Source organism: Burkholderia sp. AU30198 (genome assembly GCF_020419825.1).
Classification (GTDB): Bacteria; Pseudomonadota; Gammaproteobacteria; order Burkholderiales; family Burkholderiaceae; genus Burkholderia.
Window position 1 is genome coordinate 169,087 of record NZ_JAIZSA010000014.1, and the last position, 55,942, is coordinate 225,028.

Sequence of the window (55,942 nt, forward strand, 5' to 3'; positions counted from 1 at the left end):
CGTTCGAGCGACAGCGGCTGCACGTGATATTCGAGATCGGGGCGCGTGAGGGCGGGATCGTCGGGATCGGATTTCGCGAACGCGCCGAGCTGCGACGGCGCCATCGACATCGGCCCGCGCTGCAGCAACGCATATTCGGCGCCGATCATCAGCTTGCCCCACCAGTGCGCGGACAACGTGTTGAGCGTGCGCACGCCTTCGACGCGAAATGCCATCCGCAATTGCAGGTGATCCTGCAGGTTTTCGCCGACGCCCGGCAGATCCTGCACGACGTCGATACCGAGCGCCTGGAGCCGCTGGCCATCGCCGATGCCCGACAGTTCGAGCAGCTGCGGCGAATTCACGGCGCCGGACGTCAGCAGCACCTCCGAGCGCGCCCGTGCAACGTAGTCGGTGCCGCCTCCGCGATACTCGACGCCCACCGCGCGCCGCCCGTCGAAGATCACGCGCTGCGCCTGCGCGCCGGTGATCACGGTCAGGTTCGGGCGCGCCATCGCGGGCCGCAGGAACGCCTTCGACGTATTCCAGCGCACGCCGCGCTTCTGGTTCACCTCGAAATAACCGACCCCAGTGTTGTCGCCGCGGTTGAAATCGTCGGTTGCCGGGATGCCCGTCTGCTGCGCGGCCTGCGCGAACGATTCGAGGATCTCCCAGCGCAGCCGCTGCTTCTCGACACGCCAGTAGCCACCCGCGCCGTGCGCGTCGCTCGCGCCCGCATGGTGATCCTCGCTGCGCTTGAAGATCGGCAGCACGCTGTCCCACGCCCAGCCGGCGTCGCCGGTTTCCTGCGCCCAGCTGTCGTAATCCTCGCGCTGGCCGCGCATGTAGATCATCCCGTTGATCGACGAGCAGCCGCCGAGCACGCGGCCGCGCGGATACGACAGCGCACGGCCGTTGAGCGCCGCTTCGGGTTGCGTCTTGTACAGCCAGTCGGTGCGCGGGTTGCCGATGCAATACAGATAGCCGACCGGGATGTGGATCCAGTGATAGTCGTCCTTGCCGCCCGCTTCGAGCAGCAGCACGTGGATGTCGGGATCTTCGGTCAGGCGGTTCGCGAGCACGCAGCCCGCGGTGCCCGCGCCGACGATCACGTAATCGAATTCGCCTTCTAGCGTGCGTTGAGTCGTCATCGTTTGTCTCCTGTCGGCCCGAGTTAGCGCTTCAGCACTTACTCGGGCCCCATGGCGTGGTTGGTTGGAGTTGGCGCTTCAGCGCTTACTCCAACCCCACGGCGGTCGGCCCGAGTTGGCGCTTTAGCGCTTACTCGAATCCCATGGTGTGGTTGGTAGGCGTTAGCACTTCAGCGCTTACTCCTACCCCACGGCGGTCGGCCCGCATCAGCGCTTTTGTGCTGACGCGAATCCCGTCCCAATCTCATAGTTGTCCGCCACGCGGCGCAATCCCGCGCGTCATTTCCAGCATAGTGCGTCGCCGGCCGCGCTTGCGGCCCCGCGCCACGACCGATGAAGCGTACTCCGGCAGCCGCCCGCCGATCCAATGAGTTATGCTGAACTGCGTTATAAGCTGCGCTCATATCACGACGATGGATCTCACCCTGCTCCGCGCGTTCGCGACGGTCGCGCGCGAAGGCAACCTGACGCGCGCCGCCGTACACCTGCACCTGACGCAGCCGGCCGTCAGCCTGCAGATCAAGCATCTGCAGGAAACGCTGGGCGTCACGCTGTTTACCCGCACGTCGCGCGGCCTCGCGCTCACACGCGACGGCCAGACGCTGCTGCCGCATGCGGAACGCGCGCTCGCCGCCGCCGCCGACGTGCAGCGCGCCGCTGCTGCGCTGCGGCACGAGGTGCGCGGCCGGCTGCGGATCGGCACGATCCTCGATCCGGGCTTCCTGAGGCTCGGCGGCTTCCTGCGCGCGCTGGTCGAAACCCATCCGCAGATCGAGACGGCGTTGCGGCACGGCATGTCGGGCTGGGTGATCGAACAGGTGCGCACGCAGGCGCTCGACGTCGGCTATTACATCGGCCGGCCAGGCGAGGACGATCCGCTCGACGGCGCACTGTTCCACACCGTCACGCTCACACATTTCCAGTACCGCGTGCTCGCGCCGGCCGGCTGGCGGGAGCGCGTGCAGCGCGCGCACGACTGGCGCTCGCTCGCCGCGCTGCCGTGGATCTGGACGCCGCCGGCGTCCGCGCACCACCGGCTGCTGTCGCGGCGCTTCGCGGATGCCGGCGCGCAGCCGGTCAAGGTTGCCGAAGTCGACCAGGAGCAGTCGATGCTCGATCTCGTCAAATCGGGCATCGGCTTGACGCTCGCGCGCGACTCGACCGCGCTGGCCGAAGCGCACGCGCATGCGCTGACGATCGTCGAACGCGTGACGGTGCCGACCGAACTGACGTTCGTGGCGCTCGCCGAGCGGCACGACGAGCCGGCGATCGCGGCGGCGCTACGGCTCATCGAAGCCCAGTGGGCGATATGAGCGGTGCTGAAGACGGCGCGGCGCAGCCTGCGCGCGTCATCTCGCCACGCCCCTGGTCCGTCGTCACGCCACCGTCTCCGCGTTTTTGCTAGATTGTGCGTTCGCACACCGCGAGACCCCGATTGAAGGAGACCCGCATGGCCCGCAACATCGAGATCAAAGCCCGCGCCCGCGAATTCGACCAGCTGCGCGAACGCGCGGCGACCCTCGCGACCGAAGCGCCGCTGTTCTATCGCCAGCAGGATTTCTTCTATGACGTGCCGCGCGGCCGGCTGAAGCTGCGCCGCTTCGAGGACGGCACGCCGGCCGAACTGATCTTCTATCAGCGCGACGACCGCGACGGCCCGAAGGCGTCGTACTACACGCGCAGCCCGGTGACGAACCCCGACGCGATGCACGCGCTGCTCGCCACCGCGCTGACCACGCGCGGAATCGTGACGAAGGAACGGCACGTGTACCTCGCGGGCCGCACGCGCATTCACCTCGACCGCGTCGACGGCCTCGGCGATTTCATCGAACTGGAAGTCGTGCTCGGCCCCGACGACGACGAAGCCGGCGGCGAAGCCGAAGCGCACGACGTGTTCGCGAAGCTCGGCGTGTCGCAGGACGATCTCGTCGCGGTCGCCTATGTCGACCTGCTGAACGCCGACACGCAGCACGAAGCGGCCTGATCCGGCCCTGCCCTACGGCGGCGCAACCCGCGCCGCCTTCGACCCGGCCACCGCGTTAGGCGGCGCCGGGCGCCAGGTGCGCGAGCGGCAGCGCGCCGTTGCGCTTGAAGGTCGTCAGCACGATGTTCGAGCGCACGCTGTCGACGCCCGGCACACGCATCAGCTTCTTCATCACGAACTGCGACAGCGCGTTCAGGTCGGGCGCGACGATCCGCAGCAGGTAGTCGGCATCGCCCACCACCGCATGGCATTCGAGCACTTCGGGCAGCACGTCGATCTGCTGCTGGAACTGCTCGATGATCGAATCGCCATGGTGCTTGAGCTTCAGGCTCGTGAATGCGGTGACGCCGAGCCCGAGCTTTTCGGGGCGCAGCATCACGCGGTAGCCTTCGATCACGCCGGCCGCCTCGAGCCGCTGCAGCCGCCTGCCGATCTGCGACGGCGACAGCGGCACCTCCTCGCCGAGCTGCTGATGCGTCGCGCGGCCGAAGCGCTGCAGCACGTCCAGTAGCGCGAGATCGAAGTGATCGAGTTCCAGCATGAGCATTCTCCGCATTAATTCGTGATTTGATGCGCGATTATCGCATCATCGAGCGAATCAGCGCCAACATTGCGCCCATTCCGCGCGCAGCCCGCTCTACACTTGCATGGTTCCCAACCGCCACGTGCAGAGCCAGATCATGTCCACCGTCGTCACCGCGAAACTGCAGGAGCAGTTCGATGCGGGCCTCGAAACCCGCGCCGATTTCACCATCGACCAGCCGCTCGCGCGTTACGGCCAGGTCGACCACGCGGTGTGGAAGCAGCTCTATGCACGCCAGTCGGCGCTGCTGCGCGGTCGCGCATGCGACGCGTTCGTCGCGGGGCTCGGGAAGATCGACCTGCCGGCCGATCGCGTGCCGTCGTTCGCCGACGTGAACCGCCAGTTGAAGCCGGCCACGGGCTGGGAGATCGTCGCGGTGCCGGGCCTCGTGCCCGACCGAGTGTTCTTCGAGCATCTCGCGAACCGGCGCTTTCCGGTCACCTGGTGGATGCGCCGCCCCGACCAGCTCGACTACCTGCAGGAACCCGACTGCTTCCACGACCTGTTCGGCCACGTGCCGCTGCTGATCGACCCCGTCTTTGCCGACTACATGCAGGCGTACGGCCGCACCGCACTCGCGGTCGCCGACGACGAAGCCGCGCTGGCGCGCCTCGCGCGGCTCTACTGGTATACAGTGGAATTCGGGCTGATCCGCGACCCGCGCGGCACGAACGGGCTGTCGATCTACGGCGCCGGGATCGTGTCGAGCAAGGGCGAAAGCCTGTACAGCCTCGAAAGCGCGGCGCCGAACCGGCTCGGCTTCGACCTCGAGCGCGTGATGCGCACGAAGTACCGGATCGACACGTTCCAGAAGACCTACTTCGTGATCGACGATTTCGCGCAGCTGTTCGCGCTGGCCGACGTCGATGGCCGTGCGCTGGCCGACCGGCTGGCGGCGCTGCCCGAGTTCGCGGCCGGCGCGGTGCTCGATACCGATCGCGTGCTGCATCGCGGCACGGGCGAAGGCTGGCCCGACGACGCCGACGCGTGACGCTCGCGGGCACCGCGGCGCGCCGCTGACGGCCTCCCGATCGCCGTCGCCGGGTAGCCGTCCCAGGGTGCCCGTCCCCGGGTGGCCGTCCCCGGATGCCCGTCGCACAACTATGAAACAATGACCGGTGCCGGCTTCGCCGCGCGGCGCAGCCGCGCGCGGGCGCCGTTACCGACCGAGAGGTGCAAGATGATCCACAAGCTCACATCAGAAGAACGCAAGACCCGGCTCGAAGGCCTGCCGCTCTGGACGGCCGTACCGGGCCGCGACGCGATCCAGCGCAGCCTGCGCTTCGCCGATTTCAACGAAGCATTCGGCTTCATGACGCGCGTCGCAATCAAGGCGCAGGAAATGAACCACCATCCGGAATGGTTCAACGTGTACAACCGCGTCGACATCACGCTGTCGACCCACGATGCCGACGGCCTGACCGAGCGCGACATCGAGCTGGCGCTGTTCATCGACCGTGCCGGCGCGCACGCGCAACCGGCCGCCTGAGGCCTTCCTCTACCGCCGCGCGTCTTTCGATGCGCGGCGCGTCAACTTTTCATTTCGATGAACGTTTTCTAGGATGTAGTCAGCGAAAGCCTTCAGCTTTCCAAGCCATCCTTAAGGCGCACGTAAGTCTCGTAGGCTTTCCGTGCCTTGGGGTCCAAACCTTCCAGTTGCAGCGCGCTTTCGCGCTGTACAATCAGCAGCGCATACGGCTTGGAAAGCGCGCTGGCCTCTTCGCAGAGTTTGAGTTCGTCGCCGCTCGACGGCGAGCGGGCGCGCCAGAAATTGATCGCGGCTTCTAGGTCGTTGATCGAAATATCGGACATGTTTGGATTTAATCGTTCGCTGGCCGCCATGCTTGATGTCAGGTGTTGCGGCGCCCCTGTGGAAACGGCGTCGTGCTGTCCGCGTGCCTGAACCGCCAACCCATTGTACTTGAGCGAACTTCATGCGACTCCTTCTGATTGAAGACGACCGCCCCATCGCACGCGGTATCCAGAGCAGCCTCGAGCAGGCTGGCTTCACCGTCGACATGGTGCATGACGGCATCTTTGCCGAACAGGCGCTGGCACAGAACCGCCACGAACTCGTGATCCTCGACCTCGGCCTGCCGGGCATCGACGGGATGACGCTGCTCACGCGCTTCCGCCAGACCAACCGCCACACGCCCGTCATCGTGCTGACCGCACGCGACGAGCTGAACGACCGGATCCAGGGCCTGAACTCGGGCGCCGACGACTACATGCTCAAGCCGTTCGAGCCGGCCGAGCTCGAAGCGCGCATCCGCGCGGTGATGCGCCGCAGCGGCCCGCACAGCGACATGCCGCGTCCGGAAGTGTCGCTCGGCGGCGTCCGCCTGTCGGGCGTCGACCGCCGCATCTTCAACGACGACAAGCCGCTCGAACTGTCGCCGCGTGAATTCGCGGTGCTCGAGATGCTGCTGCTGCGTCATGGCCGCGTCGTCAGCAAGGCCCAGCTGCAGGATCACCTCACGCACTTCGGCGGCGATCTCGGCGACACCGCGATCGAAGTCTACGTGCACCGCGTCCGCAAAAAACTCGAGCAGTGCCGTGTCGAAATCGTCACGGTGCGCGGCTTCGGCTACCTGCTGCAGGAAATCCGCCAGACGGCGAGCGTCTGAGTGGCGCCGCGCGTCGGGCGGCCACGTGCCGCCCGCGCGTGCGTGCTGCTTCGCGTCGCCGCCCGGCGCAAGACCGCGCCGCTCCCCGTGAGCGGCGCTTATCCATTTGCCCGTCGAAATGTCTCCTGATCCGGCTGTGACCACCAGCCTGCGCCGCTCGCTGCTTCGGCGCCTCGCCGCCCCGCTGTCGATGCTCGCGCTGATGAGCGGCCTGATCGCCTACTGGCTCGCGTGGCAATACACGCAGCACGTGATCGACCGCTCGCTCGCCGATCTCGCCACCGCCATCTCCAAACAGATCCAGATCGCCGGCCCCGACGCGCCGTTCACGGTGCCGCCGCTCGCGCAGGCGATGTTCTCCGATCCCGCCGAAGCGCTGATCTACCGGATCAGCGACGGCGAACAGGAACTCGCCGGCGATCCGAAGCTGCCGCTGCAGGGCATCAACGTGCGCCGCATGCATCACGCGTACGTATTCGAGGCCGAGTACGACAACCGCGCGGTGCGGGTTGCGCAGGTGCGTGTCGACGACGTCGACGGTGGCAAGCCGATGGTCGTCGAGGTTGCGCAGCCGGTGCGGCACCGCTACCGGATCGCCGCCGAATTCCTCGTCGCGATCATGATGCCGCTGCTGCTGCTGCTGCTCGCGGGCTGGGGCATCGTGTGGCGCGTCGTGAACCAGCAGCTTGGCCCGCTCACGCACCTGGCCGATTCGCTGAACCGGCAGACCCACACGTCGCTGGAACCCGTCGACGAAACCGAGGTGCCGCTGGAGATCCGGCCGCTGACGAGCGCGATGAACGCGCTGCTCGGCCGCCTGAAGACCGCGCTCGACGCGCAGCGCAAGTTCATCGCCGATGCCGCGCACCAGTTGCGCACGCCGCTGACGGCCGTGAAGCTGCATGCGGAGCAGGCGGCCGTGGCGCGCGACCCGCACCAGACCCTCGCCGCGGTGCGCGAACTACGCGCCGCCGCCGACCGCGCGGTCCGGCTGTCCAACCAGTTGCTGTCGCTCGCCCGTGCGGAGCCAGGCGAACAGGCCGCGCGGTTCGTCGACGTCGACCTCGCGACGATGGCGTTCGAGACGGGTGCCGAATGGGTGCCGCGCGCACTCGCGTCGCACGTCGACCTCGGCTTCCAGCGCACCGACGATCCGGGTGACGACGAAAAACTGGTCGTGCGCGGCAATCCCGTGCTGTTGCGCGAGGTCATCGCGAACCTGCTCGACAATGCGCTGAAGTACGTGCCGCTCGCGCGGCCGGATGGCGCGCGGATCACGGTGAACGTCGCACGAGGCGCGCTCGAGGACGGCCAGTCGGCCGCCGAGATCGTCGTCGAGGACAACGGCCCCGGCGTGCCCGCCAACCAGCAGGCCGACCTGTTCAAGCGTTTCTTCCGCGGCGACGCGCAAAACGGCAACGGTGTCGAGACGGGCGCCGGGCTCGGCCTCGCGATCGTGCACGACATCATCGCGATGCACGGCGGCACCGTTTCGTACGAGGATGCATCGGAAGGCGGCTCGCGCTTCGTGGTGAGGGTGCCGCTGACCGCGCGCACCGAGAAGCCGGCCAGCGAAACGCCGGCCGCCGCGCCGACGCACTGAGCGATTCGCGGCGCGCCGGCCGCTGGTCGGGCCGCGCGCCGGATGAGGCACGCGGAAAGCACGGCTGCGCGACGCGGCAGCCGGCCGCTGAAACGACAGCGGCAGCGCACGATGCGCTGCCGCCTGCGTCACTTCTTGCTTTTCTTGTCCTTCGATCGGGACTCGGACTTGCCGTCCTTCTTGTCCTTCTTCTTTTTCTTCTTCCCGCCATCGTCGGACGTCGCGAGCAGCGTGCCGCGGCACGACGCCGCGCCACAATGGCACGCGTACTCGCGCTTGAGCGTCTTCGTCAGCTTCGCATCGATCACGAGGCCGTAGTCGTAGAACAGCTCCTCTTCCGGCCCGATGTCGCGCAGCGCGTGGATGAACACGCGGCCTTTGACTTCCTCGGCTTCGCAGTTCGGCGCGCACGAGTGGTTGATCCAGCGCGCGCTGTTACCGTCGATCTTGCCGTCGATCACCCCGCCCTCGTCCAGTGCGAAGTAGAACGTATGGTTCGGTTCGGCCGGGTCGTGCGGGTGACGACGCAGCGCTTCCTTCCACGAAATTCGCTCGCCCTTGTATTCCACTACGCGCTCGCCGGCCTTGATCGGCGCCACGGCGAACACGCCCTTGCCGTGTACTCCCGAGCGGCGCACCGCGATCCTGCGTGAACTCATCGAACGAATCCTTGTGAAGACGACTTGAATGGAAGACGGCCGCGGTCACGGCCTGGCGTCGCGCAAAACGAAAACGCGGCACCGGTTGGTGCCGCGTCGGGGCATGCGGCGAATCACCCGCATCCTACACGTTCACGATTGCTTCGTTCAACATCACGCGCAATATTGCACGCCTGACGCTCAACGCTGGCCGAATGCGATGTCGCCGAACAACGCCTTGTGCTCGCGCGGCTGCGAGCGCCAGTATTGCGGCGGCGCCGTCACCTGCGCACCGAGCTCGGCCGCCGCATGCCACGGCCAGCGCGGGTCGTACAGCATCGCGCGCGCCATCGCGATGAAATCGGCATCGCCGGACTCGATGAGCCGGTTCGCATGCGCGGGCTCGTTGATCAGGCCGACGGCAACCGTCGGCATGCCGACCGCGCGCTTCACGGCCTGCGCGAACGGCACCTGGTAGCCAGGCGACAGCGGAATCTTCTGCAGCGGCGACACGCCGCCGGACGACACGTCGATCCAGTCGCAGCCGCGGCGCTTCAGTTCGTGCGCGAACGCAATCGTATCGTCGAGCTCCCAGCCGCCTTCGACCCAGTCGGTCGCGGACACACGCACGCCGACCGGCCGGTCTTCCGGAAACGCCGCGCGCACGATCTCGAAGATCTCGAGCGGAAAACGCATCCGGTTTTCGAGCGAGCCGCCGTATTCGTCGGTGCGCTGGTTCGCGAGCGGCGACAGGAACTGGTGCAGCAGGTAGCCGTGTGCGGCGTGCACCTCGATTGCGTCGATGCCGAGCCGCGCAGCCCGCTTCGCCGATGCCGCGAATGCTTCGCGGATCCGGTTCAGGCCCGCGGCATCGAGTGCGAGCGGCGGCGTCTCGCCATCCTTGTGCGGCACGGCCGACGGCGCATGCGGCAACCAGCCGCCATCGGCAACGGACACGAGCTGACCGCCCTGCCACGGCACGTTGCTCGACGCCTTGCGTCCCGCATGCGACAGCTGCATCGCGACGCGGACCGGCGAATGCTTGCGGATCGCGGCCAGCACGGGCTTCAGCGCGGCTTCGGTCACATCATCCCAGAGGCCGAGGTCGCCATGCGTGATGCGCCCGTCGGGTTCCACCGCGGTCGCCTCGATGCAGAGCAGCCCCGCGCCCGACAGCGCGAGATGGCCGAGGTGAATCATGTGCCAGTCGGTCGCCTTGCCGCGTTCGGCCGAATACTGGCACATCGGGGAGATCACGATCCGGTTCGGAAGGGTCACGCCGCGCAGCGTGAACGGGGAAAACAGCGCAGTCATGGAGGCCGCTCGCCAGGAAAGGAAAGAGCGAACGAGCGTAGCACGCAGGCCGGAAGCGTGCTGACGGCGCCCCCGGCAGTAAGCGGACGGTCAGGTACGAGCCGCGGCGGGTTGCCGGCTGTGCGGCAAACGCGACGCAAACGACGATGCGCCGGCCTGCAACGGGTGCGGGCCGGGCAACCCCTTCGCGGCGAACGGCGCCGCCGCTGGCGGCGTCAGAGTCCGACGCTGTCGAGCCACTCCGCGAACATGCGTCGCGCAGCCGCCTCGAGCGCGGGGCCGTGCTGCGCGGTATCGGCACGCAACTGGCGCGCGTCGATGCCGGGCGTCGCCGCGATTTCGCCGGCGTTCGCGATCAGCCACGGTTCGAAGCGGTCGGTGCGGATTTCCGGATGGCATTGCAGCGCCAGCACATGCTGGCCCCACGCGAATGCCTGGTGGCGGCAGGCCGGTGTCGATGCAAGATGAATTGCACCGCCCGGCAGGTCGAACGTGTCGCCATGCCAGTGCAGCATCGACGTCGCCGCAGCGTCGAGATGGCGCAGCGGCGATGCGCGGCCGGCGTCGGTGAGCGTCAGCGGCGCCCAGCCGAGTTCGTGCTGCGCAGCCGGATAGACCCGCGCACCGAGCGCCCGGGCGATGAACTGCGCACCGAGGCAGATGCCGAGGATCGGCAGGCCCGCATCGATGCGCTTGCGCACAAGTGCCGCGAGCGGCGCGATCGTCGGATACTGCGCATCGTCGTACACGCTGAGCGGCCCGCCGAGCACGACGAGGAGCGATGGCTCGAGCACGTCGAGCACCTCGACCCGCGACGACCCGACGTCAACGTAGCGCACCCGCCGGCCCCGTTCGCCGAGCACCTGCTCGAAGCTCCCGAGATCCTCGAAATGCACGTGGCGGATCGCCACGACTTCAGCGTTCATCATCGGCCTCCCGGTCGATCGACGGACGTCAGCCTGCGAAAATCTTCCAGGTCTTCTTCTGCGTCGCCGCGTCGGCCTCTTCCTGCACCGAGCAGTCGAGACGCAGATCGCTGTCGGACATCGAGATGTCGAGCGCCGCGCAGTGATGCACGGTCTTCTTCGACAGCTTGCCCGGCTGGAAGTGGGCGCACGTCACACACATGCGCTGCGGCGGCGTCGCACCGGCCACCTGCAGTTCGCGCAGCGTCTTCAGCAGCGCGCGATACAGTGCGCCCTGCTCGTCCGCGCCGAGCTTGCCGACGGCTTTCGTCAGGAATTCAGGCCATTGCAGCGCCTTCTTCGCGGCCGTGCGGCCACGGGCCGACAGGCGCACGGCCAGCGCGCGGCCGTCGTCCAGTGCACGGCGCTTCTCGACGAGACCCTTGGTCTCGAGCGTGCTCACCGCATCGCTCGTGGTCGCGGCGGTCAGCTGCGTCTCGCGCGCGATCTCGCCGAGCCGCATCGGGCCCTTGCGCTGCAGCAGCAGCACGAGAATCTCGCCCTGCGTCGGCGTCAGGCCTGCGCCTTCCGCCCAATCCCATGCCTGGCTCCGCATGGCCGTACTCAACCGCAGCAGGCTGTGGGTCACACGTCCCGAAGCCTGATTCCCGTAAACGCCTTCGCTCATAGTCTTTTCGCTTTGCCGCCGCCCGGTTTGCCGAGCGGCCGTAGTGTGGAGATCGAATGTCTATCTCAAAACAGACACGCTCTTGCGAGTGTGTCAGCACGGCCGTCGCGAGGGCACACGCGGCGGTCGCGTTCGCGGCGACCGGTAAGACACGCATCGTTCCGGTGTCCGCAAAGCCGACATTCTAAGCGAGAGCGGAAAATCGCACAGCTAAGTTATCCCCTTCATTCTGTGGAAAATCGCTGGATAACCAAAATTTTTCGTTGTGCCTGCAATGCCGAACGCCCGCGGAACGGTGCGAACGGACATTTTCCTGTTCGGATCGGCCATCGCACCGACCGCAATGGTCCACCGGGTTATCCCGCGCACAGATCGTTGACTTTGCAGCGGAATATCAAGTTATCCACAGATTTTCAGGACCCCCGGCAACGATTTCGGCCTCAATCGAGGCCGCCCGTCGTTCAGTGAATCGCGACTCGGTCGAGCCCGTAATCTGCAAAACAATTTTTCACTCGCGCCAACGTAAGCACTGCTGGCGGACCGTCTCATTGAGCGATTTTTCCTGTTTGAAAACGGTTCTCAACCACGATGCGTCGTTCACGCGCGCCTTGGCCTGCGCGCCGATCTCGTCGAGCGCCGCGCGCGAACCGAGCGCGGCCGCATGCGGCGCGATCCGGTCGAGCGTGTCGAGGATGTCTTCCGCGATCGTGCGGCGCTCACCCGTCTGAGGATTCACGCAGGTGCCCTCGAGCCCGAAGCGGCACGCCTCGAAACGGTTGAACGTGTAGACGAGGTAGTCGTCTTCCGACAGCTTCAGCGGCCGGTCGGTCAGCAGGTAGCGCGCAAGCGTCTGGATGTAGCAGGCGATCGCCGCCGCGCGGTCGACCGACAGCGGCGTGTCCATCACGCGCACCTCGATCGTCCCGTAGCCGGGCTTCGGGCGGATGTCCCAGTAGAAGTCCTTCATCGAGTTGACGACGCCGGTGTTCACCATCTTCGTGAAGTACTCCTCGAAGCTGTCCCAGGTCAGCACGAACGGCGCGCGGCCCGACAGCGGGAACGCGAACACCGAATTCAGGCGTGCCGAATGGAAGCCGGTGTCGACGTTCTGCACGAACGGCGACGACGCGGACAGCGCGATGAAGTGCGGAATGAAGCGCGACATCGAGTGCAGCAGGAACAGCGCGCTGTCGGGATCGGGGCAGCCGATGTGCACGTGCTGGCCGAACACGGTGAACTGCTTGGCGAGATAGCCGTACAGCTCGGAGATGTACTGGAAGCGCGGCGCATCGTAGATCTGCCGGTCGCTCCATTGCTGGAACGCGTGCGTGCCGCCGCCGGCCAGCCCGACGTTGAGCTGGTCGGCCGCCTTCACGAGCACGTCGCGGATCGCGTGCAGCTCGGTGACCGCCTGCTCGTGCGAATGGCAGATGCCGGTCGACAGCTCGATCATGCTCTCGGTGATTTCCGGCGTGATGTTGCCCGGAAAGGTTTCGCCCTGGATCAGGCGCATCAGGTCGGATGCCGCTTTGGTCAGGTCGTAGTTGTGCGTGTTGACGACCTGGATCTCCAGTTCGACGCCGAACGTGAACGGCTCGGAATTGACGAAGGTTTCGAGTGCCATGGCAGGTTCCGGGATCAGTTGCTGTCGCTGCGCTCACCGACCGCCGACAGGCAGCGGTAGACGATGAACGGGCTGACGAGCTGCAGGATCACGATCGTGCACATCACGATCGCGCGCAGGTGCGGGTCGAAATTCGGATAGAGCTGGTAGGTGTCGTCGACGAGCAGGTACGACAGCGCGGACATCGGCGTGAGTGCAATGCCGAGCGCGATGCCCTGCTTCATCCCGATGCCGCTCGGCTTCGCGAACGCGACGACGCCGGCCAGCTTCGCGACGAGCCGTGTGACGATCAGCACGATCGCGAGCAGCCCGCCGAGCGCGATGTCGCCCCACGTAAACGACGTGAGCGTGAGCACGAACAGGGTCACCGTCAGCAGCCAGCCGGCCGTGCCGAAATGCTCGGGCCACAGTTGCGGGCGCGCCTCGAGGTTCTTCACGATGATGCCGGCGAGCAGCAGCGTGAGCAGCGTCGACAGCTTCAGCGCCTGCGCGACGGCGATCGCGAGCATCACGAGCCCGAACAATGCGACGAACGAATGCTCGTCGCGCATCGTCGCGGTCATGTGGCGGAACAGGTAATTGCACGAACGCGCGACGAGATACGCGACGATGAACGAACCGGCGATCAGGTAGAGCGGCTGCAGGATCGTCGCGAAAACGTTGCCGTACGCTTCCTGATGGAGCCAGCTCGTCACGAGCTTGGTCAGCACGATCGCATAGACGCTGTTGAGCGCGGTGAGCGTGATGAGGCGTTGCGACACCTGCCCTTCCGCGCGCAGTTCGGTCTTCAGCTGGATCACCATCGACGGCGACGTCGCGATCGCGATCGCCGACAGCACGAGCGCGACCATCCCCGACACACCGAGCGCGAGCATCGCGAACAGCACCAGCACGAACGTCAGCGTGGCTTCGGCGAGGCTCGACGCGATGAGCCACGGATTGCGCCGGATCCAGCGCAGGTCGAGGCGGCTGCCGAGCTCGAACAGCAGCAGGCCGAGCGCGACGTCGATCAGGAGCCGCGAGGTTTCATCGGTGCTTGCATCGATCACGCCGAATCCGAACGAGCCGGCGATGAGACCGATCACCGCATAACCGGTGATACGAGGCAGGCGCCATGCGCGATAGCACAGCTCGCCACACAGGCCGGCCGCGAACAGCGCGAGCCCGGCCCAGAACACGGCATCCGGCGTGAGCGGCCAGTTGGGCAGGAATGAGAACGCCGACTTCATCGTGGTGACTTCTCCTTTGGAAGCAACCGCCAGCGACGCGGGGTCAAGCGTCAGAAATGGATGCGCGCCGGCTGGGTATCGCCCCGAATGTGATTGTTGTGTCGACGACGGCGGGACATGGGATCCGCCTTTTCCGCCACAGGGCGGAAAGTCGTTCAGGTTGCCGATCTGGATTGTCGGCCTGGTGTGTGAACGGACTGCGCAGTCTCGAAGATTCAGATTCGAAATCGTGCCGACCGTTCCATTGAAGCATGTCCGGCGCCTGGCCGGATGAACGCGAAGGAAACCGATTGTGCCACAGCTTTTTCGGTCTGGAACCCATTGATTCGACTCGCGGCGCTGTGCGGCACCGCAGGTCTTTGGTTTCAAAGGTTTACTTGTATATATACGTAGTAGAAGTTAACAAAGGACGCACAGTTCTGTGGATAACTTCGGTTTACGTCGACGGATCAACGCGTTGGAGAGCCCATAACCCGTTGCACAGACTGTTTGTGCACAGAGGTTTGAGTTGAGCAACTTTCGGGCCGTCTCACAGCTGTGCCGAGTTGCCCAGTTTACGTCCACTGTGATTGCACACGAAGTGCGTGCGGATTCCGCGCGGTTATCCACAGTGTCGAGTGGATAACCTTGCGCGAAAAAGTCGGGAAACTGTGAGCGGCTCGGGTGAGCGGTCAGCCGGCCTGGCCGACGCGGCGTGCGCGCAACGCGCGGATCAGGAAACGGGCGGGATCGACGGCATCGGCGAGTTCGCGTTCGAGCGGCCACGGCTCGCCTTCGAGTTGCGACGCGATCAGCTCGGCGCCGAGTGCGGCCCATACGAGGCCGCGCGAGCCGAAACCGAATGCGCCATAGAGTCCGGGCAGGCGCGGCAGGTCGCGTGCCTGCGCGCCGCTCAGCGCGCGCGCGTTGGCGACGGCGCCCGCTTCGTCGGCGAGCGGGCCGAGCAGCGGCAGACGGTCGCCGACGACCCAGCGGAACGCAACGCGGCCGCGCAGTGTGTCGGGATCCGGCAGGTCGCCGATCAGGCCCGGCAGCAGATGCCGCACGCGCTCGAGGTTTTCGAGGTGGCCGGCCGCGCGCATCGCGGGATCGACGTCGTCGGGTTCGAACGTTGCGCCGATCAGCAGCGTGCCGTCGTCGAGCGGCACCGCGTAACCGTCGCCGATCGTCGGGCACGGCAGCGGTGCCGTGCTGCCGGGTGGCAGCAACGTGAGCTGGCCGCGCACCGGTTGCAGCGCGACGTGCTGCAGCCCGGCGAGACGCGCGGCGTCGCCGGCGTTCGCGAGCACGACGACGGGCGCTTCGGCCAGCGTGCCGCCCGCCTCGTCGAGTGCATGCCAGGCGTCGCCCCGCCGTTCGAGTTTTGCCACGCCGGTGGACGCGAGCAAGCGCACGTGCTCGCCGGCCGCCGCGTATTGAGCCGCGCAAAGGCCTGCCGGCCAGACGGCGCCGCCGTGCGGAAACAGCAGGCCGCCCTGCGCGACCGGCAGGTTCAGATGCGCGCGCGCGCCATCGACGTCGAGCAGCGATACATAGTCGGACGGCGCGCCGAATGTATCGAATGCGTCGCGCATCCGTGCGAAATCGTCGGCCGATTCCGCGAGATGGATCATCCCGTGCGTGCTGCGCGCGAATGCATGGCCCGCGCGTTCGAGTGCGCGCCAGCGTGCGATCGCGTGCAGGAAGCCACCGCGCGTGAGCCGGCTCGCGACGTTGTCGTCGCGTGTCATCAGCGGATGGAAAACGCCCGCCGGATTGCCCGACGCTTCGCTCGCGATCCGGTCGTGCCGCTCGATCAGCGTGACTTCCCAGCCGCGCGCGGCCAGGCGTTCGACGACCGCGCAACCCGCCAGGCCCGCACCGATCACGATCGCGCGGCGCGTCGCAACGGGCAGTGCAAGCGGCGGCTCGTGCCGGCGCGCGCGCCAGCGCGGCGCATATTCGCCGACGAGCAGAGCGTCGACCTCGCGATACGTGAAACCCGCTTTGCCGAGTGCGTGTTTCAACACATCGGAATTCGCATGCGCTGCAAACGTGGCGTGTTCGCCGGCGATTTTCGAGAGCGCGCGGACCACGTCGGTCGAGCGGAGATCCGCGTCGCGCGATGACGCGAAGCCGTCGACGCAGAACGCGTCCGCGCGCGCGACGATCTTCCCCAGCATGTCGACGGTGTCGCCGAACGCGAGCGTGAGCACCACGCGCCCTTCGTCGAATTCGAGCCGGTGCAGACCGGGTACAAGCATCGGCCACGCGTCGGCAAGTGCATCGACATCTGCCGATATAGTTGTGTCCGCAACTATATGTGAAGCGGCGCGGCGCAGGTCGTCGCGCGAGAACGGATGCGGTTCGACTGCGACAAAATGCAGCCGCTCGCAGCGCGCGGGATCGTCGCGCCACGCGGCCCAGGCCGCGAGGAAGCTGCCGCCCGCGCCGAATCCGGTCGCCACGATCGTGAACGTGCGGCGGCCCTGCCAGCGTGCCGGCAGCGCGTTGCCCGCGACGAACACGCGATGCGCAAGCGCACCTGACGCGCCGCGATGGAGGTCGCCGAACTCGGGCGAGACGAGCGTGCCGTCGTCGCGAAGTGCGAGCGTGGCGGGAACAAGTCGGTCGGTCATGCGAAACAAAAAACGTGGCAGCCAAGCCTGGCAAGGGATTGCGCGGAGCCGTCCGACCGGTCGTTGGAAAATGCCAACGGGGCGGCGCATGGGCGGACCGCGCTGCGTATCCTGTCCGGTTGGCGCTGGTCAAAAAACGGGCAGTCGATGATTCATTCGGCGAAATACCGATGAAAATCTTTGAAACCCTTGTCGTTATTGGGTTTGCGCTGCGCTATCATAGCAACGCCGTACCGCGGGGTGGCCACCGGCTAACCGGAAGGCGCGTCGCGCGGGCCAGGATTCGGCGCTGTGTCGTCGGAGTCTGACTCTCGACGGCACGGTTCGCGCACGTATAATCGGCGCGTTCGCGCTGTTCGTGTCAACCTAACCTGATAAAGGAACCTTAATGAACAAACAGGAACTGATCGACGCCGTCGCCGCCCAAACGGGCGCCAGCAAGGCTCAAACCGGCGAAACGCTGGACACGCTGCTCGAAGTCATCAAGAAGGCCGTGTCGAAGGGTGATGCGGTTCAGCTGATCGGCTTCGGCAGCTTCGGTTCGGGCAAGCGCGCAGCACGTACGGGCCGCAACCCGAAGACCGGCGAAACCATCAAGATCCCGGCAGCCAAGACGGTCAAGTTCACGGCTGGCAAGGCGTTCAAGGACGCCGTCAACAAGCGTTAATCCAGCGCCTGTTCCAAGAAAAACCCGCCTTTCGGCGGGTTTTTTGTTGGGTGCGCGCGGCATTTTTGCCACAGTCCGCTACCCTCTTGCAAGATTTAACGGTTGTTTTTACGACGCGTTACGCATGCACGATCTGCGTGTTGCCGTGATCGTCGTCGTCGTGCGAATCGATATCCCACGCCGGGAACGGATCGTCGAACGCGTGCCATCCCGCCGCGCCGAGCGCAAATTCCGCGTCGGTCAGCAGGCATGCGTCGAGCTTCGCGCGCCATGCATCCGCGTCGAGCGCGATGCCGATCATCACGAGTTCCTGCCGGCGATCGCCCACTGCGCGATCGTCGAGATCGCCGTGCCATTCGGCGCGGATTTCACCGAGCAGCTCGTCGTCGTCCGGCCATTCCGCGCGATCCTGCGCAGCCCACCAGAGACCCGCCGGGCCATGCCGGCATACGCCGCCCGCCTGCGACAGCGAACCCGCGATGTCGCTGCGCGTCGCGAGCCAGAAGAAGCCCTTGCTGCGCAGCACGCCCGGCCACTCCTGGTGCAGCAGCGCCCAGAGTCGTGCCGGATGAAACGGCCGGCGCGCACGGTAAACAAAATTGCCGATCCCGAATTCGTCGGCTTCGCCGTGCACGTGCGCATGATGTTCGTCATGGCAGTCCGGGTCGTCGCAATGCGTGTGATCGTGATCGAGCGACGCAAGCCAGCCCGGCGCATTCGCGGCCTCGTCGAAATCGAAGCGGCCCGTGTTCAGCACTTCGTCGAGCGGCACGTTGCCGAACGTCGACACGACCTGGTGCGCGCGCGGATTGAGTCGCGCGAAGATGTGCTGCAGGTGGGCGAGCGCGTCGGCGTCGACGAGGTCGGCCTTGTTGATCACCAGCACGTCGCAGAACTCGATCTGTTCGATCAGCAGCTCGACGAGCGTGCGGTCGTCCTCTTCCGAGGCGGCGAGGCCGCGCGTCGCGAGCGCGTCATCCGAGCCGTAGTCGCGCAGGAAGTTGAACGCGTCGACCACGGTGACGAGCGTGTCGAGCCGCGCGACGGCCGACAGCGACGTGCCGTCGTCGTCGACGAACGTGAAGGTTTCGGCGATCGGCATCGGCTCCGCGATACCGGTCGATTCGATCATGATCGCGTCGAAGCGCCCTTCGGACGCGAGCGTGCGGATCTCGACGAGCAGGTCGTCGCGCAGCGTGCAGCAGATGCAGCCGTTCGACATCTCGACGAGGCGTTCCTCGACATGCGACAGCGCCTGCGCGTCGCGCACGAGCGAGGCGTCGATATTGACCGACGCGAGATCGTTGACGATCACGGCGACTTTCAGGCCCGCGCGGTTCGAGAGGACGTGGTTGAGCAGCGTGGTCTTGCCGGCGCCGAGGAAGCCGGACAGCACGGTGACGGGCAACGGCTGGTTCATTGCCGGATTCATAGCGATATGCACCAACGGAAAAATTGAAAAAGCGGCCGCGGCGCCCTTCCGGGGCACGATCGGCCCGCGGACGGGCGAAATGGCGGCGTGAGCCCGCATTGTGCATCAAACGCGCGCCGGCCGGCCGGTACGGCGTCAGGCCACGGCGCGGCGCGAGGTCACTGCACGGGCGGCAACAGCTTCCATTGCGCGAGGATGCCGGCGATTTGCCGCGCATATTTGTCGCGCAGCGACGGTGTTTCAGAATGATAGGCGCCGACGGCCTGCCACGTGTTGCCGTAGCGGTTCATCTTCTGCTTGAGATGCCACGCGGCGATGTAGACGTTCTTGCACGGCTCCATCAGCGTGTCGCGGCCGATTCCGTAGCGCGACAGCGTGGGCAGGTGGATCGAATTGATCTGCATCAGGCCGTAGTCGACCGAGCCGTTCGTATTCTTGTTCAGCGCGCTGGGCCGGTTACGCGACTCCTGCCACGCGATCGCGCGCAGGATCAGCGGATTGACCTGCTGATATTTAGCGGCTTCGTCGAAACAGTCCGCGCGAGCGTTCGCGCTGGCGAAACACACGCCGGCGGCGATCAACGCGATCGAAACGAACCGTCTGTTCATGGTGCGGAATCGACAAGAAAATGCGTGAGGGTCGGGAAAACCCGTGCGTGTTATTCGTGCGACGAGAATCGTGCCGCCCGTATCATACCGACAGTCCGTCAGCTTGCGACATACAGGAATACGGCAGCCCGGTTATACCGCATTTCCGTGTCGGTTCATCGTGAACGGGGGCGATGGCCGGCATGCCGAGAATAGCGCCAATGCTTACATATTGCATACGGATCGCCGGATACATGTCGTATGTGAGACAGTCCTCGGATCAATGTGATATTTCGGACATGAAAAACTGCTAATGTCGCCTCTTTCGGACTTGGATCCCAGCACTACCGCCGGAAGTGGCCTGAGCCGGCATCGACCCATTCATCCATGACAAGAAATCGCTTCGTTATGCGGCGTGTCGCCACGACTCTGATCGTCGCCGGCATCATCGTCTCGCAGGCCGCCTACGCTCAGGTCACGCTCAACTTCGTGAATGCGGATATCGACCAGGTCGCCAAGGCGATCGGCGCCGCAACCGGCAAGACCATCATCGTCGACCCTCGCGTGAAGGGGCAGCTCAACCTCGTGGCCGAACGGCCGGTGCCGGAAGACCAGGCGCTGAAGACGCTGCAGTCGGCGCTGCGCATGCAGGGCTTCGCGCTCGTGCAGGATCACGGCGTGCTGAAGGTCGTGCCCGAAGCCGACGCGAAGCTGCAGGGCGTGCCGACCTACGTCGGCAATGCGCCGCAGGCGCGCGGCGACCAGGTGATCACGCAGGTGTTCGAGCTGCACAATGAATCGGCGAACAACCTGCTGCCCGTGCTGCGGCCGCTGATTTCGCCGAACAACACGGTGACGGCCTACCCGGCGAACAACACGATCGTCGTGACCGACTACGCGGACAACGTGCGGCGCATCGCGCAGATCATCGCGGGCGTGGACAGTGCCGCGGGCGCGCAGGTTCAGGTCGTGCCGCTGCGCAACGCGAACGCGATCGACCTGGCCGCGCAGCTGCAGAAAATGCTCGACCCGGGCGCGATCGGCAACAGCGACGCGACGCTGAAGGTGTCGGTCACGGCCGACCCGCGCACCAACTCGCTGATGCTGCGCGCCTCGAGCGCGTCGCGTCTTGCGGCCGCGAAGCGCCTCGTGCAGCAGCTCGACGCGCCGAGCGCGGTGCCCGGCAACATGCACGTCGTGGCGCTGCGCAACGCTGATGCGGTGAAGCTCGCGAAGACGCTGCGCGGCATGCTCGGCAAGGGCAGCGGCAACGACAGCGGCTCGTCGGCGTCGTCCAACGATGCGAACAGCTTCAACCAGAACGGCGGCTCGTCGTCGAGCGGCAACTTCTCGACCGGCACGTCCGGCACCCCGCCGCTGCCGTCGGGCGGCCTCGGCGGCTCGTCGTCCTCATCGTCGTCGTACGGCGGCTCGTCCGGCGGTGGCGGGCTCGGCAGCGGCGGCCTGCTCGGTGGCGACAAGGACAAGGGCGACGACAACCAGCCCGGCGGGATGATCCAGGCGGATGCGGCGACCAACTCGCTGATCATCACCGCGTCGGATCCGGTCTACCGGAACCTGCGCTCGGTGATCGACCAGCTCGACGCACGGCGTGCGCAGGTCTATATCGAAGCGCTGATCGTCGAGCTGAACTCGAACACGCAGGGCAACCTCGGCATCCAGTGGCAGGTGGCGAGCGGCCAGTTCCTCGGCGGCACGAACCTGGCACCCACGGCCGGCACCGGTCTGGGCAACAGCATCATCAACCTGACGACGGGCGGCACGGCCGCCACCGCCGGTCTGGCCGCGAATATCGCGGGCCTGAGCCAGGGCCTCAACGTCGGCTGGCTGCACAACATGTTCGGCGTGCAGGGGCTCGGTGCGCTGCTGCAGTATTTCGCGGGCGTGAGCGACGCGAACGTGCTGTCGACGCCGAACCTGATCACGCTCGACAACGAGGAAGCGAAGATCGTCGTCGGCCAGAACGTGCCGATCGCGACCGGTTCGTATTCGAACCTGACGAGCGGCAATACGAACAGTGCATTCAATACCTATGACCGTCGCGACGTCGGCCTGACGCTGCACGTGAAGCCGCAGATTACCGACGGCGGGATCCTCAAGCTGCAGCTCTACACCGAGGATTCGGCGGTCGTCGCGGGTACCACGAGCGCGCAGACCGGCCCGACCTTCACAAAGCGCTCGATCCAGTCGACGATTCTCGCGGACAACGGCGAGATCATCGTGCTCGGCGGCTTGATGCAGGACAACTACCAGGTGTCGAACAGCAAGGTGCCGCTGCTCGGCGATATCCCGTGGATCGGCCAGCTGTTCCGTTCCGAATCGAAGATCCGCGCGAAAACCAACCTGATGGTGTTCCTGCGCCCGGTGATCATCTCCGATCGCAGCACCGCGCAGGAAGTCACGTCTAACCGCTACGACTACATCCAGGGCGTGACGGGTGCGTATAAGTCGGACAACAACGTGATCCGGGACAAGGACGATCCGGTCGTCCCGCCGATGCCGATCGGCCCGAGCCAGGGCGGCACGGCCGCGGGCAACCTGTTCGATCTCGACAAGATGCGTCGCCAGCAGCTGCAGCGCCAGGTGGTGCCGGTTCCGGCGCAGCCGTTGCCGGAGGCGACGCCCGCGCAGCCGCAGAGCGTGCCGCAGCAGGCGGTGCCGCAACAGCCGCTGACGGCCACGCCGGGAGCGTCGCAGTGAGCGACGTGCTCGCCTCTTCCGCCCACGACGGCGCGCCGGGCGAACGGCAGCCGCCGTCGCCGCTCGCCGCGCGCCTGCTGCCGTACGGCTTCGCGAAGAGCGGCCAGGTGCTGATCGCGCACCAGCTCGACGACACGCTCGAGGTGTGGATCAGCGAACGCACGAGCGACGCCGCGCTCGCGGAGATCGCGCGCAACTTCGGCTCGATCTCCGTGCACCGCGTGCCGGCCGACGAGCTCGCGCAGGCGATCAACCATGCGTACGCACGCCAGGACGGCAGCGCCGCGCAGGTGGTCGGCGAGGTCGAAGGCGAAGTCGACCTGTCGCGGCTGATGCAGGACATCCCCGAGGTCGAGGATCTGCTCGAATCGGAAGACGATGCGCCGATCATCCGGATGATCAACGCGTTGCTCACGCAAGCGGCGCGCGAACAGGCATCGGACATCCACATCGAGCCGTTCGAGAACGCATCGGTCGTGCGCTTTCGCGTCGACGGCACGTTGCGTGACGTCGTGCGGCCGAAGAAGGCGCTGCACGGTGCGCTGATCTCGCGGATCAAGATCATGGCGCAGCTCGACATCGCGGAGAAGCGCCTGCCGCAGGACGGCCGCATCACGCTGCGCGTCGGCGGCCGGCCGGTCGACGTGCGCGTGTCGACGCTGCCGACCGGGCACGGCGAGCGAGCGGTGCTGCGTCTGCTGGAAAAGGATGCGGCGCGGCTGAACCTCGAAGCGCTCGGGATGGGCCGCGACACGCTCGGCCAGTTCGACAAGCTGATCGCACGCCCGCACGGCATCGTGCTCGTCACGGGCCCGACCGGTTCGGGCAAGACGACCACGCTGTATGCGTCGATGTCGCGGCTCGAAACCGCGACGACCAACATCATGACCGTCGAGGATCCGATCGAATACGATCTCGGCGGCATCGGCCAGACGCAGGTGAACGAGCGGATCGGGATGACCTTTGCCCGCGCGCTGCGCTCGATCCTGCGCCAGGATCCGGACGTGATCATGATCGGCGAAATCCGCGACCTCGAAACCGCGCAGATCGCGGTGCAGGCATCGCTGACGGGCCACCTCGTGCTCGCGACGCTGCACACGAACGATGCGGCATCGGCCGTCACGCGTCTGACCGACATGGGCGTCGAGCCCTACCTGCTCGCGTCGTCGCTGCTCGGCGTGCTCGCGCAGCGGCTCGTGCGGCAGCTCTGCCCCGTCTGCAAGGAAGAACGCCAGGAAGAAGGCCGCACCGTGTGGCATCCGGTCGGCTGCGACAAGTGCGGGCATTCGGGTTATTCGGGCCGGCGCGGTGTATACGAACTGCTGCTGGTCGACGAGTCGATCCGCTCGCTGATCCACCGCAATGCGGCCGATGCCGAGATTCTCGCCGCCGGCCGTGCGGAAGGGATGCGCACGCTGCGCGACGACGCCGAGCGCTGGCTCGCGTCGGGCGCGACGTCGCTCGAGGAAGTGCTGCGCGTGACGGGAGGCGCATAGCGCGATGCCGGCATTCCGTTTCGAAGCAATCGATTCGGCGGGACGCGCGCAGAAAGGCGTCATCGATGCCGACAGCGCGCGTGCCGCGCGCGGCCAGCTGCGCACGCAGGGCCTTACGCCGCTCGTCGTCGAGCCGGCCGCCAGTGCGACGCGCGGCGCGCGGTCGCAGCGGCTCGCGTTCGGCCGCAAGCTGTCGCAGCGCGAACAGGCGATCCTCACGCGCCAGCTCGCGAGCCTCCTGATCGCGGGGCTGCCGCTCGACGAAGCACTCGGCGTGCTGACCGAGCAGGCCGAGCGTGACTACATCCGCGAACTGATGGCCGCGATCCGCGCCGAGGTGCTCGGCGGCCATTCGCTCGCGAATGCGCTGGGCCAGCATCCGCGCGACTTCCCGGAAATCTACCGCGCGCTCGTCGCGGCGGGCGAGCACACCGGCAAGCTCGGCATCGTGCTGTCGCGCCTCGCCGACTACATCGAGCAGAGCAACGCGCTGAAGCAGAAGATCCTGCTGGCGTTCACGTATCCGGGGATCGTCACGCTGATCGCATTCGGTATCGTCACGTTCCTGCTGAGCTACGTCGTGCCGCAGGTCGTCAACGTGTTCGCGAGCACGAAACAGCAGCTGCCCATGCTGACGATCGTGATGATGGCGCTGTCGGATTTCGTGCGGCACTGGTGGTGGGCGATCCTGATCGCGGTCGTGCTGATCGTGTGGTTCGTGAAGTCGACGCTGTCGCGCGACGGGCCGCGTCTCGCGTTCGACCGCTGGGTGCTGACCGCGCCGCTCGCGGGCAAGCTCGTGCGCGGCTACAACACGGTGCGCTTCGCGAGCACGCTCGGCATCCTCACCGCGGCGGGCGTGCCGATCCTGCGCGCGCTGCAGGCGGCCGGCGAGACGCTGTCGAACCGCGCGATGCGCGCGAACATCGACGACGCGATCGTGCGCGTGCGCGAAGGCTCCGCGCTGTCGCGCGCGCTGAACAACGTGAAGACGTTTCCGCCGGTGCTCGTGCACCTGATCCGTTCCGGTGAAGCGACGGGCGACGTGACGACGATGCTCGATCGCGCGGCCGAAGGCGAAGCGCGCGAGCTCGAGCGTCGCACGATGTTCCTGACGAGCCTGCTGGAGCCGCTGCTGATCCTGGCGATGGGCGGCATCGTGCTCGTGATCGTGCTGGCCGTGATGCTGCCGATCATCGAGCTGAACAACATGGTGCAGTGACGGCCTGACCGTTGGTCGGGCCGTCGCCTTCTGCTTCAGCGCATGTAGATCGCCGGGGACGGCGTGTTGGCGGGCAGCTGGACTTCGGTGCGGGCGCCGTTGCGCTCGACGATGATCGAGCGGGGGCGGACTTCGGCGAGCTTCGCGCCGGACGTGACGTCCGCGCCAAGCGACACGGCACGCGGCGGTTCGCCGCCGACGCCGACGATCGCGGCACCGCCGTGGTCGAGCGCGAGGATGCCGAACAGGTGGATGTCCTGCACGGGATTCTTGTCGAGCTGACCGCCGAAGAGCGCCGCGGCGTCCTCGGTGCGGATCGGCAGCCGCGCGGCGGCGGCGGGCAGCGGCGCTTCGCGAGCCGACAGCGTGACGACCCAGTAGGTGGCCGTCGCGCACAAACCCGCGAAGAGGGCTAGGGAGAGGATCCGGATCGAGAGCGCGTTCATGCGCGCTATTGTACGGATGTATATGAAATTTGCGTTGGGTGAAAGCCCTCGGCAATGCGCGCCTTACAATGCGTGCTCCGCGCCTGCGGGTTCGGAAGGTTGCCGTCAGGCAATCGTCCGATGTGTCGGGCGCGTCACGCAACCAACGACATTTTTTGGAAAGAGGTAGTCAGTCATGCAAACGTGGATCACTCGCCGCAACGCGGCCGTGCGTCGTCAGCGCGGTTTCACGCTGATCGAGATCATGGTGGTGGTCGCGATCCTCGGGATCCTGGCGGCACTGATCGTGCCGAAGATCATGAGCCGCCCGGACGAAGCGCGCCGCATCGCCGCGAAGCAGGACATCGGCACGATCATGCAGGGGCTCAAGCTGTACCGTCTCGACAATGGCCGCTACCCGACCCAGGAGCAGGGCCTGAACGCGCTGATCCAGAAGCCGTCCACCGATCCGATCCCGAACAACTGGAAGGACGGCGGCTATCTCGAGCGCCTGCCGAACGATCCGTGGGGCAACGGCTACAAGTACCTGAACCCGGGCGTACACGGCGAGATCGACGTGTTCAGCTACGGCGCCGACGGCAAGGAAGGCGGCGAAGGCAACGATTCCGACATCGGTTCGTGGCAATAAGCCTTCACTGACCGTCCCGACGCATCGTTCCCGTTCTTCATGCTCGCCATTCGCACGACCTCCCGCTGCGGCCGCGCTTGCCGTTCGCGTCGCGGCGCGGCTGCGTCCGTACCGGCGCGTGCCGACGGCGGGCGGGCGTCGCACGGTGTGCGGCGTGATCGCGCACGCGGCTTCACGCTGCTCGAAATGCTGGTGGTGCTGGTGATCGCCGGGCTGCTCGTGTCGCTCGCGTCGCTGTCGCTCACGCGCAATCCTCGCACCGATCTGCGCGAGGAAGCGCAGCGCATCGCGCTGCTGTTCGAGACCGCCGGCGACGAAGCGCAGGTGCGTGCCCGGCCGATCGCGTGGCAGCCGACCGCGCACGGCTTCCGGTTCGACGTGAGCTCGCCCGACGGCTGGCGCACGCTGCGTGACGACTTGCTGCGCCCGCGTGACTGGGACGGTGGCGTCACGGGCGCCGACATCGACTATCCGGGGTCGGACACGCACGCGAATCGTGTCGTGTTCGGCATCGAGAGCATCGACACGCCGGTGCGCGTGACGCTGCATTCTGCCGTCGGAAGCGCGACGATCGTCGGCACCGGCAACGGCCGCTACGAGGTGCAATGACGATGCGTCGTCGCCTGCCCTTCCCCGTTGCTTCATCGCGCCGCCCTTCCTCGAGGGGGCTTTCTGCGGCCCACCCCGGGAGTACTTCCTCCGGCGCGCGCGGTTTCACGATGATCGAAGTGCTGGTCGCGCTCGCGATCATCGCGGTCGCGCTCGCCGCGTCGATCCGCGCAGTCGGCACGATGGCGAACAACGCGTCCGATCTTCATCACCGGCTGCTCGCCGGCTGGAGCGCCGACAACGCGCTCGCGCAGATGCGCCTCACGCATGCGTGGCCGGAGATCGGCGAGCAGAGCTTCGACTGCTCGCAAGGCAACGTGCAGCTCGTCTGCACGCAGCGCGTGAGCACGACGCCGAACCCCGTGTTCCGGCGCGTCCGGATTTCGGTGAGCATGCCCGGGCACACCGGCGTGCTCGCACAGATGGTGACGGTGGTCGCGAATGAAACCAGCCGTCCGCTCTGACGCGCCGATGCGCCGCCCGCTCGCCCGCCCCGCCCGCGGCTTCACGCTGATCGAGCTGATGATCGCGATCGCGATCCTCGCGGTGGTCGCGATCCTCGCGTGGCGCGGGCTCGACCAGATCATGCGCGGACGCGACAAGGTTGCGGCCGCGATGGAAGACGAGCGCGTGTTCGCGCAAATGTTCGACCAGATGCGCATCGACGCGCGGCTCGCCGCGACCGACGACGAGGCCGGCCAGCCGGCGATCGGCGTCGCCGGCAATACGCTGCAGATCGTCCGCGAACTCGAAGTGCCGGGCGCTGCGCCGCGGCTGCAGGTGGTCCGCTACCGGATCGCCGGCGGGCGCGTCGTGCGCTATGCGTCGCCGCCGATCGACGACGCGAACCGGTTGCGCAGCGTGCTGAAGGACAGCGGCGTCGAAGGCTGGAGCTGGGTCGCGCTGATGGGCGGCGTCGGTGCGATCGACGCGAAGCTGTACGTGCCGCGCGTGGGCTGGACTACCAACCTGCAGACGGCCAACGACGCGCTCGCGCAGAACAACGATGCGCTCAAGGTGCCGCAGCTCGGCAACGCGCCGCCTGCGCGCGCGGTGACGGGGCTGCAGGTCAGCATCGGCGCGACGTCGCTGCGCGTGCCGGTCACGCGCATCTTCCTCGTCGGGGAATGACGATGCGCGCGCGCCCTCACAGCTCATGGCTTGTCGCCCGTGCCGCCGGTCGCGCACCGGCACGCGGCCGCCAGCGCGGCGCGGCGATCATCACCGCGCTGCTCGTCGTCGCGCTGTCGGCGATCCTGGTCTCGGGGATGCTGTGGCGCCAGCAGGTGCAGATCCGCCGCATCGAGAATCAGCGCATGCTCGCGCAGGCGCAGTGGGTCGCACGCGGCGCGCTCGACTGGACGCGGATGATCCTGCGCTCCGAAGGCGACACGGCACCCGGCATCACGTATCTCGGCGGCATCTGGGGCGTACCGATCGCAAAGACCAAGTTGTCGGATTTCCTCGGCCGGATCGGCGCGCCCAACGACACCGGCGGCGAAGACACCTATATCTCCGGCTCGATCGAGGACGCGCAGGCGAAGTTCAACCTGCGCAACCTGGTGGCGTCGCCGGCGCCCGGCGTGCTGCAGTTGAACGTCATGCAGGTCCAGGCATTCCAGCGCCTGCTGACGACGCTCGGCTACGACGGTGCGTTCGCGAAGCGCATTGCGCTGCAGGTGCGCGCGAGCCTGCTGAATTCGGCGACGCGTTTCCAGATGCCCACGCTGCCGGGTGCCGGCACGGCACCGCCGGTCACCGCGCCGGTGGCGTCTGATCAGCAAGGCGGCGGCGGCTTCACCGACGATCCCGGCATGACGGGCGGCGACCGCGGGCCCGCGCCGCTGATGATGACGGGCGTCGACAGCCTGCTCGACGTCGAGGGCGTGACGCCCGAGATGGTCGCGCGGCTGCGCCCGTTCGTCACCGTGCTGCCGACCACGACGCCCGTGAACATGAATACCGCGCCGGCCGAGGTGATCGCGGCGCTGATGCCGGGGATGAGCGTGTCGTCCGCGCAGGCGCTCGTGTCGCGCCGCGAGACCGTGTTTTTCCGCAACGTCGGCGACGTGCAGCTCGCGCTGCGCGGCGCCGGTGCACCGAACGTGACGCTCGACGCGAGCGTCGTCGACGTCAATTCGAGCTATTTCATCGTGCATGGCCGGATCCAGCACGATCGCGCGGAGGTCGATCGCACCTCGCTCGTGTATCGTGATCCGACCACGCACTCGACACGGGTCGTGCGCATCCGCGACCAGCTATAACGACGCCAATCGGGAGAGGAGCTCTTGTGAGCACGTTGATTGTTTCTTTGCCGCCGCGCGAGCCTGCCGTGCCGTTGCAGGAATGGCAGTGGCCCGAGCTGCCGTTCACGCTCGTCGACAAGGCCGGCCATGTGCAACGCGCCGGCCGTACCGCGCTCGCGCTGCTGCCGCGCGCGAACGCGACGGTGCTGATCGTCGCCGCGCGCGACGTGCTGCTGCTGGCCGCGACCGTGCCGCCGCTGAAGGGACCGAAGCTGCGCCAGGCGCTGCCCAACATCGTCGAGGATCAGCTGATCCAGGATCCGCTCGGCTGCCATATTGCGCTCGATCCGGACGCGCTGCCCGACGGGCGCCGCGTGCTGGCCGTCGTCGATCGCGCGTGGTTCCGTACGATCTGCGAGGCGTTCACGGCGGCCGGCCACCGGCACCTGAGCGCCGTGCCCGCGACCCGCTGCCTGCCGGTGCCGCACGCGTCCGCCGCACCGGCCGACAGCGAAGTCGATGCCGCCGCGGTTGCCGCCGACGCCGTCGAGGCGCCGCCGGCCCGCCCGGCGACGGTAGCCGCGGTGCTCGGCCTCGCGGCATCGGTCGAACCGGCGCTGGTCGAGGCTGGCGCGCAGCCGGCTGCGGGCGGTGCACCGCGCCTCGAACTCGCGGTCGCGCGCGGCGCGCTCGGCGAAGGCTTCGCGGCGCCGGCGTCGCGCGCGGCCGGTACGCTTGCCGCGCTCGCGGGTGGCGGCGACGTCGAACTGTACGAACTCGGCGAACCGGGCGCGGAGCCGCGGCTCGCGTCGGTCGGCCGTGCCGACGGCCCGTTGCTGTCGGGCGCCGCGCCGCTGTCGTTCGACGCGTTCGCACGGCGCGCGCTGACCGAGAAGCTCGACCTGTGCCAGTTCGAATTCGAATCGCAGCCGTGGCGCTTCGACCGCGCGACGGTGAAGCGCCTGCGCGTGCCGCTCGCCCTCGTTGCGGCGACGCTTGGCGTGGCGGTGATCGGGATGAACCTGCACTGGTGGAAGCTGTCGCGCGAGCGCGATGCGCTGTCCGCGCAGATCACCGAGACGCTGCTGTCCGCGTTCCCGAAGACGACGACGGTGCTCGATCCGCCCGCGCAGATGCAACGCCAGCTTGACCAGTTGCGCCTGGCGGCCGGCGAGCTGTCGCCGAACGATTTCCTCGCGCTGTCGAGCGGGCTGTCGCGCTCGATGGGCGCGCTGCCGCTGAACGGCATCGCGTCGCTCGACTATCACGACCGGAAGCTCGACGTCGGCTTCAAGCCGGAGGTCAAGGTCGATCCCGATTTCACGCAGCGCCTCGCGCGTAACGGACTGTCCGGCGAAGTCGACAGCAACACGGGCAAATGGACGATCCGGAGCCGCTCATGAAGACCGAACAACTGAACCAGACGCTGGCCCAGTTCTGGGGCGAGCGCACCCAGCGCGAAAAGATGCTGCTCGGCTGGGGCGGCACCGTGCTGGCGGTTGCGATCGCGTATTCGGTGCTGTGGTCGCCTGCCCAGGAAGGCCGTGCGCGGATCCAGCGCGAGCTGCCGACGATGCGCCGCGAGCTGGCGCAGATGACCGCGCAGGCGAACGAGGCGAAGTCGCTGACGGCCGCCGCGCAGGGTGTGGCACCGACCGGCCTCGCGCTGAAGGATGCGCTGACCGCGTCGCTGTCCGATCACGGGCTGCAGGGCGCGCAGGTGCAGATCGTCGGCAACGGCGTGCAGGTCCAGATGAAGAACGTGTCGTTCCCGGCGTGGACGCAGTGGCTCGACGATGCGCGCCGGCAGTTCAAGGTGCAGGTTGGCGAGGCGCATGCGACTGCGCTGAAGGACGACGGCCAGGTCGACCTGACGGCTGTGATGCAACCGTCTACGCAGAAATGACGCAGTGGATGACGCAAGTGGCGGTCGGCCGATGAGGCCGGGGATCAAGCGGCTCGCCACCGCATTGCCGTGGGTACTGGCGGGTGGCCTGGCGATGGCGGTGACGCTCGTCGCGCTCGCACCGGCCGCGTGGATCGCACCGCAGTTCGCACGCGCGACCGGCGGGCACGTGAATCTCGTCGATCCCGACGGGTCGCTGTGGCATGGCTCGGGCACGCTGATGCTCGCGCCGGGCGCCGACCAGAGCGCGGCGACGCTGCTGCCGGGCCGGGTCGAATGGACCACGGGTTTCTGGCCGCTGCTGACCGGGCGCGTGCAGATGCGCATGCGGCAGACCGACGCGATGCCCGATGCGGTCACGCTCGATGCGACGTGGCGCGGCGCGGTGCTGTCGGCGGGCACGATGGCCGTGCCCGCGTCGCTGCTCGCGGGGCTCGGCACGCCGTTCAACACGCTCGACCTGCAGGGCGACGTGCGGCTCGGCTGGAGCGACTGGCGCCTGATCGGCAACAACGCGTTCGGCCAGCTGACGGTGACGATCGACTCGATGAGTTCGCGCGTATCGCGCGTGAAGCCGCTCGGTTCGTACCGCGCGGTGCTGCAGGCGAAGGGGGCCGGCGCCGACCTCGACCTGTCGACGACGCACGGCCCGCTGTTCCTCGACGGCCACGGCAACTTCGGCCCGGGCCAGGGATCGTTCCGCGGCACCGCGCATTCGGCGCCCGAGCAGCAGGCGAACCTCGCGGGGCTGCTGAACCTGCTCGGCCACCCGATCGGGAACAACGAGGTGTCGTTGATCTTCGGCGACGCGCAGCGCTGACGCGCGCGTCGCCCTTTCCTTCCTACTGCTGCGCGAGCGGCGCGGCGACCGACGGTGCGCTGGCCGCGGGCGCGGCCGCACCGGACGCCGGCACGGGTGCAGGCGCCGCCATGTCGCCGTTCTCGCGCGCCATTTCCGCGACGTTCCAGCCGCCGCCGAGCGCCTTCACGAGCCCGACCGACGACGTCATCCGTTGCCCGGCGATCGTCGCGAGCTTCTGCTGCGCGGTGAACGCGGTGGTCTGCGCGGTCAGCACGTTCAGGTAGGCGACCGTGCCGGCCTTGTACTGGTTCGTGACGATCGCGAGCGAATGCTCGGCGCTGTCGACGGCCTGCCGCTGCACGTCGATTTCCTGCGCGAGGATGCGCTGCGACGCGAGGTTGTCCTCGACGTCCTGGAACGCGGTGAGCACCGCGAGGCGGTACGCGGCGACGTCCTGGTCGTAGGTCGCGCGCGCGGCGTCGGTCTGCGCGGCGCGCAGCCCCGCGTCGAACAGCGTGGCCGCGAGCTGCGGGCCGACCGTCCAGAAGCGTGCCGGCAGCGTGAACAGCTGCGACCACACCGAGCTCTGGAAGCCGCCGGTGGCCGACAGCGTGAGCGTCGGGAAGAACGCGGCGATCGCGACGCCGATCTGCTCGTTCGCGGCCGCCGCACGGCGCTCGGCCGCGGCGATGTCGGGCCGGCGCTCGAGGATCGCGGACGGCACGTCGACCGGCGTGATCGGCGGCTCGGCCGTGAGCGGGTTCGGCGGCAGCGAGAAGGTCGATGCCGGTTCGCCGATCAGCGTCGCGATCGCATGCTCGTACTGCGCGCGCGCGACGCCGTTGTCGATCGACGCGGCCTGCGCGCTCTGCAGCTGCGTTTGCGCCTGGATCACGTCCGCGCGTGCGGCAACGCCCTGCGCGTACTGGTTCTGCGTGAGCGTCAGCGACCGCTGGTACGACTTCACGGTGTCGTCGAGCAGCTTCTGCAGCGCATCGGACGTGCGCAACTGGAAATAGGTTTGCGCGAGCAACGCCTGCTGCGACAGCCGCGCGTTCGCGAGATCGGCCGCGGCGGCCGCTTCGCCGGCGCGCTGCGCGCTGACGGTACGGCTCACCTTGCCCCACAGGTCGGGCTCCCACGATGCGTCGAGGCCGATGCTGTAGTTCGTGCCGATCGGGCCGCCGCTGACGCCGCTGCTGGCGGCCGACGACGACACCGCGGAGCGCGAGCGCGTCGCCGAGCCCGTGAAGCCGACGGTCGGGAAATACGCGGCGCGCGCCTCGGTGACGAGTGCACGCGCCTGCCGGTACGCAGCCGCCGATTGCGCGATGGTCTGGTTCGACGCGTTGAGCCTGCCGATCAGCGCATCGAGCTGCGGATCGTTGTAGACCGTCCACCACGCGCCGCGGTCGGTGCGGTCGGCGGGCTGCGCGACCTTCCAGCCGGCCGGCGCTTCCTTGTACGCGGCGGGGATCGACGTGTCGGGCCGGTGATAGTCGGGCCCGACGGCGCAGCCGGCGAGCAGCACGGCCGTCGCGACGGCGACGGCGGCGCTCAGCGGGCGAAGGGCGCGCGGGAGGGAGGCGTACGGCATGGTGATTTTCCTGTCTGGGCGCGACATCCGGCGAGCGGCGTCGCGCGATGCGGTCGTCGTGCCGCTGGCGGACAAATGGTAACTGACGGCGGGAAAGCTGCGCAGCCCCAAGGGTACGGTGCACGGCGACAGGAATGTGTTACCGGCGCGAGCGGCCGGTTTACCGGCCATTACGACTCGCTGACGGGAAGACGGGCGTGCGCCGCCGGCCGTGCGGGGCGCGGCCGGCGCTCAGTCGGAGCAGTCAGGAAGGCGGGAGACGCGCGATGTCAGTGGCAGCGCGCGGGCAGCGGGAGCGGTTCGGCGGCGGACCGCCATGTCGACGGCTCCGTCGCGGCCGGCTGGCCCGTGCGGCGAGCGCCGTCTTTCGCGTTGCGCTGCCGGCGATGATCGAACCATGCGAACCCGAGCGCCGCGAGCGAGCCGCCCGGCACCACCAGCATCGTCACGTACAGCGCGATCTTCCAGCCGCGGTGCGGCCCGGAAAACGCATGATGAGCGGTATCGGTCAGGTTGCGGCGCAGCGCGCCGGCGGCATTTTTCAGGAACAGCATCGCGAACATCCTCGGGGTGCCCGCAGCGCGGGCGCATCGGTCAGAACATAGTCTCCGGCAGTGCAACATGCACGTCGTAACTGGTTGCCTCAAATAATATTGACTAAGCAATCAATTTTCAAGATACTGGGCGCGTTTAAATCCGAAACGCACTATTGCTGCGCGCGCAATCGCATGACCGGCGGCCTTTACGATCCCGAGAACATCGCGCTGGAAACGAGCCTCGGCTATTACCTGTCGAAGGCGAAGCAGGCGCTCGTCGAGCGGATGGACCGTGCGCTCGAGCCGCTCGACCTCACCGCGCAGCAGATCGGCGTGATCCTGCTGCTGTCGCGCGGCTACGCGCGCACGCCGTTCGAGCTGTCCCGCAAGATGTCGTACGACAGCGGTTCGATGACGCGGATGCTCGACCGGCTCGAACGCAAGGGGCTGGTCGCGCGCTCGCGCAGCGAGCAGGACCGCCGGATGATCGAGCTGACGCTGACCGAACGCGGCACCGAAGCCGCCCGGGCGCTGCCGTCGCTGATCGCGACCGCGCTCAACGCGCAGCTCGACGGTTTCTCGGCTGACGAGCTCGTGACGCTCACCGGCCTGCTGCAGCGCTTCATCGCCAACGGGCCCGGCTCGACCGGTTGCCCGAAACCCGACGACGAAGCGGACAGCTGATGTGCGCGGAGGCCCCATGTCTAGGTTAAGCATTCGCTTATTTATCTGTCTGGGCAGAAGATGACAGGGCACGCGCTCCCCTTTTTCCCTTATCCGATCCACCCGGCCGGGCTGCGCTGCGGCGCACACCCGTGCGTTGTGCCGGCGCGTCGCGCGCGCCGCGTCTAGGAGATTCCGATGTCCGCCACCACGGCATCCACCGCCGAACCCGCCGCTTCGCCCGCGCCGCTGTCCGGCGGCGCACTCGCGCTGCTCACCGTCGGGCTCGCGCTCGGCACCTTCATGGAAGTGCTCGACACGTCGATCGCGAACGTCGCGGTGCCGACCATCTCGGGCAGCCTCGGCGTCGCGACGAGCGAAGGCACCTGGGTGATCTCGTCGTACTCGGTCGCGTCCGCGATCGCGGTGCCGCTCACCGGCTGGCTCGCGCGGCGGGTCGGCGAGGTGCGCCTGTTCACGCTGTCGGTGCTCGCGTTCACGGTCGCATCGGCGCTGTGCGGCCTCGCGACCAACTTCGAGACGCTGATCGCGTTCCGGCTGCTGCAGGGCCTCGTGTCGGGGCCGATGGTGCCGCTGTCGCAGACCATCCTGATGCGCAGCTACCCGCCCGCGAAGCGCGGGCTCGCGCTCGGGCTATGGGCGATGACGGTGATCGTTGCACCGATCTTCGGCCCGTTGCTGGGCGGCTGGATCAGCGACAACTACACGTGGCCGTGGATCTTCTACATCAACCTGCCGATCGGCATCTTCTCGGCGACCTGCGCGTATTTCCTGCTGCGCGGCCGCGAGACGAAGACGTCGAAGCAGCGGATCGACGCGATCGGCCTCGCGCTGCTCGTGATCGGCGTGTCGTGCCTGCAGATGATGCTCGACCTCGGCAAGGATCGCGACTGGTTCAACTCGACGTTCATCGTCGCGCTGGCGCTGATCGCGGTCGTGTCGCTCGCGTTCATGCTCGTGTGGGAGGCGACCGAGAAGGAGCCGGTGGTCGACCTGTCGCTGTTCAAGGATCGCAACTTCGCGCTCGGCGCGATGATCATCTCGTTCGGCTTCATGGCGTTCTTCGGCTCGGTCGTGATCTTCCCGCTGTGGCTGCAGACGGTGATGGGCTACACGGCCGGCAAGGCCGGCCTCGCGACCGCGCCGGTCGGGCTGCTCGCGCTCGTGCTGTCGCCGCTGATCGGCCGCAACATGCACCGGCTCGACCTGCGGATGGTCGCGAGCTTCGCGTTCATCGTGTTCGCCGGCGTGTCGATCTGGAACTCGACGTTCACGCTCGACGTGCCGTTCAACCATGTGATCCTGCCGCGTCTCGTGCAGGGGATCGGCGTGGCGTGCTTCTTCGTGCCGATGACGACGATCACGCTGTCGAGCATCTCCGACGAGCGGCTCGCGAGCGCGTCGGGGCTGTCGAACTTCCTGCGCACGCTGTCGGGCGCGATCGGCACCGCGGCGAGCTCGACGTTCTGGGAGAACGACGCGATCTACCACCACGCGCGGCTGTCGGAATCGGTGAGCGTGTATGCGCAGAGCACGACCGACTACCAGGGCGCGCTGTCGCAGCTCGGCATCGTCGGCCAGACGGCCAATGCGCAGCTCAACCAGCTCGTCACGCAGCAGGGCTTCATGATGGCGACCAACGACTTCTTCCTGCTGTCGGCATTCATGTTCGGCGCGCTCGCGTTGCTCGTGTGGGTCACGAAACCGAGGAAGGGCGCGGGGCCGGCGATGGGGCATTGAAATCGGCATGACTGTCGGCGGGCGCTCTCGGCGGAGGGGCTGGCCTTGCTTGCTTTCCTCGATTGAACTAAGCTAACAGGATATTTGAACTTAGTTCAATTGGAGGATGCAATGCATACCTACAACATGCACGACGCGAAGACGAACCTGTCGCGTCTGATCGACGAAGCCGTTCGTGCCGGCGAGCCGTTCGTGATCGCGAAAGCGGGCAAGCCGCTCGTCAAGGTGGTCCCGATCGATACACCGACCCCCGTCCGGCCGAGCCGGATCGGCTTCATGAAGGGGCAGATCAATGTCCCGGACGATTTCGACACGATGGGGAGCGACGAAATCGGCAAGCTGTTCGAGGGTGACGCATGAAGTTGCTGCTCGACACACACTTGCTTCTTTGGGCGGCAGCCGGTGCGGCCGAGCTACCCGCCCGCGCCAGCGCGCTCATCGAGGATCCTGCCTGTACACCGCTTTTCAGCGTTGCGAGCCTCTGGGAAATCGTCATCAAGCGTGGACTGGATCGCGACGATTTCCAGGTAGACCCAAACGTGCTCCGTCGCAATCTCCTTGATGTCGGCTACGTGGAATTGCCGATCACGAGCGCGCATGCACTTGCGGTCGAACAACTGCCGTCGATTCACCGCGATCCGTTTGACCGTCTCCTGGTCGCCCAGGCGATCTCTGAAGGCATCACGCTGCTCACGCACGACCATACCGTCGCCCGCTATCCGGGTCCGATCAAGCACGTCTGATTGCGCCGGGCATCGGCCGGGCCTCACTCCCTCGCCCGCAACCCGCCGAACGCCAGGTCGTCACCCGGCGCGATCGGCAGCGTCGCCCGCGCCACCTCAAGCCACGCGCGCGCCGCGTGCGACAGATACCCCTTCTTCAGCCAGCCGAGCGCGATCGCCCACGTGATCTCCGGCTCGACGATCGGCCGGCACGTGAACTGGCCCGCGTCGAGCCGCCGGCAATACGGCTCGGGCAGCAGCGCGATGCCGACCCCCGCATGCACGAGCGCGGCCATGAAATCCCAGTGGCCGCTGCGGCTCACGATCGACGGCGTGAAACCGACCTGCCGGCACGCGTCCAGCACCGCGTCGTGCAGCGCGAGGCTTTCCGCATAGAACACGAACGACTCGCGCGCGAGATCCGCGAGCGGCACGGCCGCGTGATCCTCCCAGCGCGACTCGCGAGGTGCGACGAGCCACAACGGCGCGCGCACCATCGGCAGCCGCTCGAAGGTGCCGGGGTCGACCGGCTCCAGCAGCCCGCCCAGCTCCAGCTCACCCGACGTCAGCGCGGCCTCGATCATCCGCGCGCCCTGCTCGAACAGCTTCAGCTCGATGTTCGGATAGCGCTGCTTGTACGCGGCGATGATCGGCGTGAACAGCGAGCCGCCGAGCGGCGGGATCCCGATCGTCAGCTCGCCGCGCCCGAGCGTGCCGAGATCGTTCAGCTCCGACTGCAGCTGCGCCTGCGCGGCGAGCACGTCCTGGCCGCGCTGGAACACGATCCGCCCCGCGTCGGTCAGCACCATCTGCCGGCCGTCGCGCAGCAGCAGCGGCGAGCCGATCTCGTCCTCGAGCGCCTTCACCATCTTGCTGATGGTCGGCTGGGTCACGAACAGCTTGTCGGCGGCCGCCGTGAAGCTCTGCTGGCGAACCACCTCGACGAAGTACCGCAGCGCGCGCAATTCCATCGATGTCTCCCCAAAATGGTGCGGCGATCAAAGGTGAATTCCGAATTGGAATGACAAGGATAGAGACAAGTCATTTTATTTATGGTTAGGGGAAACCCTATACTCCCACCATCAACGGAATATCTGTAGGGAGCCTGCCATGACCAAGCCGACCGCCGCACTCGCCGCCCGCCCCGCCGCTTCGGGCAGCCTGGCACACACGGGCCGGATCGCGCTGCAGGCCGCCGCGCTCGGCGTGCTGTGGATGGCGGTCGACTGGGCGGTGCGCAAGATCGGGCTGCCGATTCCGTCCGGCGTGATCGGCCTCGCGGTGCTCCTCGTGCTGCTGTTCTCGGGCCGCGTCGCACCCGCGTGGGTGAAGGACGGCGCGAACTGGCTGCTGTCCGACATGCTGCTGTTCTTCGTGCCGGCCGCCGTCGCGGCCGTGCAGTACGGCGGGCTGTTCCGCGAGGACGGCTGGCGCATCGCGCTGGTGATGCTCGCCGGCACCGCGTTCGTGATGGTCGCGGTGGCCGTCGCGGTCGACCTCGCCGCGAAGCTCGAGCGCCGGCTCGCCGCGCAGCGCGTGTGCGCCGAACGCCGCCGCACGCGCCTGAGCGCCGTGTCCGCCCACTGAGCCGGAGCCTGCCATGCTTGCCGCATTGTCGAACCTGTCCGCCGACCAGGCGAACACCGCGATCTCGTTCGGCTGCTTCGTGCTGACGGTCGTGCTGTATTTCGCGTCGAAGCGGCTCTACGCGTACAAGAAGACGCTGCTGTTCTCGCCGCTCGTGTTCGTGCCGGGCGTGCTGGTGCTGCTCGTCCTGCTGACCGGCATCCCGTATTCGGTCTACTTCCGCGACACGCGCTGGCTGATGTGGCTGCTCGGCCCGGCGACCATCGCGTTCGCGGTGCCGATCTACGACTATCGCGACCTGATCCGCCGCCACTGGCTGTCGCTGTCGGTCGGCGTGGCAGTCGGGATCGCCGCGGGCGTGTGCGGGTCGCTGCTGCTCGCGAAGCTGCTGCACCTGTCGCCCGAGCTGCAGCGCTCGCTGATGACGCGCTCGGTGTCGACGCCGTTCGCGCTCGCCGTGTCGGACAAGATCCACGCGCCGAAGGATCTCACCGCGCTGTTCGTGATCGCGACCGGCATCTGCGGGATGCTGCTCGGCGAGCTGGTGCTCGCGCTGGTGCCGATGCGCACGCGGCTCGCGCGCGGTGCGCTGTTCGGCGCGGCCGCCCACGGCGTGGGCACTGCGAAGGCGCGCGAGATCGGCAGCGAGGAAGGCGTCGTGTCGAGCCTGACGATGATGATCGCGGGCGTCGCGATGGTGCTGATCGCGCCGCTCCTGACGCTGCTGCCGATCTGACCGGGCGGCTGACGCCCGTCAAGCGCCGGCACGGCCCGATCGTGCCTGCCGCCTTTCGGCGCGACAGACCCCGAGCGACAGAAACGGCGCCACCTTCCGGCCACACCTGCTCCTCTGTCCGCCGGCCCGGAGGCCTTTCCGTACCCGGCATGGCCGCCATCTTCCGGCCACACCCGCTTCGGCCGCCAGCCCGGTGGCCCTTTCCGCCCCCACTTACCCTGCATCCGGCCGACACCCGGCCGACAATCGGCTGAGATAGCCGCAAATCCCCCCTCTTTTCCACCCATCGGGCTCGGCCCGGATGCCGAACAATGCATGCTACGAGACATCACGCACGCATTCACATGGCCTCCACGACCGCAAACCCGACCGCCGACAAGCCGGCTTCGCCCGGCAAGTTCAAGCGCATCGCGCTCATCGCCGTCATCGCGCTGGGCGCGGCGGCCGCCGCAGCCGGCGGCATGTACGTGTTCCTGAGCAAGGAAGGCGTCGGCCATGCGAGCAAGCCCGCCGAGCCGGCACCGCTGGCCGCGCCGGTGTTCTTCCCGCTCGACCCGCTGACCGTGAACCTGCAGTCCGACGACGGCGCGCAGCACTACCTGCGCGTCGGCCTGTCGCTGAAGCTCACCGACCCGAAGGCGCAGGAGCAACTGACCGCGCGGATGCCGGAGATCCGCAGCCGGATCCTGCTCGCGCTGTCGAACAAGCATCCCGAGGAACTTGCGACGCCGGACGGCAAACGTTCGCTTGCGAAGGAACTGCGCGACCTGATCGAGCAGCCGACGCAGCCGGGCAACCAGCGCGCGAAGGTCGACGACGTGCTGTTCACCGAGTTCGTCGTCCAGTAACGCGGCCGCGAAAGGAGCGCGTATGGGTCACCAGGAGTTCATGTCCCAGGAGGAGGTCGATGCCCTCCTCAAGGGCGTCACGGGCGAAACCGATGCAGTCGACGAGCAGCGCGACACATCGGGCGTCCGCCCCTACAACATCGCGACGCAGGAGCGGATCGTCCGCGGCCGGATGCCCGGCCTCGAGATCATCAACGACCGCTTTGCGCGCCTGCTGCGGATCGGCATCTTCAACTTCATGCGGCGCACGGCGGAAATCTCCGTCAGCCAGGTGAAGGTGCTGAAGTACAGCGAATTCACCCGCAACCTGCCGATCCCGACGAACCTGAACCTCGTGCACGTGAAGCCGCTGCGCGGCACGTCGCTGTTCGTGTTCGACCCGAACCTCGTGTTCTTCGTCGTCGACAACCTGTTCGGCGGCGACGGGCGCTTTCACACGCGCGTCGAGGGCCGCGATTTCACGGCCACCGAGCAGCGGATCATCGGCAAGCTGCTGAACCTCGTGTTCGAGCACTACACGACCGCGTGGAAGAGCGTGCGGCCGCTGCAGTTCGAATTCGTGCGCTCGGAGATGCACACGCAGTTCGCGAACGTCGCGACGCCGAACGAGATCGTCATCGTCACGCAGTTCTCGATCGAGTTCGGGCCGACGGGCGGCACGCTGCACATCTGCATGCCGTACTCGATGATCGAGCCGATCCGCGACGTGCTCAGCTCGCCGATCCAGGGCGAGGCGCTCGAAGTCGACCGCCGCTGGGTGCGCGTGCTGTCGCAGCAGGTGCAGGCCGCCGAAGTCGAGCTGACCGCGAACCTCGCCGAGATCTCGTCGACCTTCGAGAAGATCCTGAACCTGCGCGCGGGCGACGTGCTGCCGCTCGAAATCGAGGACACGATCACCGCGAAAGTCGACGGCGTGCCGGTGATGGAATGCGGCTACGGAATTTTCAATGGTCAATATGCGTTGCGCGTGCAGAAGATGATCAGCGCGGGCGATTCGATGAAGGAAGGTGGATATGAGTGAGCTGAACCAGACGCCCGAGGACGACCTGCAAGCGATGGCCGACGCGGCCCTCGCGGCATCGGCTGCCGCCGCGCAGGCGGCACCGGCCGCGGCGGAAGAAGATCCGGGCATGGACGACTGGGCGGCCGCGCTCGCCGAGCAGAACCAGCAGCCGGTGCAGGCTGGCGCGACGGGCGCCGGCGTGTTCCAGCCGCTGTCGAAGGCCGCGGCGACCTCGACGCACAACGACATCGAGATGATCCTCGACATCCCGGTCAAGATGACCGTGGAGCTCGGCCGCACGAAGATCGCGATCCGCAACCTGCTGCAGCTCGCGCAGGGCTCGGTCGTCGAACTCGACGGCCTCGCCGGCGAGCCGATGGACGTGCTCGTGAACGGCTGCCTGATCGCGCAGGGCGAGGTCGTGGTCGTCAACGACAAGTTCGGCATCCGCCTGACCGACATCATCACGCCGGCCGAACGCATCCGGAAGCTGAATCGATGAACGTCGTAGTGCCCGGCCGCCGCGTGCGCATCGCAAGCGCGGCGGCGGCTGCCGCCGCCATTGCGGCGTCGTTTGCCTGCGCGCCGGCCGGCGCTGCCGACATGAACGCGGTGAACAACGCCGGGTCGATCGCGTCGAGCGTGATGGTCGGCTCGGCCGCACCGTCGCTCGGCTTCGGCGCGGTGCTGCAGACGCTGGTCGGGCTCGCGGTCGTGATCGGTCTCGTGTTCGCATGCGCATGGCTCGCGCGCCGCTTCGGCTTCCAGCATGCGCGCCGCGGCGGCCCGCTGAAGGTCGTGTCGAGCGTCGCGGTCGGCGCGAAGGAAAGCGCGACGATCGTCGAGATCGGCGACACCTGGCTCGTGCTCGGCGTCGCGCCGGGCAACGTGCGACTGCTGCATACGCTGCCGGCCGGTTCGGCAACGGCTACCTCGACAGTGGCGTCGGCGTCGACCGACGCGCCCGCCGGCGCCGCGCCGTCCGATGGCGGCCTGCCCGGCACGTTCGGCTCGCGGTTTCGCGACGCGCTCGCGGGCGAAGCCGCGAAGCGCCTCGGTCGCGGCAAGGACCGCTGACATGGCGCCGCGCCCTCTTTCCGACCCCGCATTCCGATGAAACACGCCTTCCTGCATCGCGCGGCGCGCTTCGCGCCCGTGCTGATCCTCTGCCTCGCCCCCGCGCTCGCATATGCGCAGGCGAACGGCCTGCCCGCGTTCAACGCGAGCCCGGGCCCGCACGGCGGCACCACCTATTCGCTGAGCGTGCAGACGATGCTGCTGCTCACGATGCTGTCGTTCCTGCCGGCGATGTTGTTGATGATGACGAGCTTCACGCGCATCATCATCGTGCTGTCGCTGCTGCGCCAGGCGCTCGGCACCGCGACGACGCCGCCGAACCAGGTGCTCGTCGGCCTCGCGATGTTCCTCACCTTCTTCGTGATGTCGCCGGTGCTCGACCGTGCGTACAACGACGGCTACAAGCCGTTCTCCGACGGCTCGATGCCGATGGAGCAGGCGGTGCAGCGCGGCGTCGCGCCGTTCAAGACCTTCATGCTGAAGCAGACCCGCGAGACCGATCTCGCGCTGTTCGCGAAGATCTCGAAGGCCGCGCCGATGCAGGGGCCTGAAGACGTGCCGCTGTCGCTGCTGGTGCCCGCGTTCGTCACGAGCGAGCTGAAGACCGGCTTCCAGATCGGCTTCACGGTGTTCATCCCGTTCCTGATCATCGACATGGTCGTCGCGAGCGTGCTGATGTCGATGGGGATGATGATGGTGTCGCCGTCCACCGTGTCGCTGCCGTTCAAGCTGATGCTGTTCGTGCTGGTCGACGGCTGGCAGCTGCTGATCGGCTCGCTCGCGCAGAGCTTTACGTAAGCGGCGGAGGAAACGCGCGATGACGCCCGAACAAGTGATGACCCTGGCGCACCAGGCGATGATGGTCGGCCTGCTGCTGGCCGCCCCGCTGCTGCTGGTCGCGCTCGCGGTCGGCCTCGTCGTGAGCCTGTTCCAGGCCGCGACGCAGATCAACGAGGCGACGCTGTCGTTCATCCCGAAGCTGCTCGCGGTCGCCGCGACGCTCGTGATCGCCGGCCCGTGGATGCTGACGACGATGCTCGACTACCTGCGGCAGACGCTGCTGCACGTCGCGACGCTCGGCGTCGGCTGAGCCGCGCGCACCACCCGGCGGCGATGTTCTCGGTTACCTACGCGCAGCTCAACGGCTGGCTCACGGCGTTCCTGTGGCCGTTCGTGCGCATGCTCGCGCTCGTCGCGACCGCGCCCGTCGTCGGCCACGCGGCGGTGCCCATGCGCGTGAAGATCGGCCTCGCCGCGTTCATGGCGCTGGTCGTCGCGCCTACGCTCGGCGCGATGCCGGACGTCACCGTGTTCTCCGCGCAGGGCATCTGGATCGTCGTCACGCAGTTCCTGATCGGCGTCGCGATGGGCTTCACGATGCAGATCGTGTTCGCGGCCGTCGAGGCGGCCGGCGACTTCATCGGGCTGTCGATGGGGCTCGGCTTCGCCACCTTCTTCGATCCGCACACGAGCGGCGCGACGCCCGTGATGGGCCGCTTCCTGAACGCGGTCGCGATGCTCGCGTTCCTCGCGGTGGACGGCCACCTGCAGGTGTTCGCCGCGCTCACCGCATCGTTCCAGTCGCTGCCGGTGTCGGCCGACCTGCTGCACGCGCCCGGCTGGCGCACGCTCGCCGCATTCGGCACGACCGTGTTCGAGATGGAGCTGCTGCTCGCGCTGCCGGTGGTCGCGGCGCTGCTGATCGCGAACCTCGCGCTCGGCATCCTGAACCGCGCGGCGCCGCAGATCGGCGTGTTCCAGATCGGCTTTCCCGTCACGATGCTCGTCGGGCTGTTGCTCGTGCAACTGATGGTGCCGAACCTCGTGCCGTTCGTGGCGCACCTGTTCGACATGGGGCTCGATGCGATGGGGCGCGTGCTGACCGGCTGGCGCTGAGCGCCTCCCGCCCCGTTTCCCGTCTGTTCCGGCCCTCCGTTGCTGGAAAACCCCTAAAGGAATCGCCCGCCCGCGAAAGGTAGCGGAAGGTTTCGCCTCCCTATACTCGTCGTGACGATGCAGCAAGCATCGCGCCATACGAATACAACGAACGGAGACGACCCGATGCGACCCATCCTGCGCACCCTCGCCGTTGCAGCCAGCCTGAGCTGCGCGCTTGCCGCTCACCCCGCTTTCGCCGACGACGGCGGCAAGATCACGATCATGGTCGGCGGGATCGCGAAGCTCATCTACCTGCCCGCGCGGCTCACGCAGGAGCTCGGCTACTTCAAGGCCGAAGGGCTCGACGTCGAGCTGCTGTCGCAGCCGGCCGGCGTCGACGCGGAGAACGAGCTGCTCGCGGGCGCCGTGCAGGGCGTGGTCGGCTTCTACGACCACACGATCGACCTGCAGAGCAAAGGCAAGGACGTGAAGGCGATCGCCGTGTTCGGCCAGGTGCCGGGCGAAGTCGAGATGGTGTCGACCAAGGCCGCGCCGACCTTCAAGTCGATGGCCGACTCGAAGGGCAAGACGCTCGGCGTGACGGGCCTCGGCTCGTCGACGAGCTTCCTCACCCAATACCTCGCGCTGCAGCACGGCGTGCAGTCGACCCAGTACACGATGCTGCCGGTCGGCGCCGACGCGAGCTTCATCGCCGCGATCAAGCAGGGCCGCATCGACGCCGGGATGACGACCGAGCCGACCGTGTCCGCGCTCGAGAAGATGGGCGACGCGAAGGTGCTGGTCGACATGCGCACCGTCGACGGCACGCGCGCGGCGCTCGGCGGCACCTACCCGGCCGCAAGCCTGTACGTGCAGTCGGCCTGGGCCGATTCGCACAAGGCGCAGGCCACCAAGCTCGCGCATGCGTTCGCGAAGACGATGCAGTTCATCCATACGCACAGCGCCGACGAAATCGCCGCGAAGATGCCGGCCGACTACCAGAAGGACAAGGCGCTGTACGTGAGCGCGCTGAAGGCGTCGCTGCCGATGTACACGGCCGACGGCAAGATGCCGGCCGACGGCCCGGCCACCGTGCTGAAGGTGCTGTCGGCGTTCAACCCGTCGGTGAAGGGCAAGCATATCGACCTGGCGCGCACCTTCACGAACGATTTCGTGAACGCGAAGTAAGCGATCCCGGAAGCGGCGCCGGCGGCGGCGATCCCGTCGCCGAGCGTTCCCCCGTTCCGGCCCGGTTGACCGGCCCGGCGTCGCCACGATGCGATGCCCTCCTCACCCGCAGGACGAATGCGATGAACCAGGCAGTCTCCCCGAGCACACCGGCGATCGAGTTTCGCAACGTGTCGTGCCGCTTCATTTCGCCGGAAGGCAAGGCCACCGTCGCGCTGCGCGACTTCAGCATGAGCGTCGCGCGCGGCGAGTTCATCGCGATCGTCGGACCGACCGGCTGCGGCAAGTCGACCACGCTGAACATGATCACCGGGCTGCTCAAGCCGGTGTCGGGCGAGGTGCGCGTGATGGGCCGCCCGGTCGACGGGATCGATCCGCGCATCGGCTTCGTGTTCCAGGCCGACGCCGTGTTCCCGTGGCGCAACGTGATCGACAACGTCGCGGCAGGCCCGCTGTTTCGCGGCCGCTCGAAGGACGTCGCGTACGCGCAGGCCGAGGAATGGATCCGCAAGGTCGGCCTCGACAAGTTCACGAAGCACTACCCGCACCAGCTTTCCGGCGGGATGAGAAAGCGCGTCGCGCTCGCGCAGACCTTCATCAACCAGCCGGAAATCCTGCTGATGGACGAGCCGTTCTCCGCGCTCGACATGCAGACGCGCACGCTGATGCAGGACGAGCTGCTGCAGCTCTGGTCCGCGAACAAGGGCTCGGTCGTGTTCGTCACGCACGATCTGGAAGAGGCGATCGCCCTCGCCGACCGCGTGTTCGTGCTGACCGCGCGGCCCGCCACGCTCAAGCGCGTGTACGAGATCGACCTGCCGCGCCCGCGCGTCACGTCGGAGATCCGCTACGACACGCGCTTCATCGAAATTTCCAAGGACATCTGGCACGACCTGCGCGAAGAAGTGCAGATCGGCTGACACATACGCTCAAGGCAAGAACAGCAAGGACAGGAGCATGACCGACATGACGCTTCCCCCCACCGCCATTCCGGCGACGACGCTCGAGGACGACGAGCGCGCCGCGCAACGCCGGCTGCGCCGCCGGCGCAACCTGATCGTCACGCTGCGGATCGCCGTGCTGGTGATCGTGCTCGGCGGGTGGGAACTCGCCGCACGCCTCAAGTGGATCGATCCGTTCTTCTTCTCGATGCCGTCGCTGATCTTCGACCAGATCCAGGACTGGTTCGTGAACGGCACGTCGCAGGGCCCGCTGCTCACGCAGGTGTGGGTCACGCTCGAGGAAACCGGCATCGGCTTCGTGATCGGCTCGGTCGCCGGCGTGATCTGCGGGATCGTGCTCGGCCGCAACAAGCTGATGGCCGACGTGTTCGGCCTGTACATCCAGATCGCGAACTCGATCCCGCGCGTCGTGCTCGGCTCGATCTTCGTGATCGCGCTGGGCCTCGGGATGGCGTCGAAGATCGCGCTGGCCGTCGTGATGGTGTTCTTCGTCGTGTTCGGCAACGCGTTCCAGGGCGTGCGCGAAGCCGACCGCTACCTGATCGCGAACGCGCAGATCCTCGGCGCGTCGCGCCGGCAGATCACCACGGCGGTCGTGATCCCGTCCGCGCTGAGCTGGATTCTCGCCAGCCTGCACGTGAGCTTCGGCTTCGCGCTGGTCGGTGCGGTCGTCGGCGAATTCCTGGGTTCCAAGCAGGGCATCGGTTTGCTAATCTCCACCGCCCAGGGCGCGTTCAACGCGAGCGGCGTGTTCGCGGCGATGATCGTGCTGGCGGTGGTCGCGCTGGCCGCCGACTACCTGCTGACGTGGCTCGAGAAGCGGCTGCTGAAGTGGCGCCCCGCGGCGTTCTGAACGCCGCAGACGGACGCCTGACATGACACCCCCGACCGCGCCGGCGCTCCCGGCGCGGTTCGGCATTTCGGAGAAGGAGCGCAACAGGATGGCGCACAGCCTGCGCGGACGGCTGCTGTGGTGGCTGCTGCTGCCGCTCGCGGTGTTCATGCTGATCGCCGGCGCGATGTCGTACGACACCGCGCGGACCACGGCCGCGCTCGTGCAGGACAGCGCGCTCGTCGCGTCCGCACGCACGATCGGCGAGGACGTCGAATGGCGCAACGGGCTGCCGGTCGCCGACGTGCCGCCGGCCGCGCTGGAGATCTTCGAATCGCCGTCGCGCGATTCGGTGTTCTACAAGGTGATCGACGGCCACGACCGCCTGCTCGCGGGCACGCCGGCGCTCGACGTGCCCGCGCGGCACGGCATCGAGCCGACGCTGTACGACACGTCGCTCGACGGCGTGCCGCTGCGCGCGGTGGCTTACGATCGCCAGCTGTACGACGAAGGGCACATCGAGACGGTCACGGTGGTCGTCGCGAAGACGACGCGCTCGCACCGCGCGATGGTCGCGACGATCTGGCGGCCGCAACTCGTGCGCCTGTCGTTGATGCTGATGCTCGCGATGGGGCTCGTATACCTCGGCCTCACGTTCGAGATGCGGCCGCTGATGAAGCTGAAGGACGACGTGGCCGACCGCGGGCCGATGGAGCTGGAGCCGATCCGCCCCGAGCGGCTGCAGCACGAACTCCGGCCGATCGTCGACGCGATCAACCAGTGCATCGCGCGGCTCAATACGCACACGGCCACGCAGCGCCGCTTCATCGCGGATGCCGCGCACCAGTTGCGCACGCCGATCGCGGTGCTCGACACGCAGATCCAGTACGCGCAGCGGCGCGGGCACGACGATCCTGAACTCGCATCGGTGCTCGACAGCATGCAGCGCAGCAGCCGCAAGATGGCCGACGTGACCGACAAGCTGCTGCTGCTCGCGCATGCGGAGGCGACGCCGTCGACGCTGCTGAACCATCGCGTCGATCTCGCGGCCGTGGTGTCGAGCGTGCTGGAGGAAACGATCGTGCTCGCGCAGCGGCGCAATATCGATCTCGGGGCCGATCTCGGCGAGCGGCTCGACGTCGCGGGCAGCGACAGCCTGCTGACCGCGCTGGTGATGAACCTCGTCGACAACGCGGTGCGCTACACGCAGCCGGGCGGCTGCGTAACGGTCTGCGCCCGCCGCGACGGCGACGCGATCGTGCTCGACGTGGTCGACAACGGCCCCGGCATCCCGGCGGAAGCGCGGCCGCACGTATTCAAGCGGTTCTACCGCGTGTCGGCCGATACCGAAGGTTCGGGTCTCGGGCTGGCGATCGTCCGCGAGATCGCGCAGGCGCACGGCGGCAGCGCGTCGCTCGCGCCGGGGGCCGGCAATCGCGGTATCGTCGTGACTGTACGGCTGCCCGCGTACGATTAGGGGCTGTTTCCATATGGAACGCACATGCGAATGCCCGAAATCGCTCGTAGGGCAAGAAGTGAGGAGCGCCGTTTGGCCGAGCCAAACAAGCGACGAGCGACGCCGCCATACGGGCGATTTCGGGCATTCCCGTGGCATGAATTTTAAATTTGGGGTTGCCACGAGAACGGCCGCTCGCCGCGTTGCGCTCCTTGCGAATACGTCAGTATTCGCGGCGTCACGCGCCTCGCGAGCGGCCGTTCTCGTGGCAACGCATGCGCGTTCCATATGGAAACAGCCCCTAGAGATGTCGTCATGAAACTCCTGCTGGTCGAAGACAACGCCGAACTCGCGCACTGGATCGTGAACCTGCTGCGCGGCGAGGATTTCGCAGTTGATTCCGTCGGTGACGGCGAACGCGCCGATACGGTGCTGAAAACCGAACGCTACGACGCGGTGCTGCTCGACATGCGCCTGCCCGGCATCAGCGGCAAGGAGGTGCTCGCGCGGCTGCGGCGCCGCAACGACAACGTGCCGGTGCTGATGCTGACCGCGCACGGCTCGGTCGACGACAAGGTCGACTGCTTCGGCGCGGGCGCCGACGATTACGTCGTGAAGCCGTTCGAATCGCGCGAGCTGGTCGCACGGATTCGCGCACTGATCCGCCGACAGGCCGGCGTCGGCACGACGCAGCTCGTGTGCGGCGATCTCGTCTATGCGTTCGGCACCCGCGAATTCCGCTGCGGCGAAACGGTGCTCGCGCTGCGTCGCCGCGAGCACGCGATCCTCGAAACGCTGATGCTGCAGCAGAACAAGACGGTGTCGAAAGCGCGACTGATGGACAGCGTGTTCGCGCTCGACGACGAGCCGAGCGCCGACGCGATCGACATCTACATCCACCGGCTGCGCAAGCATCTCGCGGGCAGTACGGCCGAAATCATCACGCTGCGCGGGCTCGGTTACATCCTGCGCATGAAGAGCACGCAGGACTGACGGGCTCCTTTGCGAGCCCTTAATATCGATTCGTAGCACGAAACGTCATCGACGCATGCCGGCGTCCCCGGCTTGCCTGCTTCCGCACGCCTGCCCGATCCGTGATTATTGCGCGTTCGGTGTTTTCACCGATCCGATTCTTGCGTCCGGGAAAGCGTCGTGAAGGATTGCACCCACTACGATGCTACGCGTCGGCCCTCTCGCTGTGGCCGGCAAGAGTCGGCATACATTACGTACTGCCAACGACCAGATTTCAATGCGGCAGCTCGGAGGAGACGATCTTGAAACGAAAAACCCTTGCCCTTTCCATCGCGGCGGCTGGCCTGTGCGCCGGCACCCAGGCGCATGCACAGTCGAGCGTGCAGCTCTACGGCCTGATGGACCTGAGCTTTCCGACCTACCGGACCCACGCCGACGCGAACGGCAATCACGTGATCGGGATGGGCAACGAAGGCGAGCCGTGGTTCAGCGGCAGCCGCTGGGGCCTGCGCGGCGCCGAGGACATCGGCGGCGGCACGAAGGTCATCTTCCGCCTCGAAAGCGAATTCGTGGTTGCCAACGGCCAGATGGAAGACAGCGGCCAGATCTTCGACCGCGACGCATGGGTCGGCATCGAGGACGAGCGCTTCGGCAAGCTGACGGCCGGCTTCCAGAACACGATCGCGCGCGACGCGGCGGCGATCTACGGCGACCCGTACGGCTCCGCGAAGCTGTCGACCGAGGAAGGTGGCTGGACCAACTCGAACAACTTCAAGCAGATGATCTTCTACGCGGCCGGCCCGACCGGCACGCGCTACAACAACGGCATCGCGTGGAAGAAGCTGTTCAGCAACGGCCTCTTCGCGAGCGCCGGCTACCAGTTCAGCAACTCGACCGCGTTCGCGACCGGCTCCGCGTACCAGGTCGCGCTCGGCTACAACGGCGGGCCGTTCAACGTGTCGGGCTTCTACAACCACGTGAACAACGGCGGCTTCACGAACCAGACGTTCTCGGTCGGCGGCAACTACACGTTCAGCATCGTGCGCCTGAATGCCGGCTACTTCCGCTACAACGGCGACCAGGGCTCGCTCGGCCAGCGCCACGACGATTCGTGGACGGTGTCGGTGAAGGTGGCGCCGCCCGGTGCGCTCGACTACGAGCTCGGCTACCAGCAGATGCGCGTCAAGAACGCCGCGTACAACTCGGACGGCTTCGTCCCGAACGCGAACCTCGGCGCATTCAGCCTGACCAACGGCGTCGGCAACGGCTTCAAGGAAACGATCTACGGATCGGTGTTCTATCACCTGAGCAAGCGCACCGAGGTCTACCTGGCCGGCGACTACATGAAGCTGCACGGCGGCTACACGGTGTCGTCGACGTTCGGCGCGAAGAACCAGCTCGAACTGACGTCGGGCATCCGCACGCGTTTCTGACCTGAAACGGGGCCCGACGGGCCCCGCCTCACCCTCCGTCCGGGATTCTCCATGCGGGCACGCCGGCGCTTGGCGCCGACCGTGCCCTTTTTTTCGTCCTTTCCGGCGTGCCTCCGGGGGCTCCCGCCAGGCGCCCGCCGGCCGGCCATGCGACAACCGGCCCGAAACCGCTTGCGGCCCGTCCGGCGGGCGATCGCGGCCGATACCCGCACGATCGGCCCACATCGGCGCTTGACCTCGGCCGGTCGACTCGATAGCGTTTCGGGTTTGCCCGGGCGGCCATTGCCGCCGGTGCCGCGAGCGCGCCCGACGTCCTGGCGCGCGCGGCCGGGCTCCGATGGAAAAGACGATGCAGAAACTCGATGCGGCCAGCCCGCAGGCGATGTCGACGGATTTCACCGCCGACAACGTCGCGCGCCTGAAGGCGCTGTTCCCCGAACTCGTGACCGAAGGCCCCGGCGGCGCGTCGGTCGACGTCGACGTGCTGAAGGCGCTGATCGGCGAACGCACGGTCGGCGACGCCGACGAGCGCTACGGCTTCCACTGGCATGGCAAGCGCAGCGCGCGCCAGGCCGCGCTCACGCCGTCGACGGGCACGCTGCGGCCCTGCCCCGACGACAGCGTCGCGTGGGACGACACGCGCCATCTCGTGATCGAGGGCGACAACCTCGACGTGATGAAGCTGCTGCACAAGAGCTACGCGGGCAAGGTGAAGCTCGTCTACATCGACCCGCCGTACAACACCGGCAGCGATTTCGTCTATCCGGACGACTTCAGCGACAGCATCCGCCACTACCTCGCGATGACCGGGCAGACCCAGGGCGGCGTGAAGCGCAGCACCAACACCGAGGCGAACGGCCGGTTCCACACCGACTGGCTGAACATGATGTATCCGCGCCTGAAGCTCGCGCACGCGCTGCTGTCCGACGAAGGGCTGATCGCCGTGCACATCGACGAGCATGAAGTGCACGCGCTGGTGCTGATGCTGCGCGAGATCTTCGGCGAGGAGAACGAGCTCGGCGTGGCCGTATGGGACAAGCGCAACCCGAAGGGCGACGCGCGCGGCGTCGCGTACCAGCACGAATCGCTGGTGCTGTTCGCGCGCAACGCCGAGACGCTGCTCGAACAGGCGCCGCTCAAGCGCCCGAAGCGCAACGCGCAGCGCATGCTCGACGCCGCGCACGACGCCGTGTACCGCAGCGGCAACGCGAAGGACGCGCAGAAGGCGTACCGCGCGTGGATGAAGGCGCAGACCAACCTGTCCGGCGGCGAGGTGATGTACGACCGGCTGTCGGAAGAAGGCCGCGTGTACCGCCTCGTGTCGATGGCCTGGCCGAACAAGAAGAAGGCGCCGGAAGAGTATTTCACGCCGCTGATCCACCCGGTCACCGGCAAGCCGTGCGCGATGCCGGCGCGCGGCTGGCGCAACCCGCCCGCGACGATGCAGGCGCTGATCGAGCGCGGCCAGATCGAATTCGGCGCGGATGAAAGCACGCAGCCGCAGCGGATCTACTACCTCGACGAGAACATGTACGAGAACGTGCCGTCGGTGCTGCCGTTCGCCGGCTCCGACGACGCGCTGCTGAAGACGCTCGGGATCCCGTTCGACCTGCCGAAGCCGGTCGATTTCGCGGCGGCCGTGATCGGCTGGTGCACGCGCGGCGACGACATCGTGCTCGACTGCTTCGCGGGCTCCGGCTCGACCGGCCACGCGGTGATGCAGGTGAACGCGACCGACGGCGGCGCGCGCCGCTACGTGCTCGTGCAATTGCCCGAAGCGCTCGACCGCCGCGACAAGACGCAACTGGCGGCCGCCGATTTCTGCGCGAAGCTGAAGAAGCCGCTGACGCTCGCCGAAGTCACGAAGGAACGCCTGCGCCGCGCCGCGCAGCAGGTTGCGCGCGATTACCCGGAAAGCTATGGCGATCTCGGCTTCCGCGTGTACCGGCTCGACACGACCAACGTGATCGAGTGGGACCCGCGCCGCGACGACTTCGACCACGCGCTCTTCGCATCCGTCGAGCACGTGAAGACCGGCCGCACCGAGGACGACCTGCTCGCCGAGCTGACGCTGAAGCTCGGCCTCGACCTGTGCACGCCGGTCGAGCATCACCAGGTGGCCGGCAAGACCGTGCACCTGATCGGCCGCTCGATCGTCGCGTGCTTCGATGCGCGCATCGCGCGCGACGACGCGGGCCCGCTGGCCGACGGCATCGTCGACCTGCTCGATGCGACCGGCACGACGCACGACGTCACGTGCCTGTTCCGCGACAGCGGCTTCGTCGACGACGTCGCGAAGCTCAATCTCGCCGCGCTGCTCGAACAGCACGGCGTGAAGCGCGTGCGGAGCCTGTGATGCGGCTGCATTTCGAAGCGGATCTCGACTACCAGCGCGAGGCGATCGACGCCGTCTGCGACCTGTTTCGCGGCCAGGAATCGTATCGCGGCGACTTCAGCGTGCTCGCGAACGCCGCACCCGGCACCACGGCCGCCGCGCAAGGCTCGCTCGGCTTCGCGGTGTCGGAACAGGGCGTCGGCAACCGGCTGTCGCTGACCGACGACGCGCTCGCGCGCAATCTCGCCGACGTGCAGCTGCGCGGCGGACTGCCGCCGTCCGGCCTGCCCGGCTCGCGCGACTTCACCGTCGAGATGGAAACCGGCACCGGCAAGACCTACGTGTACCTGCGCACGATCTTCGAGCTGAACCGCCGTTACGGCTTCACGAAGTTCGTGATCGTCGTGCCGTCGATCGCGATCAAGGAAGGCGTGCACAAGACGCTCTCGATCACCGAGGATCACTTCCGCGCGCTGTACGCGGGCGTGCCGTACGACTACTTCCTGTACGACTCCGCGAAGCTCGGCCAGGTGCGCCACTTCGCGGCGAGCGCGGCGATCCAGGTCATGGTGATGACGGTGGCCGCGATCAACAAGAAGGAAATCAACAACCTCTACAAGGACAGCGAGAAGACCGGCGGCGAGAAGCCGATCGACCTGATCCGCGCGACGCGGCCGATCGTGATCGTCGACGAGCCGCAAAGCGTCGACGGCGGGCTCGAAGGCCGTGGCCGCGAAGCGCTCGCCGCGATGGCGCCGCTCTGCACGCTGCGCTATTCGGCCACGCACGTCGACCGTCACCACATGGTGTACCGGCTCGACGCGGTCGACGCGTACGAGCGCAAGCTCGTCAAGCAGATCGAGATCGCGTCGGCGATCGTCGAGGATGCGCACAACAAGCCGTACGTGCGGCTCGTGGGCGTGTCGAACCGGCGCGGCGCGATCAGCGCGCGCGTCGAGCTCGACGTCGCGACGACAGCCGGCGTGAAGCGCCAGATCGTGACGGCCACCGACGGCGACGATCTCGAACGCCTGACCAAGCGCGCGCTGTACGCGGGCCTGCGGATCGGCGAAGTCCATGCGGTGAAGGGTGCCGAATACGTCGAGCTGCGCCATCCGGAAGGCGAAGCGTTCCTGTCGCTCGGCGAGGCGTTCGGCGACATCGACACGCTCGCCGTGCAGCGCGAGATGATCCGCCGCACGATCCGCGAGCATCTGGACAAGGAGCTGCGCCTGGCCGAACGCGGCGTGAAGGTGCTGTCGCTGTTCTTCGTCGATTCGGTCGAGCGCTATCGCCGCTACGACGAGAACGGCATGCCCGCGAAGGGCGACTACGCGCTGATCTTCGAAGAGGAATATGCGCGTGCGGCGCGCGTGCCGGCCTACCGCGCGCTGTTCGACGGCGTCGACGTCGCGCTCGAAGTCGGGCGCGCGCACAACGGCTACTTCTCGATCGACCGCAAGGGCGGCTGGACCGACACCAGCGAAAGCAGCGCGGCGGCCCGCGAGAACACGGAGCGCGCGTACGGCCTCATCATGCGCGAGAAGGAAGCGCTGCTGTCGTTCGACACGCCGCTGAAGTTCATCTTCTCGCACTCGGCGCTGAAGGAAGGCTGGGACAACCCGAACGTGTTCCAGATCTGCACGCTGCGCGACATCCAGACCGAACGCGAGCGCCGCCAGACGCTCGGCCGCGGGCTGCGCCTCGCCGTCGACCAGGACGGCGAACGCGTGCGCGATGCGGGCGTGAACACGCTCACCGTGATCGCGACCGAGCGCTACGAATCGTTCGCGGAGAACCTGCAGAAGGAGATCGAGGCCGATACGGGCATCCGCTTCGGGATCGTCGAGGAACACCAGTTCGCGGCGCTGCCCGTGCAGGAAGGCGACGGGCCCGCGCATGCGCTCGGCGTCGAGCTGTCGCGCGTGCTGTGGAACCACCTGCACGAGCAAGGCTATGTCGACGCGCAGGGCAAGGTGCTCGACCGGCTGAAGGACGCGCTGCGCCAGAGCGCGCTGGTGCTGCCCGATGCGTTCGAGATGCTGCGCGCGCCGATCGTCGCGACGCTGCGCAAGCTGTCGGGCCGCTTTGCCGTGCGCAACGCGGACGAGCGTCGCGCGATCGCGCTGCGGCGCGATGCGTCGGGCAAGGCCGTCGTGTTCGGCGAAGAGTTCCGCGCGTTGTGGGACCGCATTCGTCATCGCACCGTGTACCGCGTCGAGTTCGACAACGCGAAACTCGTGCGCGACTGCGCGGCCGCGCTGCACGACGCGCCGGACATCGCGCGCGCACGGCTGCAGTGGCGCAAGGCCGAGTTCGACATCGGCAAGGCCGGCATCGAGGCGATCGAAGTGGCCGGCGCCGGCACGGTGCTGCTCGACGAAGGCGAGCTGCCGTTGCCCGACCTGCTCACCGAGCTGCAGGACCGCACGCAACTCACGCGCCGTTCGCTGGCGACGATCCTGGCCGACAGCGGCCGGCTCGACGATTTCCGCGTGAATCCGCAGCAGTTCATCGCGGTCGCGGCCGATGCGATCAACCGCTGCAAGCGCCACGCGCTCGTCGCGGGCATCGCGTACCGCAAGCTCGGCGAGCGCCATGTGCATGCGCTCGAATCGTTCGAGAGCGAGGCGCTGACCGGCTACCTGCGC

55 protein-coding genes (2 of these 55 running past the window's edge) are annotated in these 55,942 nt (G+C 67.4%); 39 read left to right on the forward strand and 16 right to left on the reverse strand.

Translation table 11 applies throughout. The features are described from left to right. Window positions 1-1,130 carry the 5' portion of a GMC family oxidoreductase gene (locus LGN19_RS27475; RefSeq protein WP_226218189.1) on the reverse strand. It extends 556 nt beyond the left edge of the window, so only the first 1,130 of its 1,686 coding nucleotides appear in the window; its start codon is at window positions 1,128-1,130; the stop codon falls past the left edge of the window. A 413-nt stretch (window positions 1,131-1,543) separates the two neighbouring features. Here LGN19_RS27475 and LGN19_RS27480 point away from each other — a divergent pair, with 413 nt between their 5' ends. Then, on the forward strand, window positions 1,544-2,443 hold the full coding sequence (locus tag LGN19_RS27480; protein ID WP_226218191.1) for a LysR family transcriptional regulator: 900 nt from the start codon (window positions 1,544-1,546) through the stop codon (window positions 2,441-2,443). 137 nt (window positions 2,444-2,580) lie between these two features. Beyond that, the gene (locus LGN19_RS27485; protein ID WP_174960069.1) at window positions 2,581-3,114 is read left to right on the forward strand and encodes a class IV adenylate cyclase; all 534 of its coding nucleotides are present in this window, start codon (window positions 2,581-2,583) and stop codon (window positions 3,112-3,114) included. A gap of 55 nt (window positions 3,115-3,169) precedes the next feature. Here LGN19_RS27485 and LGN19_RS27490 read toward each other — a convergent pair whose 3' ends face one another. After that, window positions 3,170-3,655: an Lrp/AsnC family transcriptional regulator gene (locus LGN19_RS27490; RefSeq protein ID WP_006408082.1), complete on the reverse strand. Its 486-nt coding sequence runs from the start codon at window positions 3,653-3,655 to the stop codon at window positions 3,170-3,172. 139 nt (window positions 3,656-3,794) lie between these two features. Here LGN19_RS27490 and phhA point away from each other — a divergent pair, with 139 nt between their 5' ends. Both phhA and LGN19_RS27500 read left to right on the forward strand, forming a co-directional pair. Then, window positions 3,795-4,688: a phenylalanine 4-monooxygenase gene (gene phhA / locus LGN19_RS27495; RefSeq protein ID WP_059676020.1), complete on the forward strand. Its 894-nt coding sequence runs from the start codon at window positions 3,795-3,797 to the stop codon at window positions 4,686-4,688. 189 nt (window positions 4,689-4,877) lie between these two features. Further along, the gene (locus LGN19_RS27500) at window positions 4,878-5,186 is read left to right on the forward strand and encodes a 4a-hydroxytetrahydrobiopterin dehydratase (RefSeq protein ID WP_011350499.1); all 309 of its coding nucleotides are present in this window, start codon (window positions 4,878-4,880) and stop codon (window positions 5,184-5,186) included. 92 nt (window positions 5,187-5,278) lie between these two features. Here LGN19_RS27500 and LGN19_RS27505 read toward each other — a convergent pair whose 3' ends face one another. Then, on the reverse strand, window positions 5,279-5,509 hold the full coding sequence (locus tag LGN19_RS27505; protein WP_034183818.1) for a DUF3717 domain-containing protein: 231 nt from the start codon (window positions 5,507-5,509) through the stop codon (window positions 5,279-5,281). A 122-nt stretch (window positions 5,510-5,631) separates the two neighbouring features. Here LGN19_RS27505 and LGN19_RS27510 point away from each other — a divergent pair, with 122 nt between their 5' ends. Both LGN19_RS27510 and LGN19_RS27515 read left to right on the forward strand, forming a co-directional pair. Further along, window positions 5,632-6,324: a response regulator transcription factor gene (locus LGN19_RS27510; protein ID WP_006401494.1), complete on the forward strand. Its 693-nt coding sequence runs from the start codon at window positions 5,632-5,634 to the stop codon at window positions 6,322-6,324. Window positions 6,325-6,442: 118 nt separating this feature from the next. Beyond that, the gene (locus LGN19_RS27515) at window positions 6,443-7,927 is read left to right on the forward strand and encodes a sensor histidine kinase (protein ID WP_226218194.1); all 1,485 of its coding nucleotides are present in this window, start codon (window positions 6,443-6,445) and stop codon (window positions 7,925-7,927) included. 128 nt (window positions 7,928-8,055) lie between these two features. Here the strand turns inward: LGN19_RS27515 and LGN19_RS27520 are convergent, their stop codons facing one another. From LGN19_RS27520 to mnmC, 7 genes are all read right to left on the reverse strand, one after another. After that, window positions 8,056-8,586: an SET domain-containing protein gene (locus LGN19_RS27520; protein WP_226218196.1), complete on the reverse strand. Its 531-nt coding sequence runs from the start codon at window positions 8,584-8,586 to the stop codon at window positions 8,056-8,058. Window positions 8,587-8,766: 180 nt separating this feature from the next. Further along, window positions 8,767-9,879 (reverse strand): NADH:flavin oxidoreductase/NADH oxidase, encoded by a 1,113-nt coding sequence (locus tag LGN19_RS27525; RefSeq protein WP_226218197.1) that lies wholly within the window; start codon window positions 9,877-9,879, stop codon window positions 8,767-8,769. Window positions 9,880-10,094: 215 nt separating this feature from the next. Next, window positions 10,095-10,805 carry a glutamine amidotransferase gene (locus LGN19_RS27530; RefSeq protein WP_122946574.1) on the reverse strand — a complete coding sequence of 237 codons (711 nt, stop codon included), beginning with the start codon at window positions 10,803-10,805 and terminating at the stop codon, window positions 10,095-10,097. Window positions 10,806-10,833: 28 nt separating this feature from the next. Continuing rightward, window positions 10,834-11,472, reverse strand: coding sequence for a MarR family winged helix-turn-helix transcriptional regulator (locus LGN19_RS27535; RefSeq protein WP_043184842.1), 639 nt, complete (start codon window positions 11,470-11,472; stop codon window positions 10,834-10,836). Window positions 11,473-11,980: 508 nt separating this feature from the next. Continuing rightward, window positions 11,981-13,096 (reverse strand): YbdK family carboxylate-amine ligase, encoded by a 1,116-nt coding sequence (locus LGN19_RS27540; protein WP_043184841.1) that lies wholly within the window; start codon window positions 13,094-13,096, stop codon window positions 11,981-11,983. Window positions 13,097-13,110: 14 nt separating this feature from the next. Beyond that, window positions 13,111-14,325, reverse strand: coding sequence for a cation:proton antiporter (locus LGN19_RS27545; RefSeq protein WP_226218200.1), 1,215 nt, complete (start codon window positions 14,323-14,325; stop codon window positions 13,111-13,113). Window positions 14,326-14,996: 671 nt separating this feature from the next. Beyond that, window positions 14,997-16,943 carry a bifunctional tRNA (5-methylaminomethyl-2-thiouridine)(34)-methyltransferase MnmD/FAD-dependent 5-carboxymethylaminomethyl-2-thiouridine(34) oxidoreductase MnmC gene (gene mnmC, locus LGN19_RS27550; protein ID WP_226218202.1) on the reverse strand — a complete coding sequence of 649 codons (1,947 nt, stop codon included), beginning with the start codon at window positions 16,941-16,943 and terminating at the stop codon, window positions 14,997-14,999. Between the two features lie 388 nt (window positions 16,944-17,331). Here mnmC and LGN19_RS27555 point away from each other — a divergent pair, with 388 nt between their 5' ends. Further along, the gene (locus LGN19_RS27555) at window positions 17,332-17,610 is read left to right on the forward strand and encodes an HU family DNA-binding protein (protein WP_006401505.1); all 279 of its coding nucleotides are present in this window, start codon (window positions 17,332-17,334) and stop codon (window positions 17,608-17,610) included. 118 nt (window positions 17,611-17,728) lie between these two features. On the opposite strand, the gene LGN19_RS27560 is transcribed toward LGN19_RS27555, so the two are convergent. Both LGN19_RS27560 and LGN19_RS27565 read right to left on the reverse strand, forming a co-directional pair. Then, the gene (locus LGN19_RS27560) at window positions 17,729-19,042 is read right to left on the reverse strand and encodes a GTP-binding protein (protein WP_226218204.1); all 1,314 of its coding nucleotides are present in this window, start codon (window positions 19,040-19,042) and stop codon (window positions 17,729-17,731) included. 158 nt (window positions 19,043-19,200) lie between these two features. Next, entirely contained in the window at window positions 19,201-19,650 is a 450-nt protein-coding gene (locus tag LGN19_RS27565) for a lytic transglycosylase domain-containing protein (RefSeq protein ID WP_122944046.1), read from the reverse strand. Between the two features lie 366 nt (window positions 19,651-20,016). Here LGN19_RS27565 and gspD point away from each other — a divergent pair, with 366 nt between their 5' ends. The 3 genes from gspD to gspF are packed head-to-tail and all read left to right on the forward strand — an operon-like array spanning window position 20,017 to window position 25,068. Further along, window positions 20,017-22,350 carry a type II secretion system secretin GspD gene (gspD, locus tag LGN19_RS27570; protein WP_226218205.1) on the forward strand — a complete coding sequence of 778 codons (2,334 nt, stop codon included), beginning with the start codon at window positions 20,017-20,019 and terminating at the stop codon, window positions 22,348-22,350. Continuing rightward, entirely contained in the window at window positions 22,347-23,846 is a 1,500-nt protein-coding gene (gene gspE, locus LGN19_RS27575) for a type II secretion system ATPase GspE (protein WP_174960055.1), read from the forward strand. Before gspD ends, gspE begins: the two co-directional genes overlap by 4 nt. Window positions 23,847-23,850: 4 nt before the next feature. Beyond that, a complete protein-coding gene (gene gspF / locus LGN19_RS27580) occupies window positions 23,851-25,068 on the forward strand; it encodes a type II secretion system inner membrane protein GspF (protein ID WP_122944043.1) in 1,218 nt (405 codons plus the stop codon). 35 nt (window positions 25,069-25,103) lie between these two features. Here the strand turns inward: gspF and LGN19_RS27585 are convergent, their stop codons facing one another. After that, window positions 25,104-25,514 (reverse strand): type II secretion system protein N, encoded by a 411-nt coding sequence (locus LGN19_RS27585; protein ID WP_043184833.1) that lies wholly within the window; start codon window positions 25,512-25,514, stop codon window positions 25,104-25,106. Between the two features lie 175 nt (window positions 25,515-25,689). Between LGN19_RS27585 and gspG the strand changes: the two genes are divergently transcribed. From gspG to LGN19_RS27625, 8 genes are read left to right on the forward strand one after another with little or no spacing between them, the layout of a single operon-like run. Further along, a complete protein-coding gene (gene gspG, locus LGN19_RS27590) occupies window positions 25,690-26,142 on the forward strand; it encodes a type II secretion system major pseudopilin GspG (RefSeq protein WP_122944042.1) in 453 nt (150 codons plus the stop codon). Between the two features lie 39 nt (window positions 26,143-26,181). Further along, on the forward strand, window positions 26,182-26,751 hold the full coding sequence (locus tag LGN19_RS27595; RefSeq protein WP_226218208.1) for a GspH/FimT family pseudopilin: 570 nt from the start codon (window positions 26,182-26,184) through the stop codon (window positions 26,749-26,751). Window positions 26,752-26,753: 2 nt separating this feature from the next. Further along, the gene (gene gspI, locus LGN19_RS27600) at window positions 26,754-27,215 is read left to right on the forward strand and encodes a type II secretion system minor pseudopilin GspI (protein WP_264173211.1); all 462 of its coding nucleotides are present in this window, start codon (window positions 26,754-26,756) and stop codon (window positions 27,213-27,215) included. A gap of 7 nt (window positions 27,216-27,222) precedes the next feature. After that, entirely contained in the window at window positions 27,223-27,882 is a 660-nt protein-coding gene (locus tag LGN19_RS27605; protein WP_413227244.1) for a type II secretion system protein J, read from the forward strand. Window positions 27,883-27,884: 2 nt separating this feature from the next. After that, window positions 27,885-29,015 carry a type II secretion system minor pseudopilin GspK gene (gene gspK, locus LGN19_RS27610; protein ID WP_226218213.1) on the forward strand — a complete coding sequence of 377 codons (1,131 nt, stop codon included), beginning with the start codon at window positions 27,885-27,887 and terminating at the stop codon, window positions 29,013-29,015. Between the two features lie 26 nt (window positions 29,016-29,041). Then, on the forward strand, window positions 29,042-30,400 hold the full coding sequence (gspL, locus tag LGN19_RS27615) for a type II secretion system protein GspL (protein WP_226218215.1): 1,359 nt from the start codon (window positions 29,042-29,044) through the stop codon (window positions 30,398-30,400). Beyond that, on the forward strand, window positions 30,397-30,903 hold the full coding sequence (gene gspM, locus LGN19_RS27620; RefSeq protein WP_122946572.1) for a type II secretion system protein GspM: 507 nt from the start codon (window positions 30,397-30,399) through the stop codon (window positions 30,901-30,903). The genes gspL and gspM overlap by 4 nt, the downstream gene beginning before the upstream one ends. A gap of 31 nt (window positions 30,904-30,934) precedes the next feature. Beyond that, on the forward strand, window positions 30,935-31,723 hold the full coding sequence (locus LGN19_RS27625; RefSeq protein ID WP_122944037.1) for a type II secretion system protein N: 789 nt from the start codon (window positions 30,935-30,937) through the stop codon (window positions 31,721-31,723). 22 nt (window positions 31,724-31,745) lie between these two features. On the opposite strand, the gene LGN19_RS27630 is transcribed toward LGN19_RS27625, so the two are convergent. Next, window positions 31,746-33,302, reverse strand: a complete 1,557-nt coding sequence (locus LGN19_RS27630; protein ID WP_226218216.1) for an efflux transporter outer membrane subunit — start codon at window positions 33,300-33,302, stop codon at window positions 31,746-31,748. A gap of 269 nt (window positions 33,303-33,571) precedes the next feature. Beyond that, window positions 33,572-33,856, reverse strand: a complete 285-nt coding sequence (locus LGN19_RS27635) for a multidrug ABC transporter ATPase (protein WP_011350474.1) — start codon at window positions 33,854-33,856, stop codon at window positions 33,572-33,574. Between the two features lie 174 nt (window positions 33,857-34,030). Here LGN19_RS27635 and LGN19_RS27640 point away from each other — a divergent pair, with 174 nt between their 5' ends. The 4 genes from LGN19_RS27640 (at window position 34,031) to LGN19_RS27655 (ending at window position 37,005) form a co-directional block, all read left to right on the forward strand. After that, window positions 34,031-34,522: a MarR family winged helix-turn-helix transcriptional regulator gene (locus tag LGN19_RS27640; protein ID WP_122944034.1), complete on the forward strand. Its 492-nt coding sequence runs from the start codon at window positions 34,031-34,033 to the stop codon at window positions 34,520-34,522. 177 nt (window positions 34,523-34,699) lie between these two features. Next, window positions 34,700-36,262, forward strand: coding sequence for a DHA2 family efflux MFS transporter permease subunit (locus LGN19_RS27645; protein WP_226218219.1), 1,563 nt, complete (start codon window positions 34,700-34,702; stop codon window positions 36,260-36,262). Window positions 36,263-36,373: 111 nt separating this feature from the next. Continuing rightward, window positions 36,374-36,622: a type II toxin-antitoxin system Phd/YefM family antitoxin gene (locus LGN19_RS27650; protein ID WP_226218220.1), complete on the forward strand. Its 249-nt coding sequence runs from the start codon at window positions 36,374-36,376 to the stop codon at window positions 36,620-36,622. Beyond that, window positions 36,619-37,005 carry a type II toxin-antitoxin system VapC family toxin gene (locus LGN19_RS27655; protein WP_122944031.1) on the forward strand — a complete coding sequence of 129 codons (387 nt, stop codon included), beginning with the start codon at window positions 36,619-36,621 and terminating at the stop codon, window positions 37,003-37,005. Before LGN19_RS27650 ends, LGN19_RS27655 begins: the two co-directional genes overlap by 4 nt. Before the next feature lie 23 nt (window positions 37,006-37,028). Here the strand turns inward: LGN19_RS27655 and LGN19_RS27660 are convergent, their stop codons facing one another. Continuing rightward, the gene (locus LGN19_RS27660) at window positions 37,029-37,955 is read right to left on the reverse strand and encodes a LysR family transcriptional regulator (RefSeq protein ID WP_011350471.1); all 927 of its coding nucleotides are present in this window, start codon (window positions 37,953-37,955) and stop codon (window positions 37,029-37,031) included. Window positions 37,956-38,094: 139 nt separating this feature from the next. Here LGN19_RS27660 and LGN19_RS27665 point away from each other — a divergent pair, with 139 nt between their 5' ends. The 17 genes from LGN19_RS27665 to LGN19_RS27745 all read left to right on the forward strand — a co-directional run. Continuing rightward, a complete protein-coding gene (locus LGN19_RS27665; protein WP_122944029.1) occupies window positions 38,095-38,571 on the forward strand; it encodes a CidA/LrgA family protein in 477 nt (158 codons plus the stop codon). Between the two features lie 13 nt (window positions 38,572-38,584). Further along, on the forward strand, window positions 38,585-39,307 hold the full coding sequence (locus LGN19_RS27670) for an LrgB family protein (protein ID WP_122944028.1): 723 nt from the start codon (window positions 38,585-38,587) through the stop codon (window positions 39,305-39,307). A gap of 311 nt (window positions 39,308-39,618) precedes the next feature. After that, window positions 39,619-40,155, forward strand: coding sequence for a flagellar basal body-associated protein FliL (gene fliL, locus LGN19_RS27675; RefSeq protein ID WP_122944027.1), 537 nt, complete (start codon window positions 39,619-39,621; stop codon window positions 40,153-40,155). A gap of 22 nt (window positions 40,156-40,177) precedes the next feature. Further along, a complete protein-coding gene (fliM, locus tag LGN19_RS27680; protein ID WP_043184817.1) occupies window positions 40,178-41,176 on the forward strand; it encodes a flagellar motor switch protein FliM in 999 nt (332 codons plus the stop codon). After that, window positions 41,169-41,660, forward strand: a complete 492-nt coding sequence (gene fliN, locus LGN19_RS27685) for a flagellar motor switch protein FliN (RefSeq protein WP_122944026.1) — start codon at window positions 41,169-41,171, stop codon at window positions 41,658-41,660. The genes fliM and fliN overlap by 8 nt, the downstream gene beginning before the upstream one ends. Then, window positions 41,657-42,235, forward strand: coding sequence for a flagellar biosynthetic protein FliO (fliO, locus tag LGN19_RS27690; RefSeq protein ID WP_226218223.1), 579 nt, complete (start codon window positions 41,657-41,659; stop codon window positions 42,233-42,235). Before fliN ends, fliO begins: the two co-directional genes overlap by 4 nt. Window positions 42,236-42,271: 36 nt before the next feature. Then, window positions 42,272-43,033 (forward strand): flagellar type III secretion system pore protein FliP, encoded by a 762-nt coding sequence (fliP, locus tag LGN19_RS27695; RefSeq protein WP_046550042.1) that lies wholly within the window; start codon window positions 42,272-42,274, stop codon window positions 43,031-43,033. Window positions 43,034-43,052: 19 nt separating this feature from the next. Beyond that, complete coding sequence (gene fliQ, locus LGN19_RS27700) at window positions 43,053-43,325, forward strand: flagellar biosynthesis protein FliQ (protein WP_006491272.1); 273 nt, start codon at window positions 43,053-43,055, stop codon at window positions 43,323-43,325. A 23-nt stretch (window positions 43,326-43,348) separates the two neighbouring features. After that, window positions 43,349-44,131, forward strand: coding sequence for a flagellar biosynthetic protein FliR (gene fliR, locus LGN19_RS27705; protein ID WP_226218225.1), 783 nt, complete (start codon window positions 43,349-43,351; stop codon window positions 44,129-44,131). 165 nt (window positions 44,132-44,296) lie between these two features. Next, window positions 44,297-45,301 (forward strand): ABC transporter substrate-binding protein, encoded by a 1,005-nt coding sequence (locus tag LGN19_RS27710; protein ID WP_122946571.1) that lies wholly within the window; start codon window positions 44,297-44,299, stop codon window positions 45,299-45,301. 122 nt (window positions 45,302-45,423) lie between these two features. Next, the gene (locus LGN19_RS27715; protein WP_043184810.1) at window positions 45,424-46,221 is read left to right on the forward strand and encodes an ABC transporter ATP-binding protein; all 798 of its coding nucleotides are present in this window, start codon (window positions 45,424-45,426) and stop codon (window positions 46,219-46,221) included. A 37-nt stretch (window positions 46,222-46,258) separates the two neighbouring features. Then, a complete protein-coding gene (locus LGN19_RS27720; RefSeq protein WP_011350459.1) occupies window positions 46,259-47,116 on the forward strand; it encodes an ABC transporter permease in 858 nt (285 codons plus the stop codon). Window positions 47,117-47,204: 88 nt separating this feature from the next. Then, window positions 47,205-48,572 (forward strand): sensor histidine kinase, encoded by a 1,368-nt coding sequence (locus LGN19_RS27725; protein ID WP_226218266.1) that lies wholly within the window; start codon window positions 47,205-47,207, stop codon window positions 48,570-48,572. Window positions 48,573-48,866: 294 nt separating this feature from the next. Next, window positions 48,867-49,544 carry a response regulator gene (locus LGN19_RS27730; RefSeq protein WP_041492705.1) on the forward strand — a complete coding sequence of 226 codons (678 nt, stop codon included), beginning with the start codon at window positions 48,867-48,869 and terminating at the stop codon, window positions 49,542-49,544. Window positions 49,545-49,825: 281 nt separating this feature from the next. Beyond that, window positions 49,826-50,956: a porin gene (locus LGN19_RS27735; RefSeq protein WP_226218226.1), complete on the forward strand. Its 1,131-nt coding sequence runs from the start codon at window positions 49,826-49,828 to the stop codon at window positions 50,954-50,956. Between the two features lie 337 nt (window positions 50,957-51,293). Continuing rightward, window positions 51,294-53,312 carry a site-specific DNA-methyltransferase gene (locus tag LGN19_RS27740; RefSeq protein ID WP_226218228.1) on the forward strand — a complete coding sequence of 673 codons (2,019 nt, stop codon included), beginning with the start codon at window positions 51,294-51,296 and terminating at the stop codon, window positions 53,310-53,312. Further along, on the forward strand, window positions 53,312-55,942 hold the 5' portion of the coding sequence (locus tag LGN19_RS27745) for a type III restriction-modification system endonuclease (RefSeq protein WP_226218230.1). It continues 396 nt past the right edge of the window; 2,631 of the gene's 3,027 nt are visible here — the first part of the coding sequence; the start codon lies at window positions 53,312-53,314; the stop codon falls past the right edge of the window. Before LGN19_RS27740 ends, LGN19_RS27745 begins: the two co-directional genes overlap by 1 nt.

Coding starts and splice junctions, on each gene's coding strand:
- LGN19_RS27480 (WP_226218191.1), top strand. CDS start 1,544: ATGGATCTCACCCTGCTCCGCGCGTTCGCGACGGTCGCGCGCGAAGGC.
- LGN19_RS27485 (WP_174960069.1), top strand. CDS start 2,581: ATGGCCCGCAACATCGAGATCAAAGCCCGCGCCCGCGAATTCGACCAG.
- LGN19_RS27490 (WP_006408082.1), bottom strand. CDS start 3,655: ATGCTGGAACTCGATCACTTCGATCTCGCGCTACTGGACGTGCTGCAG.
- phhA (WP_059676020.1), top strand. CDS start 3,795: ATGTCCACCGTCGTCACCGCGAAACTGCAGGAGCAGTTCGATGCGGGC.
- LGN19_RS27500 (WP_011350499.1), top strand. CDS start 4,878: ATGATCCACAAGCTCACATCAGAAGAACGCAAGACCCGGCTCGAAGGC.
- LGN19_RS27505 (WP_034183818.1), bottom strand. CDS start 5,509: ATGTCCGATATTTCGATCAACGACCTAGAAGCCGCGATCAATTTCTGG.
- LGN19_RS27510 (WP_006401494.1), top strand. CDS start 5,632: ATGCGACTCCTTCTGATTGAAGACGACCGCCCCATCGCACGCGGTATC.
- LGN19_RS27515 (WP_226218194.1), top strand. CDS start 6,443: ATGTCTCCTGATCCGGCTGTGACCACCAGCCTGCGCCGCTCGCTGCTT.
- LGN19_RS27520 (WP_226218196.1), bottom strand. CDS start 8,586: ATGAGTTCACGCAGGATCGCGGTGCGCCGCTCGGGAGTACACGGCAAG.
- LGN19_RS27525 (WP_226218197.1), bottom strand. CDS start 9,879: ATGACTGCGCTGTTTTCCCCGTTCACGCTGCGCGGCGTGACCCTTCCG.
- LGN19_RS27530 (WP_122946574.1), bottom strand. CDS start 10,805: ATGAACGCTGAAGTCGTGGCGATCCGCCACGTGCATTTCGAGGATCTC.
- LGN19_RS27535 (WP_043184842.1), bottom strand. CDS start 11,472: ATGAGCGAAGGCGTTTACGGGAATCAGGCTTCGGGACGTGTGACCCAC.
- LGN19_RS27540 (WP_043184841.1), bottom strand. CDS start 13,096: ATGGCACTCGAAACCTTCGTCAATTCCGAGCCGTTCACGTTCGGCGTC.
- LGN19_RS27545 (WP_226218200.1), bottom strand. CDS start 14,325: ATGAAGTCGGCGTTCTCATTCCTGCCCAACTGGCCGCTCACGCCGGAT.
- mnmC (WP_226218202.1), bottom strand. CDS start 16,943: ATGACCGACCGACTTGTTCCCGCCACGCTCGCACTTCGCGACGACGGC.
- LGN19_RS27555 (WP_006401505.1), top strand. CDS start 17,332: ATGAACAAACAGGAACTGATCGACGCCGTCGCCGCCCAAACGGGCGCC.
- LGN19_RS27560 (WP_226218204.1), bottom strand. CDS start 19,042: ATGAATCCGGCAATGAACCAGCCGTTGCCCGTCACCGTGCTGTCCGGC.
- LGN19_RS27565 (WP_122944046.1), bottom strand. CDS start 19,650: ATGAACAGACGGTTCGTTTCGATCGCGTTGATCGCCGCCGGCGTGTGT.
- gspD (WP_226218205.1), top strand. CDS start 20,017: ATGACAAGAAATCGCTTCGTTATGCGGCGTGTCGCCACGACTCTGATC.
- gspF (WP_122944043.1), top strand. CDS start 23,851: ATGCCGGCATTCCGTTTCGAAGCAATCGATTCGGCGGGACGCGCGCAG.
- LGN19_RS27585 (WP_043184833.1), bottom strand. CDS start 25,514: ATGAACGCGCTCTCGATCCGGATCCTCTCCCTAGCCCTCTTCGCGGGT.
- gspG (WP_122944042.1), top strand. CDS start 25,690: ATGCAAACGTGGATCACTCGCCGCAACGCGGCCGTGCGTCGTCAGCGC.
- LGN19_RS27595 (WP_226218208.1), top strand. CDS start 26,182: ATGCTCGCCATTCGCACGACCTCCCGCTGCGGCCGCGCTTGCCGTTCG.
- gspI (WP_264173211.1), top strand. CDS start 26,754: ATGCGTCGTCGCCTGCCCTTCCCCGTTGCTTCATCGCGCCGCCCTTCC.
- LGN19_RS27605 (WP_413227244.1), top strand. CDS start 27,223: ATGCGCCGCCCGCTCGCCCGCCCCGCCCGCGGCTTCACGCTGATCGAG.
- gspK (WP_226218213.1), top strand. CDS start 27,885: ATGCGCGCGCGCCCTCACAGCTCATGGCTTGTCGCCCGTGCCGCCGGT.
- gspM (WP_122946572.1), top strand. CDS start 30,397: ATGAAGACCGAACAACTGAACCAGACGCTGGCCCAGTTCTGGGGCGAG.
- LGN19_RS27625 (WP_122944037.1), top strand. CDS start 30,935: ATGAGGCCGGGGATCAAGCGGCTCGCCACCGCATTGCCGTGGGTACTG.
- LGN19_RS27630 (WP_226218216.1), bottom strand. CDS start 33,302: ATGCCGTACGCCTCCCTCCCGCGCGCCCTTCGCCCGCTGAGCGCCGCC.
- LGN19_RS27635 (WP_011350474.1), bottom strand. CDS start 33,856: ATGCTGTTCCTGAAAAATGCCGCCGGCGCGCTGCGCCGCAACCTGACC.
- LGN19_RS27640 (WP_122944034.1), top strand. CDS start 34,031: ATGACCGGCGGCCTTTACGATCCCGAGAACATCGCGCTGGAAACGAGC.
- LGN19_RS27645 (WP_226218219.1), top strand. CDS start 34,700: ATGTCCGCCACCACGGCATCCACCGCCGAACCCGCCGCTTCGCCCGCG.
- LGN19_RS27650 (WP_226218220.1), top strand. CDS start 36,374: ATGCATACCTACAACATGCACGACGCGAAGACGAACCTGTCGCGTCTG.
- LGN19_RS27655 (WP_122944031.1), top strand. CDS start 36,619: ATGAAGTTGCTGCTCGACACACACTTGCTTCTTTGGGCGGCAGCCGGT.
- LGN19_RS27660 (WP_011350471.1), bottom strand. CDS start 37,955: ATGGAATTGCGCGCGCTGCGGTACTTCGTCGAGGTGGTTCGCCAGCAG.
- LGN19_RS27665 (WP_122944029.1), top strand. CDS start 38,095: ATGACCAAGCCGACCGCCGCACTCGCCGCCCGCCCCGCCGCTTCGGGC.
- LGN19_RS27670 (WP_122944028.1), top strand. CDS start 38,585: ATGCTTGCCGCATTGTCGAACCTGTCCGCCGACCAGGCGAACACCGCG.
- fliL (WP_122944027.1), top strand. CDS start 39,619: ATGCATGCTACGAGACATCACGCACGCATTCACATGGCCTCCACGACC.
- fliM (WP_043184817.1), top strand. CDS start 40,178: ATGGGTCACCAGGAGTTCATGTCCCAGGAGGAGGTCGATGCCCTCCTC.
- fliN (WP_122944026.1), top strand. CDS start 41,169: ATGAGTGAGCTGAACCAGACGCCCGAGGACGACCTGCAAGCGATGGCC.
- fliO (WP_226218223.1), top strand. CDS start 41,657: ATGAACGTCGTAGTGCCCGGCCGCCGCGTGCGCATCGCAAGCGCGGCG.
- fliP (WP_046550042.1), top strand. CDS start 42,272: ATGAAACACGCCTTCCTGCATCGCGCGGCGCGCTTCGCGCCCGTGCTG.
- fliQ (WP_006491272.1), top strand. CDS start 43,053: ATGACGCCCGAACAAGTGATGACCCTGGCGCACCAGGCGATGATGGTC.
- fliR (WP_226218225.1), top strand. CDS start 43,349: ATGTTCTCGGTTACCTACGCGCAGCTCAACGGCTGGCTCACGGCGTTC.
- LGN19_RS27710 (WP_122946571.1), top strand. CDS start 44,297: ATGCGACCCATCCTGCGCACCCTCGCCGTTGCAGCCAGCCTGAGCTGC.
- LGN19_RS27715 (WP_043184810.1), top strand. CDS start 45,424: ATGAACCAGGCAGTCTCCCCGAGCACACCGGCGATCGAGTTTCGCAAC.
- LGN19_RS27720 (WP_011350459.1), top strand. CDS start 46,259: ATGACCGACATGACGCTTCCCCCCACCGCCATTCCGGCGACGACGCTC.
- LGN19_RS27725 (WP_226218266.1), top strand. CDS start 47,205: ATGGCGCACAGCCTGCGCGGACGGCTGCTGTGGTGGCTGCTGCTGCCG.
- LGN19_RS27730 (WP_041492705.1), top strand. CDS start 48,867: ATGAAACTCCTGCTGGTCGAAGACAACGCCGAACTCGCGCACTGGATC.
- LGN19_RS27740 (WP_226218228.1), top strand. CDS start 51,294: ATGGAAAAGACGATGCAGAAACTCGATGCGGCCAGCCCGCAGGCGATG.